This window comes from Pseudomonas sp. GW821-FHT10C09, from assembly GCF_059415465.1.
This window is the reverse complement of the sequence record NZ_JBWKNG010000023.1, coordinates 1-56,477: the sequence shown is the minus strand read 5'-3', so window position 1 is coordinate 56,477 and position 56,477 is coordinate 1. Positions and strand designations below refer to the sequence as shown.

At 60.9% G+C, this 56,477-nt stretch carries 52 protein-coding genes and 1 riboswitch (1 of these 53 running past the window's edge); of the genes, 32 read left to right on the top strand and 20 right to left on the bottom strand.

Annotated features, from left to right (window positions below; genetic code table 11):
- From AC07N8_RS22690 to gshB, 6 genes are all read right to left on the bottom strand, one after another.
- Nucleotides 1-680 carry the 5' portion of an aspartate carbamoyltransferase catalytic subunit gene (locus tag AC07N8_RS22690; RefSeq protein WP_046029744.1) on the bottom strand. The gene continues 325 nt to the left of window position 1, outside the view, so the window shows 680 of its 1,005 coding nt (coding positions 1-680); it begins with the start codon at nt 678-680; its stop codon lies beyond the left edge, outside the window.
- Between the two features lie 27 nt (nt 681-707).
- On the bottom strand, nt 708-1,211 hold the full coding sequence (pyrR, locus tag AC07N8_RS22685) for a bifunctional pyr operon transcriptional regulator/uracil phosphoribosyltransferase PyrR (protein WP_493145903.1): 504 nt from the start codon (nt 1,209-1,211) through the stop codon (nt 708-710).
- Between the two features lie 99 nt (nt 1,212-1,310).
- A complete protein-coding gene (gene ruvX, locus AC07N8_RS22680; RefSeq protein WP_007945492.1) occupies nt 1,311-1,748 on the bottom strand; it encodes a Holliday junction resolvase RuvX in 438 nt (145 codons plus the stop codon).
- Nucleotides 1,748-2,320: a YqgE/AlgH family protein gene (locus AC07N8_RS22675; RefSeq protein WP_483843390.1), complete on the bottom strand. Its 573-nt coding sequence runs from the start codon at nt 2,318-2,320 to the stop codon at nt 1,748-1,750. Before AC07N8_RS22675 ends, ruvX begins: the two co-directional genes overlap by 1 nt.
- Nucleotides 2,321-2,418: 98 nt before the next feature.
- Nucleotides 2,419-3,318: an energy transducer TonB gene (locus AC07N8_RS22670; RefSeq protein WP_483843391.1), complete on the bottom strand. Its 900-nt coding sequence runs from the start codon at nt 3,316-3,318 to the stop codon at nt 2,419-2,421.
- A 77-nt stretch (nt 3,319-3,395) separates the two neighbouring features.
- Nucleotides 3,396-4,349: a glutathione synthase gene (gshB, locus tag AC07N8_RS22665; protein ID WP_123434720.1), complete on the bottom strand. Its 954-nt coding sequence runs from the start codon at nt 4,347-4,349 to the stop codon at nt 3,396-3,398.
- Between the two features lie 224 nt (nt 4,350-4,573).
- On the opposite strand from gshB, the gene pilG reads away from it, so the two are divergent.
- The 15 genes from pilG (at nt 4,574) to madM (ending at nt 22,077) form a co-directional block, all read left to right on the top strand.
- Nucleotides 4,574-4,978: a twitching motility response regulator PilG gene (pilG, locus tag AC07N8_RS22660; protein ID WP_027926573.1), complete on the top strand. Its 405-nt coding sequence runs from the start codon at nt 4,574-4,576 to the stop codon at nt 4,976-4,978.
- Between the two features lie 57 nt (nt 4,979-5,035).
- Complete coding sequence (gene pilH / locus AC07N8_RS22655) at nt 5,036-5,401, top strand: twitching motility response regulator PilH (protein WP_027926574.1); 366 nt, start codon at nt 5,036-5,038, stop codon at nt 5,399-5,401.
- Nucleotides 5,402-5,411: 10 nt separating this feature from the next.
- Nucleotides 5,412-5,945: a chemotaxis protein CheW gene (locus AC07N8_RS22650; RefSeq protein ID WP_483843392.1), complete on the top strand. Its 534-nt coding sequence runs from the start codon at nt 5,412-5,414 to the stop codon at nt 5,943-5,945.
- Between the two features lie 72 nt (nt 5,946-6,017).
- Nucleotides 6,018-8,075, top strand: a complete 2,058-nt coding sequence (locus tag AC07N8_RS22645; RefSeq protein WP_493145902.1) for a methyl-accepting chemotaxis protein — start codon at nt 6,018-6,020, stop codon at nt 8,073-8,075.
- A 49-nt stretch (nt 8,076-8,124) separates the two neighbouring features.
- On the top strand, nt 8,125-14,025 hold the full coding sequence (locus AC07N8_RS22640; protein WP_493145901.1) for an Hpt domain-containing protein: 5,901 nt from the start codon (nt 8,125-8,127) through the stop codon (nt 14,023-14,025).
- A complete protein-coding gene (locus tag AC07N8_RS22635; RefSeq protein WP_483843395.1) occupies nt 14,018-14,473 on the top strand; it encodes a chemotaxis protein CheW in 456 nt (151 codons plus the stop codon). The genes AC07N8_RS22640 and AC07N8_RS22635 overlap by 8 nt, the downstream gene beginning before the upstream one ends.
- 361 nt (nt 14,474-14,834) lie before the next feature.
- Nucleotides 14,835-16,505 carry a malonate decarboxylase subunit alpha gene (mdcA, locus tag AC07N8_RS22630; protein ID WP_483843396.1) on the top strand — a complete coding sequence of 557 codons (1,671 nt, stop codon included), beginning with the start codon at nt 14,835-14,837 and terminating at the stop codon, nt 16,503-16,505.
- Entirely contained in the window at nt 16,505-17,362 is an 858-nt protein-coding gene (locus tag AC07N8_RS22625) for a triphosphoribosyl-dephospho-CoA synthase (RefSeq protein ID WP_493145900.1), read from the top strand. Before mdcA ends, AC07N8_RS22625 begins: the two co-directional genes overlap by 1 nt.
- A complete protein-coding gene (locus AC07N8_RS22620; protein WP_140671129.1) occupies nt 17,362-17,661 on the top strand; it encodes a malonate decarboxylase subunit delta in 300 nt (99 codons plus the stop codon). Before AC07N8_RS22625 ends, AC07N8_RS22620 begins: the two co-directional genes overlap by 1 nt.
- Entirely contained in the window at nt 17,654-18,508 is an 855-nt protein-coding gene (locus tag AC07N8_RS22615) for a biotin-independent malonate decarboxylase subunit beta (protein ID WP_493145899.1), read from the top strand. The genes AC07N8_RS22620 and AC07N8_RS22615 overlap by 8 nt, the downstream gene beginning before the upstream one ends.
- Nucleotides 18,505-19,308, top strand: a complete 804-nt coding sequence (gene mdcE / locus AC07N8_RS22610) for a biotin-independent malonate decarboxylase subunit gamma (RefSeq protein ID WP_493145898.1) — start codon at nt 18,505-18,507, stop codon at nt 19,306-19,308. The genes AC07N8_RS22615 and mdcE overlap by 4 nt, the downstream gene beginning before the upstream one ends.
- The gene (locus AC07N8_RS22605) at nt 19,302-19,922 is read left to right on the top strand and encodes a malonate decarboxylase holo-ACP synthase (RefSeq protein WP_493145897.1); all 621 of its coding nucleotides are present in this window, start codon (nt 19,302-19,304) and stop codon (nt 19,920-19,922) included. The genes mdcE and AC07N8_RS22605 overlap by 7 nt, the downstream gene beginning before the upstream one ends.
- Complete coding sequence (gene mdcH / locus AC07N8_RS22600) at nt 19,919-20,830, top strand: malonate decarboxylase subunit epsilon (RefSeq protein ID WP_493145896.1); 912 nt, start codon at nt 19,919-19,921, stop codon at nt 20,828-20,830. The genes AC07N8_RS22605 and mdcH overlap by 4 nt, the downstream gene beginning before the upstream one ends.
- A 64-nt stretch (nt 20,831-20,894) precedes the next feature.
- The gene (madL, locus tag AC07N8_RS22595) at nt 20,895-21,311 is read left to right on the top strand and encodes a malonate transporter subunit MadL (protein WP_027926586.1); all 417 of its coding nucleotides are present in this window, start codon (nt 20,895-20,897) and stop codon (nt 21,309-21,311) included.
- A 1-nt stretch (nt 21,312) separates the two neighbouring features.
- Nucleotides 21,313-22,077, top strand: coding sequence for a malonate transporter subunit MadM (gene madM, locus AC07N8_RS22590; RefSeq protein ID WP_027926587.1), 765 nt, complete (start codon nt 21,313-21,315; stop codon nt 22,075-22,077).
- Between the two features lie 111 nt (nt 22,078-22,188).
- Here the strand turns inward: madM and AC07N8_RS22585 are convergent, their stop codons facing one another.
- Nucleotides 22,189-23,103 (bottom strand): LysR family transcriptional regulator, encoded by a 915-nt coding sequence (locus AC07N8_RS22585; protein ID WP_192416727.1) that lies wholly within the window; start codon nt 23,101-23,103, stop codon nt 22,189-22,191.
- Nucleotides 23,104-23,256: 153 nt separating this feature from the next.
- On the opposite strand from AC07N8_RS22585, the gene trhA reads away from it, so the two are divergent.
- Entirely contained in the window at nt 23,257-23,874 is a 618-nt protein-coding gene (gene trhA / locus AC07N8_RS22580; RefSeq protein WP_483843403.1) for a PAQR family membrane homeostasis protein TrhA, read from the top strand.
- 10 nt (nt 23,875-23,884) lie between these two features.
- Here trhA and AC07N8_RS22575 read toward each other — a convergent pair whose 3' ends face one another.
- Nucleotides 23,885-24,802: a LysR family transcriptional regulator gene (locus AC07N8_RS22575; RefSeq protein WP_493145895.1), complete on the bottom strand. Its 918-nt coding sequence runs from the start codon at nt 24,800-24,802 to the stop codon at nt 23,885-23,887.
- Nucleotides 24,803-24,911: 109 nt separating this feature from the next.
- Between AC07N8_RS22575 and AC07N8_RS22570 the strand changes: the two genes are divergently transcribed.
- Together AC07N8_RS22570 and AC07N8_RS22565 are read left to right on the top strand one after the other, a co-directional pair.
- Nucleotides 24,912-26,159 carry a D-amino acid dehydrogenase gene (locus AC07N8_RS22570; RefSeq protein ID WP_493145894.1) on the top strand — a complete coding sequence of 416 codons (1,248 nt, stop codon included), beginning with the start codon at nt 24,912-24,914 and terminating at the stop codon, nt 26,157-26,159.
- Nucleotides 26,160-26,196: 37 nt separating this feature from the next.
- Complete coding sequence (locus AC07N8_RS22565) at nt 26,197-27,099, top strand: transporter substrate-binding domain-containing protein (RefSeq protein WP_483843406.1); 903 nt, start codon at nt 26,197-26,199, stop codon at nt 27,097-27,099.
- A 104-nt stretch (nt 27,100-27,203) separates the two neighbouring features.
- On the opposite strand, the gene AC07N8_RS22560 is transcribed toward AC07N8_RS22565, so the two are convergent.
- Together AC07N8_RS22560 and AC07N8_RS22555 are read right to left on the bottom strand one after the other, a co-directional pair.
- A complete protein-coding gene (locus AC07N8_RS22560; protein ID WP_483843407.1) occupies nt 27,204-27,923 on the bottom strand; it encodes a 16S rRNA (uracil(1498)-N(3))-methyltransferase in 720 nt (239 codons plus the stop codon).
- A 143-nt stretch (nt 27,924-28,066) separates the two neighbouring features.
- Entirely contained in the window at nt 28,067-29,473 is a 1,407-nt protein-coding gene (locus AC07N8_RS22555) for an adenosylmethionine--8-amino-7-oxononanoate transaminase (protein WP_123434700.1), read from the bottom strand.
- Between the two features lie 222 nt (nt 29,474-29,695).
- Between AC07N8_RS22555 and AC07N8_RS22550 the strand changes: the two genes are divergently transcribed.
- The 3 genes from AC07N8_RS22550 to AC07N8_RS22540 all read left to right on the top strand — a co-directional run bounded on the left by AC07N8_RS22550 (nt 29,696) and on the right by AC07N8_RS22540 (nt 32,866).
- On the top strand, nt 29,696-31,426 hold the full coding sequence (locus AC07N8_RS22550; protein ID WP_483843408.1) for a flavin monoamine oxidase family protein: 1,731 nt from the start codon (nt 29,696-29,698) through the stop codon (nt 31,424-31,426).
- A gap of 262 nt (nt 31,427-31,688) precedes the next feature.
- The gene (locus tag AC07N8_RS22545; RefSeq protein WP_493145893.1) at nt 31,689-32,240 is read left to right on the top strand and encodes a cytochrome b; all 552 of its coding nucleotides are present in this window, start codon (nt 31,689-31,691) and stop codon (nt 32,238-32,240) included.
- Between the two features lie 32 nt (nt 32,241-32,272).
- The gene (locus tag AC07N8_RS22540; protein WP_483843409.1) at nt 32,273-32,866 is read left to right on the top strand and encodes a YceI family protein; all 594 of its coding nucleotides are present in this window, start codon (nt 32,273-32,275) and stop codon (nt 32,864-32,866) included.
- Between the two features lie 114 nt (nt 32,867-32,980).
- Here the strand turns inward: AC07N8_RS22540 and rhlE2 are convergent, their stop codons facing one another.
- The 4 genes from rhlE2 to ahcY all read right to left on the bottom strand — a co-directional run bounded on the left by rhlE2 (nt 32,981) and on the right by ahcY (nt 38,459).
- Nucleotides 32,981-34,858: an RNA helicase RhlE2 gene (gene rhlE2 / locus AC07N8_RS22535; protein WP_027926599.1), complete on the bottom strand. Its 1,878-nt coding sequence runs from the start codon at nt 34,856-34,858 to the stop codon at nt 32,981-32,983.
- 223 nt (nt 34,859-35,081) lie between these two features.
- Nucleotides 35,082-35,897, bottom strand: a complete 816-nt coding sequence (locus tag AC07N8_RS22530; protein WP_493145892.1) for a substrate-binding periplasmic protein — start codon at nt 35,895-35,897, stop codon at nt 35,082-35,084.
- A gap of 124 nt (nt 35,898-36,021) precedes the next feature.
- Nucleotides 36,022-36,867: a methylenetetrahydrofolate reductase [NAD(P)H] gene (gene metF / locus AC07N8_RS22525; RefSeq protein WP_483843412.1), complete on the bottom strand. Its 846-nt coding sequence runs from the start codon at nt 36,865-36,867 to the stop codon at nt 36,022-36,024.
- Between the two features lie 182 nt (nt 36,868-37,049).
- A complete protein-coding gene (gene ahcY / locus AC07N8_RS22520; RefSeq protein WP_027926602.1) occupies nt 37,050-38,459 on the bottom strand; it encodes an adenosylhomocysteinase in 1,410 nt (469 codons plus the stop codon).
- 23 nt (nt 38,460-38,482) lie between these two features.
- A riboswitch (S-adenosyl-L-homocysteine riboswitch) is annotated at nt 38,483-38,585 on the bottom strand.
- 198 nt (nt 38,586-38,783) lie between these two features.
- On the opposite strand from ahcY, the gene AC07N8_RS22515 reads away from it, so the two are divergent.
- Together AC07N8_RS22515 and AC07N8_RS22510 are read left to right on the top strand one after the other, a co-directional pair.
- Nucleotides 38,784-39,188 (top strand): acyl-CoA thioesterase, encoded by a 405-nt coding sequence (locus AC07N8_RS22515; RefSeq protein ID WP_123434694.1) that lies wholly within the window; start codon nt 38,784-38,786, stop codon nt 39,186-39,188.
- Nucleotides 39,189-39,392: 204 nt separating this feature from the next.
- Nucleotides 39,393-40,277, top strand: coding sequence for a formate/nitrite transporter family protein (locus tag AC07N8_RS22510; protein WP_493145891.1), 885 nt, complete (start codon nt 39,393-39,395; stop codon nt 40,275-40,277).
- A gap of 115 nt (nt 40,278-40,392) precedes the next feature.
- On the opposite strand, the gene AC07N8_RS22505 is transcribed toward AC07N8_RS22510, so the two are convergent.
- Nucleotides 40,393-41,562, bottom strand: a complete 1,170-nt coding sequence (locus AC07N8_RS22505) for an MFS transporter (RefSeq protein WP_493145890.1) — start codon at nt 41,560-41,562, stop codon at nt 40,393-40,395.
- Nucleotides 41,563-41,778: 216 nt separating this feature from the next.
- Here AC07N8_RS22505 and AC07N8_RS22500 point away from each other — a divergent pair, with 216 nt between their 5' ends.
- Both AC07N8_RS22500 and AC07N8_RS22495 read left to right on the top strand, forming a co-directional pair.
- Entirely contained in the window at nt 41,779-42,612 is an 834-nt protein-coding gene (locus AC07N8_RS22500) for an EamA family transporter (RefSeq protein WP_493145889.1), read from the top strand.
- 39 nt (nt 42,613-42,651) lie between these two features.
- Nucleotides 42,652-43,035 carry an MAPEG family protein gene (locus tag AC07N8_RS22495; protein ID WP_483843416.1) on the top strand — a complete coding sequence of 128 codons (384 nt, stop codon included), beginning with the start codon at nt 42,652-42,654 and terminating at the stop codon, nt 43,033-43,035.
- A 145-nt stretch (nt 43,036-43,180) separates the two neighbouring features.
- On the opposite strand, the gene mltA is transcribed toward AC07N8_RS22495, so the two are convergent.
- Nucleotides 43,181-44,365 (bottom strand): murein transglycosylase A, encoded by a 1,185-nt coding sequence (gene mltA, locus AC07N8_RS22490; RefSeq protein ID WP_493145888.1) that lies wholly within the window; start codon nt 44,363-44,365, stop codon nt 43,181-43,183.
- A 128-nt stretch (nt 44,366-44,493) separates the two neighbouring features.
- Here mltA and AC07N8_RS22485 point away from each other — a divergent pair, with 128 nt between their 5' ends.
- Nucleotides 44,494-44,943, top strand: coding sequence for a c-type cytochrome (locus AC07N8_RS22485; RefSeq protein WP_123434688.1), 450 nt, complete (start codon nt 44,494-44,496; stop codon nt 44,941-44,943).
- A gap of 15 nt (nt 44,944-44,958) precedes the next feature.
- Here the strand turns inward: AC07N8_RS22485 and AC07N8_RS22480 are convergent, their stop codons facing one another.
- The 4 genes from AC07N8_RS22480 to AC07N8_RS22465 form a co-directional block, all read right to left on the bottom strand.
- Nucleotides 44,959-45,354 (bottom strand): DUF1090 domain-containing protein, encoded by a 396-nt coding sequence (locus AC07N8_RS22480; RefSeq protein WP_027926610.1) that lies wholly within the window; start codon nt 45,352-45,354, stop codon nt 44,959-44,961.
- A 97-nt stretch (nt 45,355-45,451) separates the two neighbouring features.
- On the bottom strand, nt 45,452-47,125 hold the full coding sequence (gene ligB, locus AC07N8_RS22475; RefSeq protein WP_493145887.1) for an NAD-dependent DNA ligase LigB: 1,674 nt from the start codon (nt 47,123-47,125) through the stop codon (nt 45,452-45,454).
- 263 nt (nt 47,126-47,388) lie between these two features.
- Entirely contained in the window at nt 47,389-48,579 is a 1,191-nt protein-coding gene (gene metK / locus AC07N8_RS22470; RefSeq protein ID WP_123434685.1) for a methionine adenosyltransferase, read from the bottom strand.
- Nucleotides 48,580-48,597: 18 nt separating this feature from the next.
- Complete coding sequence (locus AC07N8_RS22465; RefSeq protein ID WP_483843420.1) at nt 48,598-49,593, bottom strand: ArsR/SmtB family transcription factor; 996 nt, start codon at nt 49,591-49,593, stop codon at nt 48,598-48,600.
- A 273-nt stretch (nt 49,594-49,866) separates the two neighbouring features.
- On the opposite strand from AC07N8_RS22465, the gene tkt reads away from it, so the two are divergent.
- From tkt to fba, 6 genes are all read left to right on the top strand, one after another.
- Nucleotides 49,867-51,864, top strand: a complete 1,998-nt coding sequence (gene tkt, locus AC07N8_RS22460) for a transketolase (RefSeq protein WP_483843421.1) — start codon at nt 49,867-49,869, stop codon at nt 51,862-51,864.
- A 177-nt stretch (nt 51,865-52,041) separates the two neighbouring features.
- Entirely contained in the window at nt 52,042-53,103 is a 1,062-nt protein-coding gene (epd, locus tag AC07N8_RS22455) for an erythrose-4-phosphate dehydrogenase (RefSeq protein ID WP_140671175.1), read from the top strand.
- Nucleotides 53,104-53,120: 17 nt separating this feature from the next.
- Complete coding sequence (locus AC07N8_RS22450) at nt 53,121-54,284, top strand: phosphoglycerate kinase (RefSeq protein ID WP_483843422.1); 1,164 nt, start codon at nt 53,121-53,123, stop codon at nt 54,282-54,284.
- A gap of 34 nt (nt 54,285-54,318) precedes the next feature.
- Nucleotides 54,319-54,540 carry a hypothetical protein gene (locus tag AC07N8_RS22445; protein WP_027926617.1) on the top strand — a complete coding sequence of 74 codons (222 nt, stop codon included), beginning with the start codon at nt 54,319-54,321 and terminating at the stop codon, nt 54,538-54,540.
- Nucleotides 54,541-54,596: 56 nt separating this feature from the next.
- A complete protein-coding gene (locus AC07N8_RS22440) occupies nt 54,597-54,929 on the top strand; it encodes an MliC family protein (RefSeq protein ID WP_027926618.1) in 333 nt (110 codons plus the stop codon).
- 270 nt (nt 54,930-55,199) lie between these two features.
- Nucleotides 55,200-56,264 carry a class II fructose-bisphosphate aldolase gene (gene fba, locus AC07N8_RS22435; RefSeq protein WP_007945427.1) on the top strand — a complete coding sequence of 355 codons (1,065 nt, stop codon included), beginning with the start codon at nt 55,200-55,202 and terminating at the stop codon, nt 56,262-56,264.
- The last annotated feature ends 213 nt before the right edge of the window (nt 56,265-56,477 follow it).

The window sequence follows — 56,477 nt, the reverse complement described above, 5'->3', positions numbered from 1 at the left end:
TCGGTCATGTCGGTGTAGACCTTCACGCCGTATTGCTCGATGCCGATCGGCAGCAGGGTTTTCGGGGCGATCACGCGGATGTCCGGGCAGCCGAGGGTTTTCAGCGCGAGCATGTTCGAGCGCGCGACCCGCGAGTGCAGGATGTCCCCGACAATGGCCACCGAGAGGTTTTCGAAGCCGCCCTTGTGCCGACGGATCGTCAGCATGTCGAGCATGCCCTGCGTCGGGTGTGCGTGCCGGCCGTCGCCGCCGTTGATGATCGCCACTTGCGGACAGACATGTTCGGCGATGAAGTGTGCGGCACCGGAGTCACCGTGACGCACGACAAACATGTCGGCGGCCATGGCTTCCAGGTTGCGCAGGGTGTCGAGCAGGGTTTCGCCCTTGCTGGCCGACGAGGTCGACACGTTCAGGGTAATCACGTCTGCCGACAGCCGCTGGGCCGCCAGTTCGAAGGTGGTGCGGGTGCGGGTGGAGTTTTCGAAGAACACGTTGCACACGGTCTTGCCGCGCAGCAACGGGACCTTCTTCACGGCCCGGGCGCCGACTTCGAGGAACGAGTCGGCGGTGTCGAGGATTTCCGTCAGCAGCTCGCGGCGCAAACCGTCGAGCGAGAGGAAGTGGCGCAGCTGGCCCTGATCATTGAGCTGCAGCGGGCGCTTGGTATCTAGAGGCGTCATCGCGAGGGGGACTCTCAATAGGGCGGATTAAAGGGCGAGGTCTTGCAGTTCAAGCTTGAGCTCGGGGCCGGACAGCTTGACCCGCTCATGGGCGGCCAGCGACAGCGTCGCGCCAACTACATTCGGGCTGATCGGCAACTCGCCGGCGTCGAGGTCCAGCAGGCAGACCAGCGTTACGCTGGCCGGGCGGCCGTAGTCGAACAGTTCGTTCATGGCGGCGCGGATGGTCCGGCCGCTCATGAGCACGTCGTCGATCAGCACCAGGTGCTGGCCTTCGATCTCGAACGGCAGCGCCGACGGGCGAACCTGCGGGTGCAGGCCGTTCTGGCTGAAGTCGTCACGGTAGAAGGACACGTCCAGGGTGCCGAGCGGCGCGTCGCTGCCCAGTTCTTCGAGCAACGCCTGGGCGACCCAGACACCGCCGGTACGGATACCGATGTAACGCGGTTCGCTGATGCCACGGTGTTCCAGGTGTGCCTTGAGACGGATCGCCATCTGGCTGATCAGTTCGGCGGGATTGGGCAGGCTCATGGTTGCTCCTTCTTGGGCCCGAGCCGGATGCTGCTTGAAGGGTGGCTCGGGTTGTCGCTATAGAGAGTCGCTTGCGGCGGCTCTTGAGGATTCGTTGCTTCAGGACTCGAACAGTGCGCTGTTTTCGTCGAGCCAGCCTTGCAGCAGCAGGGCGGCGGCGATGGCGTCGACCGGGTTGTCGCGGTAACTGCCTTTTTGCCCGCCGCGATCACGTCGCTCGCCTTTGGCTTCAAACGTGGTCAGGCGTTCGTCGTGGGTATAGAAGGGCAAGTTGTAGCGACCGTTGAGGCGCCGGGCGAATTTTTCCGCGCGCAGGCACATGTCGCTCGGGGTGCCATCCATGTTCAGGGGCAGGCCGACCACCACGGCGTCGGGCTTCCACTCCTTGATCAGGGCTTCGACCTGATTCCAGTCGGGAACGCCGTTCTGCGCCTTCAAGGTGCACAGCTCGCGAGCCTGGCCGGTAATCACCTGGCCGACTGCAACGCCGATCTGTTTGGTGCCGTAGTCAAAACCCAAAATCAGGCGCAGGGCCATCAGGCGTGCCCCGCCTGGCTGGTCAGCAGGCTGAGATTGACGCCCAAATGTTTGGCCGCCGCTTCGAGGCGCAGTTCGCTGCTGGTGTTGAACAGGATGTCGGCGTCGTACGGGCAGGTCAGCCAGGCGTTCTGCGCCAGTTCGGCATCCAGCTGGCCGGCTTCCCAGCCGGCGTAACCGAGGGCGATCAGGCTTTTCGCCGGGCCTACGCCGTCGGCGATGGCGAACAGCACGTCTTGGGAAGTGGAAAGAGACAGTTCGTCTGCCAGATCAACGGTCGCCTGATAGCTCTCGCCCTTGGGATGCAGGACAAAACCACGATCGGTCTGCACCGGGCCGCCGATGAAAATCGGTACATGCCGGCACAGCGCTGGCGGCTCGATGTCCGGGCGCAGCTGCTCGAGGATCTCGGCCAGATTGAGGTCTTGCGGGCGGTTGATCACCAGCCCCATGGCACCATTGGCGGTGTGCTCGACGATGTAAGTCAAGGTGTGCGCAAAGTTCGGGTCGGCCATGTGAGGCATGGCGATCAGGAAGTGATGCTTGAGGTAGCTGGGGCTGACGTTCTTCATGAGCGCTAGTGTGGCGTTGGAGGGGCAAACTGACAAGCTGGGGATGCCGCATTTTGGCAGTCGACACAGATCAAATGTGGGAGCGGGCTTTGTGTGGATCAGTTACTGGAGAGCCTGTCTCCACGCGCAAACTTCCACGTGCGGATGATTTCCAGGCGGTCGATGTCCGAAAGGTCCCCGGTAAACGGCGCAAACGGCGCCGCAAGCCTGACGATCCGCTGCGCCGCCTGATCCAGCAACGGTTGCCCGGACGACTCCAGCACCAGCACTTCATACAGCGAGCCATCGCGGTTGATCGAGACCATCAAGCGCAAATTGCCGTAAATCTGTTGGCGGCGGGCTTCATCGGGGTAGTTGAGGTTGCCGATGCGCTCGACCTTCTTGCGCCATTCGTCCTTATACCAGGCGCCTTTGTCTTTCATGGTCGAGGCCGCGCTCAAGCGGTGGATACGCGGGCGTTTGGCGTACAGCTGTTGTTCGTTGGCCAGTTCCGCTTCGAGGCTGGCGATGTCGCTGGACAGTTGGGAACTGTCAAACGTCGGCGCGGCCACTTCCGCTTTGGTTGTCGGCTTGACCTCTTCGTTCTTGGCCGGGGCTTTTTTCGGCTTCGGTGCGATGGTCGTCACGGCAGCCTTGGGCGGCGCTTCCTGTACTTCAGGCTTGGCGGCGGGCGGTGGCGTGACTTTTTGCACCTTGTTGTCCTGGAACGGCGCGACCTCGGTGGTCTTGGGAATAGCCTTTTTATCCAGGGTGCCGCTGCCTTGCTGATTTTCCTGGGCGAGGAAATCGGCTTTTTCGGGTTTCTTTTCGCTTTTGAAGGTGGCGAGGGTGATTTCCAGGGTTTTGCTGATGGTTTTGGGTTCGACCATCGTAAAGCCGACGCCCAACAGCAAGGCCAGGTGAATCAACGCCGCGAGAAACAGGGTAAAACCGAGGCGATCGGCCGGGCGCACGCCACGATGGGCGAGTTCAGCGGGCAGATCGGACGGGAGCGTCATGACAAGAAGACCAACATCGCGTTTTTCACAGGCCGCGCATGATAACGCAATGTTGATCGTGTCTTGGCTGTTCTATATCAACGAGCCTTGAGCTTCTGATCGATGGCATCCATCAGCAGGCCACCGATGTCGGTGCCGAACGCATTATCAATCTCGCGAATGCACGTCGGGCTGGTGACGTTGATCTCGGTCAGGTGCTCGCCGATCACGTCCAGACCCACGAACAGCAGGCCTTTCTCGCGCAGGGTCGGGCCGACTTGGGCGGCGATCCAGCGATCCTTGTCGGTCAACGGGCGAGCTTCACCACGACCGCCGGCCGCCAGGTTGCCTCGGGTTTCGCCAGCGGCAGGAATGCGCGCCAGGCAATAATCCACCGGCTCGCCGTCGATCATGAGGATACGCTTGTCGCCGTCCTTGATCGCCGGCAGGTACGCCTGGCCCATGATCTGTTGGGTGCCCAGCGCGGTCAGGGTTTCCAGAATCACCGACAGGTTCGGGTCGCCAGCACGGTGACGGAAAATCGAAGTGCCGCCCATGCCGTCCAGCGGCTTGAGGATCACGTCGCCGTGCTTGGCGGCGAATTCACGCAGCACATCGGCGCGACGGCTGACCACGGTCGGCGGCGTGCATTGAGGGAACAGCGTGGCGAACAGCTTTTCGTTGCAGTCACGCAGGCTCTGCGGTTTGTTGACCACCAGCACGCCGGCGCGCTCGGCCTGCTCCAGCAGGTAGGTGGAGTACACGAACTCCATGTCGAACGGCGGATCCTTGCGCATCAGGATCACGTCCAGATCGCTCAGCAGCGCGTCGGTCTCGGCTTCGAGTTCGAACCATTTTTCCGGGTTGGCGAAGACTTTCAGCGGTCGCATCCGCGCCCGTGCTTCACCTTCGCCCTGGTACAAATCGCGCTGTTCCATATAGAACAGTTCCCAGCCGCGCTTCTGCGCGGCTAGCAGCATGGCCAGCGAGCTATCCTTTTTATAGGAGATGCTGGCAATAGGATCCATGACAATCCCGACGCGAACGCTCATGGGTTTTTCCTCGAAAATGAATGGTCCAAACGGACATGAAAAAGTGGCGTCAGAGTGGCGCTGAGTGTGTTCCCGGTCAAGGAAAAACCACCGCAAAGACCGGCCGATAGATTGCATTTGGAGACTGTGCTAAAAAGGCTGCCATGCCGTGCTGGCCCTTGAGCATCAAGGGTTCCAGCCACCAAACGGACAATTTGTTTCGCAAAGGCGACGGTAGAGCATTTATGGATCAGCATTCCAGCGCCTTGAAGGTCATGGTGATCGACGATTCGAAGACGATTCGTCGTACCGCCGAAACGCTGTTGAAGAATGTGGGTTGTGAAGTCATTACGGCCATCGACGGTTTCGATGCGCTGGCCAAGATTGCCGATAACCATCCCGGCATCATCTTTGTCGACATCATGATGCCGCGTCTGGATGGCTATCAGACCTGCGCTTTAATCAAGAACAACAGTGCGTTCAAGTCCACGCCAGTGATTATGCTGTCGTCCAAGGACGGGCTGTTCGACAAGGCCAAGGGGCGCATCGTCGGCTCCGACCAGTTTTTGACCAAGCCTTTCAGCAAGGAAGAACTGCTGAACGCGATCCAGGCCCATGTTCCGGGCTTCGCCGCCGTTTTGCCGCAGTAGGACACGCACAGTGACGCTCGGCCAACGGGCCCGGCGTCGACAAGAATGGGGAAGACCATGGCACGTATTCTGATCGTCGATGATTCGCCGACCGAAATGTACAAACTGACCGGCATGCTGGAAAAGCACGGTCACGAAGTGTTGAAAGCCGAGAACGGCGCCGACGGCGTGGCCCTGGCCCGTCAGGAAAAACCTGACGCCGTGCTGATGGACATCGTCATGCCTGGCCTCAACGGTTTTCAGGCAACCCGCCAGTTGACCAAAGACCCGGACACCGGGCACATCCCGGTGATCATCATCACCACCAAGGATCAGGAAACCGACAAGGTCTGGGGGACGCGCCAGGGCGCCAAGGACTACCTGACCAAACCGGTCGATGAAGAGACCCTGATCAAAACCCTCAACAACGTCCTGGCCGGTTGATCGTCGGGCCATGACCGAGTCGCTGACGGCTTTCGAACTGCTGCTGCAGATCGACCAGCGCTGTCGTCTGCTGGCGGCGGACCTGCCGTCGCAACCGACCCGCCAGGACAGCTGGAGCGGCATCGGTTTTCGCATGGGCGAAGAGTGGTACGTCGCGCCCATGGGCGAGGTCAGCGAAGTCCTGCATGAACCGCGTTTCACTCAGTTGCCGGGCGTCAAATCCTGGGTCAAAGGGGTCGCCAACCTGCGTGGGCGACTGCTGCCGATCATGGATCTGTGCGGTTTCTTTGGCCACGAAGTCTCGGCGCCGCGCAAGCAGCGGCGGGTGTTGGTGGTGGAACATAACGAGGTGTTTGCCGGGTTGCTGGTCGACGAAGTCTTCGGCTTGCAGCACTTTGCCCAAGACACCCTGGAACCGGCAGATCAGGCGAGCGGGCCGATGTCGGCGTTCGTCAAAGGCCGGTTCCAGCGCGAGCAGGCCTGGCAAGTGTTCAGCCCGTTTGCGCTGGCGCAGTCGCAAGGCTTTATGCACGTGGCGGTTTGATCCAGTGGGAGCAAGCTCCCTCGCCACAGGTTCTTCGGCGGGTTCTAAAGGTTGGTTAACAGGCGAGGACCGATGATAAAAGCAAAAACAGGCAAGCCAGAAGGATCGCGCAGCCGCTCGCAGATCATCGTGCTGTTTATCGCGCTGATCGTGTTCATCATGCTGCTGTTCGCCAACTTCGCTTACCTCAATACCCAGGCGACGTACGACAAACAGTACATCGGCCACGCCGGCGAGCTGCGCGTGCTCTCCCAGCGCATCGCCAAAAACGCCACCGAAGCCGCCGCCGGCAAAGCGGCTGCGTTCAAGCTGCTCAGCGATGCGCGCAACGACTTTGCCTTGCGTTGGGGTTACCTGAAGAAGGGCGACCCGGCCACCGGCCTGCCGCCCGCGCCGTCCACCGTGCGCCCGGAAATGCGCGCCGTGCAGCTCGATTGGGAACGCCTGCTGAAAAACACCGACGCCATTCTCTCCAGCGAACAGACCGTGCTGTCGCTGCATCAGGTTGCCGCGACACTCGCCGAAACCGTCCCGCAGTTGCAGGTCGAGTACGAAAAAGTCGTCGAGATCCTCCTGCAACGGGGCGCCCCGGCGGCTCAGGTGGCGATGGCCCAGCGTCAATCGCTGCTGGCCGAGCGCATTTTGGGCGCAGTGAACACCGTGCTGTCCGGCGACGAAAACTCGCAGCAGGCCGCCGATGCCTTCGGCCGCGACGCCGCGCGTTTTGGTCAGGTGCTCAACGGCATGCTTCAGGGCAACGTCGCACTGCGCATCAGTCAGGTCGAGGACCGCGACGCGCGCGCCCGGTTGAGCGAGATTTCCGAACTGTTCGAATTCGTCTCGGGCTCGGTGGATGAAATCCTCGAAACCTCGCCCGAACTGTTCAAGGTCCGTGAGTCGGCCACCAACATTTTTACCCTGTCGCAGACCCTGCTCGACGAAGCCTCGCACCTGGCCACCGGTTTCGAAAACCTCGCCGGCGGGCGCAACACCGACACCATCGGCGGCTACGTATTGGGTTTGCTGGCGCTGATGTCGATCATCCTGATCGGTCTGGTGATGGTGCGCGAAACCAACCGCCAGCTTCAGGAAACCGCCGAGAAGAACGAACGCAACCAGAACGCGATCATGCGCCTGCTGGACGAAATCGAAGACCTCGCGGACGGCGATTTGACCGTCACCGCCTCGGTGACGGAAGACTTCACCGGGACCATCGCCGACTCGATCAACTATTCCGTCGACCAATTGCGCGACCTGGTGGCGACCATCAACCTCACTGCCGGCCAGGTCGCCGCCGCCGTGCAGGAAACCCAGGCCACCGCCATGCACCTGGCGCAGGCCTCGGAGCATCAGGCACAGCAGATTTCCGAAGCCTCCACGGCCATTAACGACATGGCCCAGTCCATCGATCAGGTCTCGGCCAACGCTGCCGAATCGTCGGCGGTGGCCGAGCGCTCGGTGGAAATTGCCAACAAGGGCAACGAGGTGGTGCACAACACCATCCACGGCATGGACAACATTCGCGAGCAGATTCAGGACACCGCGAAACGCATCAAGCGTCTGGGTGAGTCTTCCCAGGAAATTGGCGACATCGTCAGCCTGATCGATGACATTGCCGACCAGACCAACATCCTCGCGCTTAACGCGGCGATTCAGGCGTCGATGGCCGGTGACGCCGGGCGTGGTTTTGCGGTGGTCGCCGACGAGGTGCAGCGCCTGGCCGAGCGCTCGTCCGCCGCCACCCGACAAATTGAAACCCTGGTGCGGGCGATCCAGACTGATACGAATGAAGCGGTTATTTCCATGGAGCAGACCACCACCGAAGTGGTGCGTGGCGCACGGCTGGCGCAGGATGCCGGTGTGGCCCTGGAAGAAATCGAAGGCGTATCTAAGACCCTCGCCGCGTTGATCCAGAGTATTTCCAACGCGGCGCAGCAACAAACCTCTTCGGCCGGGCAGATTTCCCTGACGATGAACGTGATTCAACAGATCACCTCGCAGACCTCGTCCGGCTCCACTGCCACCGCCGAGAGCATCGGCAACCTGGCGAAAATGGCCAGTCAGCTGCGGCGTTCGGTGTCCGGCTTCACCTTGCCGGCCGCCAAGGCGCAGGCGGCAGACAAAGCGTGAACCGTCCACAGGCGTATGATTTTTGATTGGCGTAGGGACTGGAGTGGTTATGGGTGATCGGCACGACTATGTGGCCCTTGAGTGGGTCAAAGGCGAGATTGCCGAAACGCTGAAGCTGGCTCATCAAGCCATCGAAACCCTGCTTGATGACCCGCAGGCGTTGTACGCCTTGAGCGATTGCCTGGCGTACATCCATCAGGTTCACGGCAGTTTGCAGATGGTCGAATTCTACGGCGCGGCGTTACTCGCCGAAGAGATGGAACAGTTGACCAGCGCCTTGCAGCACGACCGCGTCAGCCATCGTGATGAGGCGCTGCACCTGTTGCTGCAAGCCCTCGGGCAACTGCCGATTTACCTCGACCGGGTGCAAAGTGCGCGCCGGGACTTGCCCTTGGTGGTGTTGCCGCTGCTCAACGATTTGCGCAGTGCCCGGGGTGAAACCCTGCTCTCGGAAACCAGCCTGTTCAGTCCGCAACTGGCGGATCTGCCGCCGTTGGACGAAGCTTCACTGACCCGGCTGGAGCCTGCGGACTTCGACAATGTGCTGCGCAAATTACGCCAGATGCTGCAGGTGGCGCTGGTCGGGTTGCTGCGCGAGCAAGATGACCAGACCCACCTCGATTACCTGGCGAGGGTTTTTTCACGCCTCGAAGGGCTGTGCGCAGGGGCGCCCCTGAGCCCGTTGTGGCAAGTCGCCTCAGCGCTGGTCGAAGGCATGCGCGCCGGCGTGATCGCCAACAGTCCGGCGTTACGCAGCCTGTTCAAGGAGGCCGACCATGAGCTCAAGCGTCTGCTGGAGCAAGGCTTCCACGGCATCAATCAACCGGCACCGCCGGAGCTGCTCAAGAGTTTGCTGTTCTACATTGCCAAGGCCGACCATCCCACCGGGCAGATGCTGACCATGAAAGATCGCTACTCACTGGACGATGCGTTGCCCGACAGCGCGATGGTCGATGAAGAACGGGCGCGACTGGCCGGCCCCGACCGTGATGCCATGCGTTCGGTACTGGCTGCGCTCTGTGAAGAACTGGTGCGGGTCAAGGAACGCCTCGACCTGTTCGTGCGCAGCGACCGCCAGCACACTTCGGACCTCGACAGCCTGCTGGCGCCACTGCGGCAGATCGCCGACACCCTGGCGGTGCTGGGGTTTGGTCAGCCGCGCAAAGTCATCATCGATCAACTGGCGGTGGTACTGAGCCTGGTTCAGGGCCAGCGCGAACCGAACGACGCGATCCTCATGGACGTCGCGGGCGCCTTACTCTATGTCGAAGCCACCCTGGCCGGCATGGTCGGCACCGTGGAACCCGAGAGCCGGGAAGAAAGCCGCCTGCCGACCACCGACCTGACGCAGATCCACCAGATCGTCATCCGCGAAGCGCGCATCTGCCTGCAAGAAGCCAAGGATATGATCGTCGACTACATCGACGCCGACTGGGATCGTCAGCATCTGCAGGCGTTGCCTGCGTTGCTGACCCAGGTGCGCGGCGCGTTGGCGATGATTCCGTTGAGCCGGGCGGCGAGCCTGATCGAAACCTGCAATCACTTCATCCGCGAGCATTTGCTGCTGGAGCCGGATCAACCCGGTTGGCAGGAACTGGACAGCCTCGCAGACGTGATTTCCAGCATCGAGTATTACCTCGAACGCCTGAGCGACGACCCCGAGGCACCGGGCGAAAAACTGCTCGATGTCGCCGAAAAAAGCCTGGCAGCGCTCGGGTTTTTCCCCAGCGAACTGCACGTGCCGATGCTCGACGATGTGCTCAGCCCAAGTGAAGCCCAGGTGATGCAGGACCAGCAGGAACTCGATGACCCCGAGATCGTGCAGTCGCTGGCCGATGTGCTGGCCAGTCCCGTGTCCTCAGTCAATCCACCGGCCCTGACCACGCCGGGCAGCCTGTTACCGCCGCCCGCCGACGAAGAACCGGTGGACGATGAGCTGCGTGAAGTCTTTCTCGAGGAGACCGATGAAGTCCTCGATATTCTCCATGAATACTTGCCGCGTTGGGCCGCCAACCCCGACGACAAACCCGCCCTGAGCGAATTGCGCCGCGCCTTCCACACGTTGAAAGGCAGTGGCCGGATGGTCCGGGCACTGGTATTGGGCGAGCTGGCATGGGCGGTGGAAAACCTGCTCAACCGCGTGCTGGAAGACAGCGTTCCGCCGGGCGCCGCCGTGCAGCAACTGCTCACCGACGCGCTGGATTTACTGCCGGAACTGGTAGCCGAGTTCGCCGGCAATGCCCAGAGGCAACGCAACGATGTCGACCAGTTGGCGGCGCGTGCGCACGCCCTCGCCAAGGGCGATGCGCCGGCCAGCGATGAAGACACACAGGACGTCGCGGCCCTCGACCCGTTGTTGCTGGAGATCTTCCGCAAAGAAGCCGAAACCCACCTGGCCAGCCTCAACCGCTTTCTCGATCAGGCCGCCGAGCATGTACCGCTGCAGGCCAGCGACGAGTTGCAGCGCGCCTTGCACACGCTCAAGGGCAGCGCCTCGATGGCCGGGGTCTTGCCGATTGCCGAGCTGGCGACGCCGCTGGACCAACTGGCCCGCGAATACAAGGCGCACCTGATCGCGCTGGACCTGGACGAAGTCGAGTTGTTGCTGGAAGCCGAAGGGCTGTTCCGGCTCGGCTTGCGCCAGCTCAAGACCGATCCGCTGGCCGAGATTCGCGGTGCCCGCTCATTGATCGAGCGCACCCAGGCGTTGCTCGCCGAACGTCTGCAATCGCTGTTGAGCACACCCAATACCGCGCTGCGAACCAAACGTGATCCGCAGCTGATCAACAACTTCCTGGCCCAGGGCATGGACATCCTGCTGGACGCCGAAAGCCTGTTGCAGCGCTGGCAGCAGCATCCCGGCGAACGTCAGGAGCTGACCGCGCTGCTCGATGAGCTGACCACCCTCGGCGAAGGCGCGCACCTCGCCGACCTGCACCCTGTGGACGCCCTCTGTGAAGCCTTGCTCGACCTGTATGGCGCGGTGGAAGAGAGCAGCCTGGCGGTCAGCGAACGGTTTTTCCATGAGGCACAAAGTGCTCACGAAGCGCTGATCAACATGCTCGACGAACTGGCTGCCGGCCAGGAAGTCAGCCCGCAACCGGAACGCATCCGGGCCTTGCGCGGTTTGCTCGATGAAAGTCTGGATCCGTCGTCCATGGGCCTGATTCGCAGTGATGGCAGCCGGACCCTGAGCATTCGCGAACTGGGCAGCGCCACCGCCGAACTGGAGCAGGCCGCGACCCAGGTGGATCTGGACGACGAAATCGTTTCGATCTTCCTCGAAGAAGCCGTGGATATCCTCGAAAGCGCCGGCCAGGCCCTGCACCGCTGGCTGAGTGATCCGGACAACGCCGCACCGCTGTCGTCCTTGCAGCGCGATTTGCACACGCTCAAGGGCGGGGCGCGGATGGCTGAAGTCGAGCCGGTCGGCGACCTCGCGCACGAATTGGAAAGCCTTTACGAAGGCTTGGTGGACCGCCGTTACACCCACAGCGAAACCCTGGCGCAGTTGCTGCAACAGAGCCATGACCGGCTCGCGGTGCTGCTGGAGCAGCTACAGAATCAACAATCGCTGGGGACGCCGAGCGAGTTGATCGAGGCGATTCGCCAGTTTCGCCAAGGCAACGTCAACGCCGCCGAAGTGACGGAGCCCGCGCCGGTCAAGGATTCGCCGGGGCATGATCCCGAGTTGCTGGAAATCTTCCTCGAGGAAGGTTTCGACATCATCGAAAACTCCGGCGCCGCCCTCGTGCGCTGGCAAGCAGAACCGTCGAGCCGGCAGGAAATCGAAACCCTGCTGCGTGACCTGCACACGCTCAAGGGCGGTGCACGCATGGTCGAAATCGGCCCGATTGGCGACCTGGCCCACGAGCTGGAATTTCTCTACGAAAGCCTGTCGGCGGGCACCCTGCAACCGAGTGCGGCGTTGTTCACCTTGCTGCAAAGCAGTCACGACCGCCTGGCGCAGATGCTCGATGCGACCCGTGCCGAACAGCCCTTGCCGCCGGCTGACCGGCTGATCGACGCGATCAAGAACTTCAGCCATCCGGCCGTGCTCCAGCCGACCGTTGTCGCGCCTGTCGCCGCCAAGCCCGAGGCGCCCGCGCTGCAAGCCGACGCGGGCGCCGACATGGTCAAGGTCTCGGCGGAGCTGCTCGACGACCTGGTCAACCTGGCCGGTGAAACCTCGATCTTCCGCGGCCGTATCGAACAGCAGGTCAACGATGCGCGCGTCACCCTGAGCGAGATGGAAACCACCATCGAGCGGATGCGCGACCAATTGCGTCGGCTCGATACCGAAACCCAGGGGCGGATTCTCAGCCGCCAGCAAGTCGACGCCGAACGCCTGGGCTACGAAGAATTCGACCCGCTGGAAATGGACCGCCACTCGCAATTGCAGCAACTGTCGCGGGCGTTGTTCGAGTCGGCTTCTGACTTGCTGGACCTGAAGGAAACCCTCGACCGGCGCAATCAGGATGCGGAGAACCTGCTGCAACAGCAGGGCCGCATCAATACCGAGTTGCAAGAAGGCCTGATGCGCACGCGCATGGTGCCGTTCGAACGGATGCTGCCGCGTTTGAAGCGCATCGTTCGGCAGGTCTCCAGCGAGCTGGGCAAAGACGTGGAATTCATCGTCGGCAACGCTGAAGGCGAGATGGACCGCAACGTCCTCGAACGCATGGCGCCGCCGCTGGAGCACATGCTGCGCAACGCCGTGGACCATGGGCTGGAATCGGCCGAGGTGCGCATCGCCGCCGGCAAACCAGCCAAGGGACGGATCACCCTCGACTTGTCCCGCGAGGGCGGCGACATGATTTTCGATATCCGCGACGACGGTGCCGGCGTGCCGCTGGACGCTGTGCGGCGCAAGGCGATCAAGCGTGGTTTGCTCGCCGAAGATGCGGATATCAGCGACCGCGACGTGTTGCAGTTCATCCTGCAACCGGGGTTTTCCACGGCCGAGAAGATCACCCAGATTTCCGGGCGTGGCGTCGGCATGGACGTGGTCCATGAAGAAGTCCGCCAGCTCGGCGGCACCATGGTCATCGACTCGGTGCCGGGGCAGGGCGTGCATTTCCGCATACGTCTGCCGTTCACCGTGTCGGTCAACCGTGCGTTGATGGTGCAGTGTTTTGAGGACCAATACGCGATCCCGCTGAACACCATCGACGGCATCGTCCGCGTGCTGCCCAACGAACTTGAAGGGCATTACCGACTCGATCCTCCGCGGTACAAATACGCCGGGCAGGACTATGAGTTGTGCTACCTCGGCGAGCTGCTGAAAACCAGCACCCGCCCGAAACTGCTGGGCCAAAGCCTGCCGTTGCCGGTGTTGCTGGTGCAGTGCAACGAGCGTCACATTGCGGTGCAGGTCGACTCCATGGCCGGCACCCGCGAGATCGTGGTGAAAAGCCTCGGCCCGCAATTCGCCGCGGTGCAGGGCTTGTCCGGGGCGACGATTCTGGGAGATGGCCGGGTGGTGCTGATTCTCGATCTGTTGGCGCCGATCCGCGCCATGCAGGCGCCGTCGCCGCAACGGGCGCAGACCCAGGACACCGAGGTCGAGCCGCACAAGCCCTTGCTGGTGCTGGTGGTCGATGACTCGGTGACCGTGCGCAAGGTCACCAGTCGCTTGCTCGAACGCCACGGCATGAACGTGCTGACCGCCAAGGACGGGGTCGACGCCATGTTGCTGCTCGAAGAACACATGCCGGACGTGATGCTGCTGGACATCGAAATGCCGCGCATGGACGGCTTCGAAGTCGCGACCCAGGTGCGCGCCGACGAGCGCTTGCAACACCTGCCGATCATCATGATCACCTCACGCACCGGCCAGAAACACCGCGACCGCGCGATGGCCATTGGCGTCAACGATTACCTCGGCAAGCCGTACCAGGAATCGGTGCTGCTGGAAAGCATCGCCCTGTGGAGCAAATCCCATGCTTGAGCATCGCACCAGCAACCTCACAGGCCTGTTGCTGCCCTTGGCCGACCGCAACCTGATCGTGCCCAACGTCGCGGTGGCGGAGCTGATCGACTATCAACCGGGGGCGTTCGACCTCGATACGCCACCGTGGTACCTGGGGCTAGTGAAGTGGCGGGACCGGCAGATTCCGTTGCTGAGTTTTGAATCGGCGTGTGGCCAGAAAATTGTTATTGGCGAGCGGGCGCGGATCGTGATTCTCAACGCGCTGGGCGGACGGCCGACGTTGAAGTTCATTGCGTTGCTGGTGCAGGGGATTCCTCGGTCGTACAAGCTCGACAGCCAATTGAGTTATGTCGACGTGCCGCTGTGTTCGCTGGAGCAGGCAGCGGTGCAGGTGGGCGAGCAAGTGGCCAAAGTGCCGGACTTGCTGGCGCTTGAAGAGTTACTGGTGAGTGCCGGATTGGTTTGACGGGCCCCTTCGCGAGCAGGCTCGCTCCCACAGGGGTTTTGTGTACGCCGCAGATCCAATGTGGGAGCGAGCCTGCTCGCGAAGGCAGCATTCAATACACCGCAGACCTGACTGGACAAATCTGTGGCGAGGGGCTTGCTCCCGCTGGGTCGCGAAGCGGCCCCAAATCCTGCAATCGAGGTGTATCAGGTGCACCCTGCGTAATGGTTTTACGACTGCTACGCAGCCGAGCGTGAGCAAGCTCCCTCGCCACAGGGGAGTGTTCGTTACGGTGAGCGTAACGATCCGACGCTGCGCTTGATTGATGCCCCCACCCAACACTCTTAAGGTGACTCCACGACAGCGAACCCGTGGAGTGGTCATGACAACAACAATATCCCCCGACTCGCGATGGACGCGGCGGCGCAGCGAAAAGCAGCGGCGTCTGGCGTTGGTCAAGGATCTTGCCGACGGTGTGGTGCTGCCCACCGACAACATCGTCGCGGCGCTGGAAGCCTTGATCCTGCCCGGCGACCGCGTGGTGCTGGAAGGCAATAACCAGAAGCAGGCGGATTTCCTCTCCCGCTCCCTGGTCAAGGCTGATCCCGCCAAGCTGCACGACTTGCACATGATCATGCCCAGCGTCGGCCGTGCCGAGCATCTGGACCTGTTCGAACGCGGCATCGCCCGCAAGCTCGACTTTTCCTTCGCCGGTACGCAAAGCCTGCGCATCAGCCAGTTGCTGGAAGATGGCTTGCTGGAAATCGGCGCGATCCACACTTACATCGAGCTCTATGCGCGGCTGGTGGTCGACCTGATTCCCAACGTCGTGCTCTCGGCCGGTTTCATGGCCGACCGCGCCGGCAACATCTACACCGGCGCCAGCACCGAAGACACTCCGGCACTGATCGAACCCGCCGCGTTCAGCGACGGCATCGTCATCGTTCAGGTCAACCAGTTGGTCGACGATGTCAGCGACTTGCCGCGTGTCGATATCCCCGCCTCGTGGGTCGACTTTGTGGTGGTGGCCGACAAGCCGTTCTACATCGAACCGCTGTTCACCCGCGACCCACGGCACATCAAGCCTGTGCACATCTTGATGGCGATGATGGCGATCCGCGGCATCTACGAAAAACACAACGTTCAGTCCCTGAACCACGGCATCGGTTTCAACACCGCCGCCATCGAGTTGATCCTGCCGACCTATGGCGAATCCCTCGGCCTCAAAGGCAAGATCTGCCGCAACTGGACGCTCAATCCGCACCCGACCCTGATCCCGGCGATTGAAAGCGGCTGGGTCGAAAGTGTGCATTGCTTCGGCACCGAACTCGGCATGGAAAACTACATCGCCGCGCGGCCGGATGTGTTCTTCACCGGGCGTGACGGCTCGCTGCGTTCCAATCGGATGTTCAGCCAGCTCGCCGGGCAATACGCGGTGGACCTGTTCATCGGCGCCACGCTGCAAGTCGACGGCGACGGTCATTCCTCCACCGTGACCCGCGGACGCCTCGCCGGTTTTGGCGGTGCGCCGAACATGGGCCACGACCCGCGCGGTCGTCGGCACGGCACGCCGGCCTGGCTCGACATGCGTCACACCGACGGGCCAGAACCGCTGCTTGAACGCGGTAAAAAATTAGTGGTGCAAATGGTCGAGACCTTCCAGGAGGGCGGCAAACCGACCTTCGTCGAAACCCTCGACGCCATCGACGTGGCGAAGAAAAGCGGCATGCCGCTGGCGCCGATCATGATTTACGGCGACGACGTCACCCACCTGCTGACTGAAGAAGGCATCGCGTATCTGTACAAGGCGCGCTCGCTGGAAGAACGCCAGGCGATGATCGCCGCCGTCGCCGGGGTGACCGCCATTGGCCTGCGCCACAATCCCAAAGACACCGCACGCATGCGCCGCGAAGGCTTGATTGCCTTGCCCGAAGACCTCGGCATCCGCCGCACCGACGCCACCCGCGAACTGCTCGCCGCGAAAAGCGTGGCGGATCTGGTCGAGTGGTCCGGTGGCCTCTACAACCCGCCCGCCAAGTTCAGGAGCTGGTAATGCACGCACTCAACCTGCAACCGAAAACTCTGACCCTGGCGGAACGGCTCGCCGATTTGGCGGTGGATGCGCTGATCGACGAAGCAGACCTGTCGCCGAAACCGGCGCTGGTCGACCGTCGTGGCAACGGCGCGCACACCGATTTGCACCTGGGGCTGATGCACGCCTCGGCGTTGTCACTCTGGTCTGCGTTCAAGGAGATGGCCGAAGCCGCTATTGAATGTGGCGAAATCGGTTTGCCGCTGCGTGAAGCGGTGGGACGGATTGGCCGGGAAGGGGAACAAGCGATGCTCGCCACCACGGGTGGGGTGAATACCCATCGCGGGGCGATCTGGGCCTTGGGCCTGTTGGTCACGGCTGCCGCGCTGGACAGCTCGGACACCCAGCCCGGTGCCGTCACTTTGCGCGCTGCACGTCTTGCGCTGCTTGATGACCGCTATGCGCCACGTCCATTGAGCCACGGCGCCCAAGTCGCCCAACGTTACGGCGCTCGCGGTGCCCGTGAAGAAGCGCAGCTGGGCTTTCCTTCGGTGGTGCAACGGGCCTTGCCACAACTCAAACACAGCCGCGCCGCCGGCCACGGTGAACAGAACGCCCGTCTCGATGCCTTGCTGGCGATCATGACCCGACTGGCTGACACCTGCGTGCTCTACCGTGCCGGCGAACAAGGCCTGCACACCATGCAACTCGGCGCGCAAGCCGTGCTCGATGCGGGTGGCAGTGCCAGTCTTGCCGGTCGCCGCCGTTTGCATGAGCTGGATGAACAATTAATCGCGTTGAATGCCTCGCCCGGTGGTGCTGCCGACTTGCTCGCCGCCTGCCTGTTTATCGACCGCCTCGAGTCCGGAGCTTTCTGATGGAAACCTTATCCTTTGAATTCCCCGCCGGGCAGCCGCCACGCGGTCGCACGCTGGTGGGTTGTGTCGGCTCGGGCGATCTGGAAGTGCTGATCGAACCGGGTCAGGCCGGCAAGCTGACCATCAACGTGCAGACCTCGGTCAATGGCGCGCAGCAGCGCTGGCAGCATCTGTTCGCGCGGATGTTCGACGGTCAGACACCGCCGGCGATGGACATCGCCATCCATGACTTCGGCGCGACACCGGGCGTGGTGCGCTTGCGTCTGGAGCAAGGTTTTGAGGAGATCGGTCATGACTAATCTCCTGCAGCCATCCCTGCAAAGACGCAGCTTCATCGAACTCGGCGCCCGGCAACGCGCAAAAGCCTTGCTCGACCCCGGCACCTTCCGCGAGTTGCTCGACCCGTTTCAACGCGTCATGTCGCCGTGGCTGGAGCGCCAGGGCGTGGTGCCGCAAGCCGATGACGGCGTGGTGATCGCCAAGGGCAGCATCGGTGGTTTGCCGGTGGTGATCGCCGCCATCGAAGGCGCCTTCCAGGGCGGCAGTCTTGGTGAAGTCGGCGGGGCGAAGATGGCGGGCGCGCTGGAACTGGCCGCCGAAGACAACCGTAACGGCATTCCAACTTGCGCTGTACTGCTGCTGGAAACCGGCGGCGTGCGCTTGCAGGAAGCCAACCTCGGGTTGGCGGCGATTGCCGATATTCATGCGGCGATTGTCGACCTGCGCCAATACCAACCGGTGATTGGTGTGGTGGCCGGTAGCGTCGGCTGCTTTGGCGGTATGTCGATTGCCGCCGGGTTGTGCAGCTATTTGCTGGTGACCCAGGAAGCGCGTCTGGGTCTGAACGGTCCGCAAGTCATCGAACAGGAAGCCGGTCTTGAGGAATACGACTCCCGCGACCGTCCTTTCATCTGGAGCCTGACCGGGGGTGAACAGCGTTTCGCCAGCGGTCTGGTGGATCGTTATGCCGCCGACGATGTGGCGCAGATTCAGCAATACGTCAGTGAATTGCTGCAGCAGGGGTTGCCGACGCAACAACGCAGTCGTCAGGCTGATCTGTACCTGCAACGGCTGGCCCGTCTGGACGCCGCGCCGCAAATCGAACCGGCGACGGTTCGCGATCTGTATCAAGGAGCGCGCTCATGAGCACCTATTCGCTGAGAGGTTTGAACTGGTTCAACGCCTTGAGTGCCGGGACGAAACCGGTCGAAGGTTTGCCGGCTTCATTGAAGGTGGCCGATGGTGTGCTGGGTGATCAACCTGTGCGGTTTATCGCGGTGGTGGCGGATCCCGACAATCGTTTTGTCCGTGCGCGTAACGGTGAGGTCGGTTTGCTGGAAGGGTGGGGCTTGGCGAAAGCGGTGGATGAAGTGATCGCCGCTGATGTGGATAAGCCGCACAAGCGCGCCGTGATCGCCATCGTCGATGTGCCGAGCCAGGCCTATGGCCGACGCGAAGAAGCCCTCGGCATTCATCAGGCATTGGCCGGTGCGGCAGACAGTTATGCCCGTGCCCGGTTGGCGGGTCACGCGGTGATTGGTTTGCTGGTGGGCAAGGCGATGTCCGGGGCATTTCTGGCCCATGGGTATCAGGCCAATCGGCTGATCGCCCTGCGTGATCCTGGGGTGATGGTGCATGCGATGGGCAAGGCTTCGGCGGCGCGAGTGACCTTGCGCAGCGTTGAAGAACTTGAAGCGTTGGCCGCCAGTGTGCCGCCGATGGCCTATGACATCGACAGCTATGCCAGTCTCGGTTTGCTGTGGGAAACCCTGTCGGTGGAACAGATTGAGCAGCCGACGGCGGCCGATCTGGCGCGGGTGACGGAATGCCTGAACCAGGCGATTGGCGATGTGGCTGCCAGCGGTCGCGATCTGAGCAGCCGTTTGGGCGCAAGCAACCGTGCCGCTTCGAGCAAGGTTCGCCAACTCCTGAGAGCGCAGTGGTGAACACGCCTCTGGCCCACGATCTGCTCTGGGGCATGACCCCGGAGCAGTTGCCTGCGGATGCGCCTGCGTGGGTGACCGAGTCCCTGAGCGCGGGCCATCCCGTGGTGGTTCGGCGCGCGTTGAGCGCGGCGGGTCTGGTCGCGGTCGGCGTGCGTGGGCGTTTGCGTGAACAACGTTTTGCGACGCTGATGCCGGTCAATGGCATTCAGCGTCGGGTCAAACCGGAAGACCTTTGCCAGGTCTCGATTGATCGGGATTTGCCGGCCGTGCGCGCCCTCAATCATCTGCGGCCGATACTCGATGACTGTGGTTGGGTGTGGGGTGTCAGCGGCAGTGCCGGGTTTGAATTGGCCAGCGGGTTTGCGGCGTTGCACGAGGGCAGCGATCTCGACTTGATCCTGCGCACGCCGCAAGCGCTGGGCCGTTCCGAGGCGCTGGCACTGGTGAAGATTCTGCAGGCTGCCGAGTGCCAGGTGGACATGCAGTTGCAGACACCGTTCGGTGCTGTGGCCCTGCGCGAATGGGCCGGTTCGGCTCATCGTGTGTTGCTGAAAAATGCCAGCGAAGCCTGTCTGGTGCTTGATCCGTGGAACCCGCAGGAGCAAGCGGCGTGAGCAGTTTGCTGGTGTTCCCGGGCCAAGGCGCGCAGCAGCCGGGCATGCTCCAGCGTTTGCCTCGCGAAACGCTGAACGAGGCGAGTGACGTGTTGGGTGAAGACGTTTTACGGCTCGATTCTGCAGAAGCGTTGAAGGCAACTCGGGCGGTTCAGCTTTGCCTGTTGATCGCCGGAGTCGCGGCTTCTCGTCAACTGGCCATGGCGCCGGATTACGCGGCCGGATTGTCCATCGGCGCTTACCCGGCAGCGGTGGTGGCCGGTGCCTTGAGCTTCGGCGATGCGCTGCGTCTGGTCAGCCTGCGCGGTGAGTTGATGCAGCAGGCTTATCCACAGGGCTACGGCATGACTGCGATCATCGGTCTGGAATTATCCACAGTGGAAAGTTTGCTGGCGCAGGTTCACAGCGTCGACACGCCGGTTTACCTGGCCAACATCAACGCCGATAACCAGGTGGTGATTGCCGGCAGCGACGAGGCCATGAAAGCGGTGGCGGCGTTGGCGAAAGGTCAGGGTGCAGGTCTGGCCAAGCGGCTGGCGGTCAGCGTGCCTTCGCATTGCCCGCTACTGGATGCACCGGCAAAAATTCTGGCCGAAGCATTCGCCAAGGTGTCACTGAAAACGCCGACCTTGGGTTACCTGAGCGGCAGTCGCGCCCGGCCCATCATCAACGCTGACGCCTTGCGCGATGACCTCGCGTTCAACATGTGCCGTGTCGTTGACTGGCGCGGCACGGTGCAAAGCGCTTATGAGCGCGGCGTAAGACTTCAGATTGAATTGCCGCCCGGTGCGGTGTTGACCGGGCTGGCGCGCCGGGTATTCGAGCAGGGCACCGTGATCGCTTTCGACGGTGCGCGGCTCGACACCTTGCAGGCGCTGTTGCGTGAGGAGGGAAGCCGCCAACTCTAGACCCGGACTCAGGCCTTCGAACAACAAAAACAACATTCGACGATGCACTTTGAGGACTACAACAATGATTATTTACGGTGTGGCGCTGTTGGCGATCTGTACGCTGGCAGGGGTGATCATGGGTGATGCGCTGGGCGTGTTGCTGGGCGTCAAATCCAACGTCGGCGGGGTCGGGATCGCGATGATCCTGCTGATTTGCGCGCGGTTGTGGATGCAGAAGCGCGGGGGCATGACTAAGGATTGCGAGATGGGCGTCGGCTTCTGGGGCGCCATGTACATTCCGGTGGTGGTCGCGATGGCCGCGCAACAGAACGTCGTCACCGCGCTGCACGGTGGCCCGGTGGCAGTGCTCGCGGCGATTGGTTCAGTGGTGATCTGCGGCTGCACGATTGCCTTGATCAGCCGGACCCACAAAGGCGAACCCTTGCCCGATGAACCGGTGGAAGTCACCCCGGTCGGCACACCCGTAGGAGGTCGCTGATATGTGGGAACTCATTGATAAAGGCTTGACCGCTAATGGCCTGGTCACCGCGTTCGCGTTTGTTGGCGTGATCATGTGGGTGTCGGTGGTGTTGTCCAAACGCCTCACCTACGGGCGGATTCACGGCTCGGCGATTGCCATCGTCATCGGCCTGGTACTGGCCTGGGTCGGCGGCACCATGACCGGAGGGCAAAAAGGCCTGGCGGACCTGACGTTGTTCTCGGGCATCGGTTTGATGGGCGGCGCGATGCTGCGCGACTTTGCCATCGTTGCCACGGCATTCGAAGTGCAAGCCACCGAAGCGAAGAAGGCCGGGCTGATTGGTGTGATCGCGTTGTTGCTGGGCACGATCCTGCCGTTCATTGTTGGCGCGAGCATGGCCTGGGCGTTTGGTTATCGCGATGCGATCAGCATGACCACGATTGGTGCGGGCGCGGTGACGTACATCGTCGGACCGGTGACCGGGGCGGCGATTGGTGCGAGTTCCGATGTGGTGGCGCTGTCGATAGCCACCGGGTTGATCAAGGCGATTCTGGTGATGGTCGGCACGCCGATGGCGGCGCGCTGGATGGGCCTGGATAACCCGCGGTCGGCGATGGTGTTTGGCGGGTTGGCCGGGACGGTCAGCGGCGTGACAGCGGGGTTGGCGGCGACGGATCGGCGGCTGGTGCCTTATGGCGCGTTGACGGCGACGTTCCACACCGGGCTTGGGTGCTTGCTGGGGCCTTCGCTGCTGTACTTCATTGTTCGCGGGATTGTCGGCTAAATTGAAGCATCGCTTCTGAATGTACCGACGCCTTCGCGAGCAGGCTCGCTCCCACAGGGAAATGCATTCCAATGTGGGAGCGAGCCTGCTCGCGAAGGGCGCGACACGGTTTCAGACTTGGCGATTGGCATACATCCGGCACTCCGCCAACAGCGCCAGCAAGTTCGGATCGCGCTCCTTGGCCTTCAAGAACACCACGCCAATGTGCTGCTGCAACCGATACTTTTCCTGCAACGGAATCAGCTTCACCCGGTTCTCATACACCGCCGCAATCCGCCCCGGCAGCAACGCATAACCCACCCCTGAACTGACCATGCTCAGCAGGGTGAAGATGTCGTTGACCTGCATCGCCACTTTCGGCTCGAACCCCGCCTGCTTGAACACCCGATTACCGTCCTGGTGCGTGGCGAAGCCCTGGGTCAGGGTAATGAACGTCTCGTCGCGCACTTCGGCCAGATCGACCTCGGTGCGTTGGGCAAACTTCGAATCCGCGGGTGTCGCGAGAAAGATGTCGTCGGAAAACAGCGGGATCTGCTCGCAGTCCGGGTCGTTGACGCTCTCGTCCAGCGACACCAGGATCGCGTCGACTTCCATGTTCTTGAGCTTGTACAACAGGTCGAAATTGGAACCGAGGATCAGGTCGATGTTGAGTTCGCTGCGGCGGATCTTCAGGCCCATGATCAGCTGCGGCACGGTCTTCACCGTCAGTGAATACAGCGAGCCAAGTTTGAAGCGTTCCGCAGAAAAACCGGCGGCTTCGCGGGTCAGGCGCACGGTTTCGACCACGTCCTGAATCAGCTTCTGCGCGCGTTCTTCGAGTACGTAAGCGCTTTCCAGTGGTGTGAGGTTGCGGCCTTCATGTTTGAACAGCGGGCAGCGCAAGGCACTTTCCAGCGAATGGATGGCGCGATGCACGCTGACATTGCTGGTCTGCAACTCGGCAGCGGCGCGGGCCAGGTTGCCGGTGCGCATGAAGGCCAGGAACACCTCGAGTTTTTTCAGGGTCAATTCTTCATCGATCAGCATGAGGCAGACTCTTTTTGGAATGACTTGATTGTGCCCAATTGGGCCGCCCTTGGCTCAAAGGATTTAGGGGCGCGACAATCAGAAACATTGCGCTTTTACCCTCAAGGCCTGAGCCTTGCGCGATGTTGCAACGAATGTTGAGGTGAGCGACGCATGTATCACGGGGAACGATTGAACGCCTGGACGCATTTGGTCGGGGCAGTGGCGGCAACGGTCGGGGTGGTGTGGATGCTGGTGATCGCCAGCATGGATGGCAGCCCGTGGAAGATCGTCAGCGTGGCGATTTATGGTTTCACCTTGCTGGTGTTGTACAGCGCCTCGACCGTTTACCACAGCGTGCGCGGGCGCAAGAAAGCGATCATGCAGAAGGTGGATCACTTTTCGATCTACCTGTTGATCGCCGGCAGTTACACGCCGTTCTGCCTGGTGACCCTGCGCGGGCCGTGGGGCTGGACGCTGTTCGGGATTGTCTGGGGGCTGGCGCTGATCGGCATCCTGCAAGAGATCAAGCCGCGCTCGGAAGCACGGATTCTGTCGATCGTGATCTACGCGGTGATGGGCTGGATCGTGCTGGTGGCGGTCAAGCCGTTGCTGGCGGCGTTGGGCGCGGCGGGGTTTGCGTGGCTGGCGGCGGGCGGGATTTTGTACACCGTGGGGATTATCTTTTTTGCCCTCGATCATCGACTGCGCCATGCCCACGGGATCTGGCATTTGTTCGTGATTGCCGGGAGCCTGCTGCACTTTGTGGCGATTTTCTTCTACGTCCTCTAGACCCCCACATTTAATCCTGCGCAGGGATCAGGCGATCCAGTTGTTCCTGGGCGCGGCGGCTGAATACCTGCAACAGATCATTCAACGTGTGAGGCGGCGGTTCCGTAGTGCGGGTCACTGCGTAAAGGGTGATTGGCAGCGGCGGCGTCAACGGGCGAATCGCCGTCGCGGTGGGGGAGGCGCCGAGTGCGGTGAACGGGTCGATCACCGCCAACCCTGCGCCAGACTCCACCATCGCCCGGGCCAGTGAATAGGTCTGCACCGCGATGCGTACCCGGGGCGGCGGCTCCACCGCTTCGAGGTAACTGTCGAGCCGGGCCGCCAACGGGTCGGCGCTGGACAAACCAATCAGCGGGGCATCCGCCAGCGCCATCAACGGCAACGGTGTGCCGGCCTCTGCCGCCGACCAATATCCCGCGGGCGCCAGCGCCACCAGCACGCCGGACGCCAGCGCCTGGGCCTTGAGCCCCGGATGATCCGGTCGTTGCAGGGTCAGGGCGACGTCCACTTCACGCATCAGTAGGTTCTGCATCAGTTCGCGGCTATGGGCGCTGGACAGTTCGCAGGCGATGTCCGGGTAGCGCTCGGTCCACTCGTGGATGGCCGGCGGCAACAATGACAGGGCCAGCGCCGGAGTGGCGCCAATGCGCAGGCTATGGCCGGGCTCGCGGCGCAAGCTCTGGGCCAGGCGCCGCACGCCTTGCAGGCTTTCGGTGACTTTGTCGACTTCACGCTCCAACTCCAGCGCTTCCGGCGTTACCTGCAATTTGCCGCGCACCCGCAGGAACAACGGAAAACCCAGTTGCTGCTCGGCGTGCTGCAACACCTTGGTCACCGCCGGCTGCGAGACGTGCAGCAATTGCGCGGCGGCACTGATCGAACCGGTCTGGCGAATGGCCTGGAATATCTCGATATGACGAAGACGCATGGCAAGTCCATAACCTTTGTTTATGGGTTCGGCATCTTTATTCATTGTTCGCCGCCTGTCACCTGGCTCTAACCTCGGCCTCGCCTTCACAACGGTTTTAGGGACGGACATGGTTCAGCGTGTGTGCATCATCGGCGGTGGCGTGATTGGCCTGGCAACGGCGTATGCGCTGGTGCGCGACGGCTTCGAGGTGACGGTGGTCGAGGCCCGGGATTCGCTGGGCAGCGAAACCAGTTTCGCCAACGGCGGCCAGTTGTCCTATCGCTACGTGGCGCCACTGGCGGACGCCGGCGTGCCGTTGCAGGCGATTGGCTGGATGTTGCGCGGCGACTCGCCGTTGAAGCTGCGCCCACGGCTCGATCCGGTGCAATGGCGCTGGATGGCATCGTTCCTCGCCGCGTGCCGCCGCTCGGTCAACCGTGAGAACGCCGCGCATTTGCTGCGCCTGGCGCTGTTCAGCCAGGGCACGCTGAAAACCTGGCGCGAAGACGATGGGCTGAGCGATTTCCAATGGCGGCGCAACGGCAAACTGGTGACCTTCCGCAACCCGGCCAGCTTCGGGAAAGCGCGCCAAGGCCTGGCCGATCCGCAGCAACAGCAGGTGTTATCTGCCGCCGAGTGCGCGCAGCTGGAGCCGGCGCTGGCCGATGCACCTTTTGTCGGCGCGATCTATACGCCGGACGAAGAGGTCGGCGATTGCCATGGCTTTTGCCAGCAACTGGTGGCGCGACTGAAGGCGTCCGGCCGTTGCGAATTTCACCTCGGGCACGCGGTGACCGGGATTCAACACAGCAATGGTGCGGTCAGCGCCATTGAGTTGGGCGCCAAGGTGTTGCCGGTCGAGCAACTGGTGATCGCCGCCGGCCATCGCAGTCCGTTGCTGGCACTGCCCGGCCTGCGACTGCCGCTCTATCCCCTGAAGGGCTACAGCCTGACGCTGCCGATTGGTGCCGAACACCGGGCGCCCGACCTGAGCATCACCGACTACGACCGCAAGATCGTGTATGCGCGCATCGGTGACCAATTGCGCGTGGCAGCGATGGTCGACATTGTCGGCTTCGACCCGGCTGTCGATCCTGAACGCTTGAGCCTGATCAAGCGCCAGGCCCGCGACACGTTGCCGAATGCCGGCGATTACGATGCGGCCGTGGAGTGGGCCGGCATGCGTCCGGCGACCCCCAGCGGCGTGCCACTTTTGGGCGCCACGGCTTACCGCAATCTGTGGCTGAATCTCGGTCATGGCGCGCTGGGATTTACCCTGGCCTGTGGCAGCGGCCAGTTGCTCAGCGAGCTGATCAGTCAGCGCCAGACGTCCATCGACCTGCTGGGTTTCAGCCACCCGGCCGCCCGCATCTGAATCCATCAGCACCCAACACCCACAACGGAGAATAACAATGCAAAAAATCACGTTGCTCGGCTGCACCCTCGGGCTGTTACTGGGCAGTCAGGTTCAAGCCAATGAAGCGCCGCTGACCGGCACGCTGGACAAGGTTGCCACTGCCAAGAGCATCACGCTGGGTTACCGCGATGCGTCGGTGCCGTTCTCCTATGTGGGCGATCACACGGGTCAGCCGATGGGTTATTCAGTGGATCTGGCGAGCAAGATTGTCGAGCGTATCCGCCAGCAATTGAAGCTGCCTGAGCTGAAAGTGAAATACACCCTGGTGACCTCGCAGACGCGGATTCCACTGGTGCAGAACGGCACCGTCGACCTCGAATGCGGCTCCACGGGCGTGACCGCCGAACGACAGAAGCAAGTAGCGTTTTCCTACGGCTTCATCTACGTCAAAGGTCAGTTGCTGACGGCCAGGGACAGCGGGATCAAGAGTTTCGCCGACCTGCGCGGCAAGAATGTGGTGACCACCGCCGGCACCACCAACGAACGCTTTCTGAAGAGCTACAACGTCGACAACAAGATCGATATGTTCGTGATCAGCGCCAAGGACCACGGCGAAGCGTTCCAGATGCTGCAGTCCGGTCGGGCGGCGGCGTTCTACATGGACGACGCACTGCTCTACGGCGAACGCGCCAAGGCGCATGATCCGCATAAATGGGTGGTGGTCGGGGAGGAGCAATCGCGGGAAATCTACAGCTGCATGGTGCGCAAGGATGATCCGCAATTCCTTGCCCTGGTGAATGGCGCGTTGGCTGATTTGTACAGCTCGGGCGAGATCAACGGCATCTACCAGCGCTGGTTTGAACAGCCGATCCCGCCGAAGGGGTTGAACCTTGAGTTCCCGATGACCAGCGAACTCAAGGCAATCATCGCCCACCCGGTGAGCGATCCGGTTCAGTAGCAGCCGGATCGGCCGCTAGATTGGGTCGCGGCCATTCGCGAGCAGGCTCGCTCCCACAGGGGAGTGCATTTCAATGTGGGAGCGAGCCTGCTCGCGAAAGGGCCCTAGAAGTCACCCCATAATTGCTGGGCAACCGCCAAAGCTACCACCGGCGCAGTCTCTGTGCGCAACACCCGAGGCCCAAGGCGGGCGGCGTGGAAGCCGCTGGCTTTGGCCTGCTCGACTTCAGCATCGGACAACCCGCCTTCCGGGCCAATCAGAAACGCCAGCGTCGCAGGTTTGGCGTGACTGACCAACGGCTCAGCCACCGGATGCAGCACCAACTTCAACTCGGCTTCAGTCTGCTTCAACCAATCCGCCAGCAGCAGCGGCGGATGAATCACCGGCACCCGTGAACGCCCGCACTGCTCGCAGGCGCTGATCGCCACCTGGCGCCAGTGCATCAGGCGTTTGTCGGCGCGTTCGTCCTTGAGGCGGACTTCGCAGCGGTCGCTGAAGATCGGGGTGATTTCGGTAACGCCCAGTTCGGTGGCTTTCTGAATCGCCCAGTCCATGCGCTCGCCGCGGGACAGGCCCTGGCCGAGATGGATTGCCAACGGCGACTCGACTTGCCCGGCGAAGGACTCATCGATCTGCACCACAACGCGCTTCTTGCCGACCTCCACCAGCGTGGCGCGAAACTCGTGGCCCGAACCGTCGAACAGCTGCAACGCATCGCCCTCGGCCATGCGCAGCACGCGGCTGATGTAATGGGCCTGGGCCTCGGGCAACTCGTGCTCGCCGGTGCTCAGGGGGGCGTCGATAAAGAAGCGGGACAGTCTCATCTTGGGGTCTCTGTAATTCAGGTGTAGTTCATGGCGACGCCTTCGCGAGCAGGCTCGCTCCCACAGGGAACTCGGTTAACTGTGGGAGCGAGCCTGCTCGCGAAGGCGTCGGCCCTGACACCACAAAAGCTCAAAAAAATAAATCAGCCCGGATCGCGGAAGCCGGGGTGGAAGTCCTTCGGCACCGCCACGCTGACGCTGTTGCGCGTCGCGATGTCGATCCCTTCGCTGGCCACTTCGGCCAGAAAGTCGATCTGCTCCGGCGTGATCACGTACGGCGGCAGGAAATACACCACGCTGCCCAACGGACGAAGTAAAGCACCGCGTTCCAGTGCGTGCTGGAACACCTTCAAGCCGCGACGTTCCTGCCACGGATAGGCTTCTTTTGTAGCCTTGTCCTTGACCATCTCGATGGCCAGCACCATGCCGGTCTGGCGCACTTCCGAAACGTTCGGATGATCAGCCAGGTGCGCAGTAGAGGAAGCCATGCGCTGGGCCAGGGCCTTGTTGTTCTCGATGACGTTGTCTTCTTCGAAGATATCCAGCGTCGCCAGTGCCGCCGCGCAGGCCAGCGGATTGCCGGTGTAGCTGTGCGAATGCAGGAAGGCGCGCAGGGTCGGGTAATCGTCGTAGAAGGCGCTGTAGACGTCTTCGGTCGTCACGCAGGCCGCCAGCGGCAGGTAACCGCCGGTCAGGGCCTTGGACAGGCAGAGGAAGTCCGGGCGGATGCCGGCCTGTTCACAAGCGAACATCGTGCCGGTGCGGCCGAAACCGACGGCGATTTCGTCGTGGATCAGGTGCACGCCATAGCGGTCGCAGGCTTCGCGCAGCAGTTTGAGGTACACCGGGTGGTACATGCGCATGCCGCCAGCGCCCTGGATCAGCGGCTCGACGATCACCGCCGCGACAGTGTCATGATTTTCCGCCAGGGTCTGTTCCATGGCTGCAAACATGTTGCGCGAATGTTCTTCCCAGCTCATGCCATCCGGGCGCAGGTAGCAATCCGGGCTCGGCACCTTGATGGTGTCCAGCAGCAGGGCCTTGTAGGTTTCGGTGAACAGCGGCACGTCGCCGACCGACATCGCCGCCATGGTTTCGCCGTGGTAGCTGTTGGTCAGGGTGACAAAGCGCTTCTTGTTCGGCTGGCCGCGGTTGAGCCAGTAGTGAAAGCTCATTTTCAACGCGACTTCGATGCAGGACGAACCGTTATCGGCGTAGAAGCACCGGGTCAGGCCTTCCGGGGTCATCTTCACCAGGCGCTCGGACAACTCGATCACCGGCTGGTGGCTGAAACCGGCGAGGATCACGTGCTCCAGCTGATCGACCTGATCCTTGATGCGCTGGTTGATGCGCGGGTTGGCGTGGCCAAACACGTTGACCCACCAGGAGCTGACAGCGTCGAGGTAGCGCTTGCCTTCGAAGTCTTCCAGCCAAACGCCTTCACCGCGCTTGATCGGGATCAGCGGCAGTTGTTCGTGATCTTTCATCTGGGTGCAGGGATGCCACAACACCTTGAGATCGCGTTCCATCCACTGTTTATTCAGGCCCATTTTCTGTCTCCTCGAGGCTACCCGTGACGTAGGCGGGTAAACAATCGCGCAAGCCTATGCAATGCGTCGCGCCGGGACAACCCATTGTGACGATTGAGCTACTTTGTATGGGGCGATAGACGTTGCTGGCGGGCGTCTGAAGCCTGACGTATCCTTCGCGGTTCCTGGAGTCGCCTGACTCGTAAAACTGCTATTTCCTCATGTATTTCCGGAGTTCGCTGAATGTCTGTCGGTTGGCTGCGCGCCTGTGCGCTGGTGATGTTGGGGCTGTTCAGCGTGTCTGCGCTGGCCAAGGATAAAACCGCGATCGTGATCGGCGGCGGGCTGTCTGGCCTGACCGCGGCTTACGAGCTGCAGAACAAAGGCTGGCAGGTCACCCTGCTGGAAGCCAAACCGAGCCTGGGCGGTCGCTCCGGCATGGCCACCAGCGAGTGGATCGGCAACGACAAGACTCAACCGGTGCTGAACAAATACGTGTCGACCTTCAAGCTGAGCACCACGCCAGCCCCGGAATTCGTGCGTACCCCAAGTTATCTGATCGACGGCGAATACTTCTCCGCGGCTGATCTGGCGACCAAGCAACCGGCCACCGCCGACGCGCTCAAGCGCTACGAAAAAACCCTGGATGATCTGGCGCGCTCGATTGACGATCCGCAGAACCCGCTCGCCACCAGCACTTTGCAAACGCTGGATCAGATCAACGTCTCCAACTGGCTCGACAAGCAGAACCTGCCAGCCACTGCGCGTCAGCTGATCAATCAGCAGATTCGTTCCCGCTACGACGAGCCTTCGCGCCTGTCGCTGCTGTACTACGCGCAACAAAGCCGTGTTTACCGTGGCACGTCCGATCGTGACCTGCGTGCTTCGCGACTGGTGGGCGGCAGCACGGTGCTGGCCCAGGCGTTCGTCAAACAGCTGAAAACCATCAAGACCAGCTCCCCGGTCTCCTCGATTACCCAGGACAAGGACGGCGTGACCGTCAAAGTCGGCTCGGTCGGTTATCAGGCTGACTACGTGGTGTTGGCGGTGCCGTTGCGCGCACTGAACAAGATCCAGATGACTCCGTCGCTGGATGCCCAGCACATGGGCGCCATCAAAGGTACCAACTACGGTTGGCGCGACCAGATCATGCTGAAGTTCAAGACGCCGGTATGGGAACCGAAGGCGCGCATGTCCGGCGAGATTTTCAGCAACACCGGCCTCGGCATGTTGTGGGTCGAGCCGGCGTTGAAGGGTGGCGCCAACGTGGTGATCAACCTGTCCGGCGACAACGCTCGGGTGATGCAGGCGTTCGGCGACAAGCAGATGGTCGATCAGGTGCTGATTCGCCTGCACGCCTTTTATCCACAAGCGCGCGGTTCGTTCACCGGTTATGAAATCCGCCGCTACAGCACCGACCCGTCGATGGGTGGCGCTTACCTGGCCTTCGGCCCGGGCCAGATCAGCAAGTACTGGCGCCTGTGGGAGCGTCCGATCCAGCGCGTAGCGTTCGCCGGCGAACACACCGACACCTTGTACCCGGGCACCCTGGAAGGCGCATTGCGCACCGGCCAGCGTGCAGCCAGTCAGGTAGAAGACCTGGCGGCGGGCAAATCGTTTGAACCGGCGAAAGTGGTGCCGGCAGCAGCGGCCGGCGCAGTGGCGGCGAAGAAAGGTAACTTCTTCAGCAACCTGTTCGGTGGTTCGGATGACGACAAGAAGGCAGAGCCGGTCAAGGCACCTGCGCCTTACACACCACCTGCGCCGGACCCAGCACCTGCTCCGGTAGTGGCACCGGTGGAAGCACCGAAGCCTGCAACGCCAGTGAAAGCCGAGCCTGCGAAAAAGGCACCGGCCAAAACCCCGGCGAAAAAACCGGCAGCCAAAAAGGCCCCGGTGAAGAAAACCGAACCGGCAAAAAAACCAGCCGCTAAACCGGCTGCAACCCCGGCAACGGAAACCAAGGCGCAGTAAGCGTCTGGACTAAGAAACGCGGCAGAGATGCCGCGTTTTTTTATGCCTGAAGAAAAACCGCTACTAAGAATTGAATAAATCCCGGCGAGCAGGTGTTCTTTAGTTGGGCGTCATCTTTTTTCATACAGTGGTCTTTAATCTTTCCTTAACACGCCTATTTCAAGCTCTTGATCGTATTTCTCGATATTTCAAAGCGAAATTTTCCGCTTTAATTCGATAGATAACTCGATAGTCTTGGGCCAGCACTTACAGGGACTCGGCAATGCAACTACGAAACTCTACCTCTCGCTACGGCTGGGTCAGCATCTTCATGCACTGGGGCGTAGCGCTGGCAGTGTTCGGTTTGTTCGGTCTGGGTCTGTGGATGGTCGGTCTCGGCTACTACGACCCTTGGCGCAAGGCAGGACCTGACCTGCACAAGAGCATCGGTCTGATCCTGCTGGCTGTCATGGTGTTGCGCGTGTTGTGGCGCTTTATCAGCCCACCGCCGCCAACGCTGAGCAGCTACAGCCGGATGACGCGCCTTGGCGCCAAGTTCGGGCATGCGTTTTTGTATCTCTGTTTGTTCGCTGTGATGATTGCCGGTTACCTGATTTCCACCGCAGAGGGTGTCGGGATTCCGGTGTTTGACTGGTTTGAAGTGCCTGCACTGGTTTCCGGGCTACCGGACCAGGCAGATAACGCAGGTGCGATTCATCTCTACCTGGCATGGGCATTGGTAATTTTTTCCGGTCTCCATGCGTTGGCAGCATTGAAACACCACTTTATCGACCGTGATGTGACCCTGAAACGAATGCTGGGTCGCAAAGCCTGACGTTCAACTTAGCCCCTCAAGGAATACAAGACATGTTGAAAAAGACTCTCGCCGCTCTGGCAATCGGCTCCGCCCTGTTGTCCGCCAACGTAATGGCTGCTGACTACACCGTCGACAAAACTGGCCAACACGCCTTCGTCGACTTCAAGATCAGCCACCTGGGTTACAGCTACATCACCGGTACTTTCAAGGACATCGACGGCACGTTCAGCTTTGATGCTGCCAAGCCAGAAGACAGCAAGATCGAGTTCAACGTGAACACGGCGAGCGTTTTCACCAACAACGCTGAGCGTGACAAGCACATCTCCAGCAAAGACTTCCTGAAAGTGGCTGATTTCCCTAAGGCCACGTTCAAGTCCACCAGCGTTAAAACCACCGGCAAAAACGCCGACGGTAAAGTCACTGCCGACGTGACTGGCGACCTGACCATTGCGGGTGTCACCAAGCCAATCGTGGTCAAGGCCACTTTCCTGGGTGAAGGCAAGGATCCATGGGGCGGCTACCGTGCCGGCTTTGAAGGCAATTTCAGCATCAAGCGTTCTGATTTCGGCAAGATGATGGACCTGGGTCCACAGTCTGATGCAGTTGATCTGTACGTCACCTTTGAAGGTGTGAAAGCGAAGTAATTTTCGCCGCAGACACAAGAACGCCCCCGACCTTGCGGTCGGGGGCGTTTTTTGTCAGGCCAAAAAAATGCCCCGGATCGTGAGATCAGGGGCATTTTTCATGGCGGGAAAAACTTAGCGATTGCGGGTCAGCAACGCTGGTTTTTCGCCGCGTGGACGGCCTGGCAGTTGATCAAGTTGCTCGGGAGTCGGGAAACGATCGGTTTTCGACTCCTTGTGAATGATCTTCGGCGCTGGACCGCGCGGGTTCTGCACGGCTGGTTCCGAACGTGGCTGATCGTCACGGGCCGGACGACGGTTGCGGCCTTCTTCGCGACGGGCCTGACCGTCACGTGGCGCACCGCTGCGTGGACCGCTGCGCTTGGCCGGCGGGGTGCCGGTGGTGGCGCCGTCGCTGCTGCGTGGACCGCTTTGGCGACCCTGAGGCTTGCCGCCGGTGCGCGGAGCACCTGCGCCAGCGGTCGTGCCTTGTGCCGGAGCACCCGGACGGCGACCACGGCCCTGAGCCGGTTTGGCTTGAGGGACGTAATCAACGCGGTTACCGAAGTTATCGATATCGTCGTCCAGGAACTCGTCTGGAGCACGGTCAGCCGCGGCAGCGCGTGGCGCCGGACGCTGTTGCTCGCGCGCCGGGGTGCCTTCGCGTGGCTTGTGTTCACGGGCCGGACGATCGCCACGACCAGTAGCAGCAGGTTTTTCCTTGCCGCCCTTGTCTTTGCCTTTGTCCTTGCGACCGCCACCACCACCGGTGCCGTTCGGACCGTCGCCGCGCGGGCCACGTGGGTTGCGCGGGTTACGCACATCCGGCCGCTCGCGGACTTCAGGTTTCTCGGCTTCTACAGCGCTGGAGTCGAAGCCCATCAGGTTGCCGTCGGCAATCTTCTGCTTGGTCATGCGCTCAATGCTTTTCAGCAGCTTCTCTTCGTCCGGAGCGACCAGCGAGATCGCCTCGCCCGAACGACCGGCACGGCCAGTACGGCCGATACGGTGCACGTAGTCTTCGTCGACGTTTGGCAGTTCGAAGTTGACCACGTGTGGCAACTGGTCGATGTCCAGGCCGCGAGCGGCGATGTCGGTAGCAACCAGAATGCGCACTTCACCGGCCTTGAAGTCAGCCAGGGCTTTGGTGCGGGCGTTCTGGCTCTTGTTGCCGTGGATCGCGACGGCGCTGAGGCCGTGTTTGTCCAGGTACTCGGCCAGGCGGTTGGCGCCGTGCTTGGTGCGGGTGAACACCAGCACCTGTTCCCAGGCGCCTGCGGTGATCAAGTGCGCCAGCAGCGAACGCTTGTGGTTGGCTGGCAGGCGGAATACGCGCTGTTCGATACGCTCGACCGTGGTGTTCGGCGGCGTGACTTCGATGCGTTCCGGGTTGTGCAGCAACTTGCCGGCGAGGTCGGTGATGTCCTTGGAGAACGTCGCCGAGAACAGCAGGTTCTGCCGTTTGGCCGGCAGGCGGGCCAGGACCTTCTTCACGTCATGGACGAAGCCCATGTCGAGCATGCGGTCGGCTTCGTCCAGCACGAGGATTTCCACGTGGGACAAATCGACGCTGCCTTGGCCGGCGAGGTCGAGCAGGCGGCCAGGGCAGGCCACCAGCACGTCAACACCGCGGGACATGGCCTGAACCTGCGGGTTCATGCCGACGCCGCCGAAGATGCAGGCGCTGACGAACTTCAGGTCACGGGCATAGACCTTGAAGCTCTCGTGGACCTGGGCTGCGAGTTCGCGAGTCGGGGTCAGGACCAGGACGCGCGGTTGGCGCGGGCCGTGACGCTGGGATTTGTCCGGGTGACCGTTAGGGAACAACCGCTCCAGGATCGGAAGGGCGAAGCCACCGGTTTTACCAGTACCTGTCTGAGCCGCGACCATCAGGTCGCGACCTTGCAACACGGCGGGAATGGCCCGCTGTTGCACCGGAGTAGGCTCGGTATAGCCCGCTGCCTCGATGGCGCGGACTAAAGCCTCGGAGAGACCGAGGGAAGCAAAGGACATGAGTAATCCTGTTTTAGTTAGGGCTTGGCCCAATGGGAGTCTTGCCTGGCGCGAATGGCGTTTATGAGGAACGCAATCCCGTCCGGTCCTGCTGGGCCTTGAAAGCTCGTCTGGAGCGCTCGCGCGGGCTGAAGAGCTGCGCTGTAGCGGGGTCGAGATGCCTTGAACAAGTCCGAGCGTCCGGGCGTGAGCCTGGCGGGAAGGCCGGAGTATAACAGAGCAATCACTGCGCGCCGCTTTCCTGCTGCTCAACGGTTTTTACGGTGGCCGAGGCAGCAGTAGCGGCTTTCACATCAGCGCCCGGATCGGCGCCGTAACGGGCGCTCAACTCCGCGTAGGCGGGCTCGCGCTTGAAACGCTTGAGTTCGGCACCGAAACGCTGCACCAGCAGGTCCATGCCGGCATTTTTGCGTACCGCCAGAAACTGGCTCTGGTGGCTGATAACGGTCGGGTTTTCAGTGATGCTGCCGCGGATACCCAATTCATCGAGCAAGTGCTGGCCGACCCGGCGATCCGTGATCAGCAGGTCGATCCGTCCGCGTACCAGCTTGCCGAAGTTGGCTTCATGGGTCGGCGCCGGTTCACGGGTGAACAGGGTGGAGTCGCTGAAATCCTTGCTGTAGAGGTAGCCCGGCGAGGTGCCGATGGTCAGGCCTTTCAGGTCGTCGAGGGTGCGAAACGGATGGGGTTTGTCATTGGCGTAGAACATCACGAATTCGACTTCCGAGAGCGGCTCCACGGGGTAGAGCAGGGTCGCGTCACGCTCATCGCTGTGGAAAATGTCCAGCGCGCCGTCCGCCTGCCCGGTTTCGAGCATCGACAGGCAGCGTTTCCACGGCAGGAACTGCCAGTCCACTTCGATCCCCAGGCGTTTGAAGACAATGGCCGTGGTTTCGTAATCCAGTCCCAGGGCCTTGCCGTCTTCCTCATAGACGTAAGGCGCCCATGGTTCGGTGACAATGCGCAGCTTCTCGCCCCGGGCGGCGAAGCTCAGGCAAGTAAAAAGCAGCACTGTCAGACATTGCGAAATCAGGGGCATGGCTTGAGATTACGACGAGAAATCATAAAGAGCCAGAAACTGGATCCAGAAGCTCTGGCACAAGGCATATTCCATAAAAAAGGCCCTGGATTTCGCCAGAGCCTTTTCAGGGTTTTGCACTGTTTCAGCGCGGCAACTTCAGGTTGTTCCACACCGCCAGGCTCGCTTCAGCCTGATTCAGTGTGTAGAAGTGCAGGCCGGGTGCGCCACCTTGCAGCAGGCGTTCGCACATTTCGGTGATGACTTGCTCACCAAAGCCTTGAATGCTTTGGGTGTCGTCGCCGTAGGCTTCCAGCTGTTTACGGATCCAGCGCGGGATTTCTGCGCCGCAGGCGTCAGAGAAACGCGCCAGTTTGCTGTAGTTGGTGATCGGCATGATCCCCGGCACGATCGGGATGTTCACACCCGCGGCCCGTACACGCTCGACGAAGTAGAAGTAGCTGTCGGCGTTGAAGAAGTACTGGGTGATCGCGCTGTCGGCGCCAGCGTTGGCCTTGCGCACAAAGTTGGCGATATCGTCTTCGAAGTTGCGAGCTTGCGGGTGCATTTCCGGGTAAGCGGCGACTTCGATGTGGAAATGATCGCCGGTCTCTTCACGAATGAATTCGACCAGGTCATTGGCGTGGCGCATTTCGCCGCTGGCCATGCCCATGCCCGAAGGCAGGTCACCGCGCAAGGCAACGATACGCTTGATGCCGGCAGCCTTGTACTGGGCCAACAGGCCGCGCAAGTCGTCCTTGCTGTCGCCTACGCAAGACAAGTGCGGGGCGGCAGGGACTTTGACTTCGCTTTCGAGCTGCAACACGGTGTTGAGGGTGCGATCACGGGTCGAACCGCCAGCGCCATAGGTGCAGGAGAAGAAATCGGGGTTATACGTGGCCAGCTGACGGGCAGTGGCGAGCAGCTTTTCATGCCCAGCGTCGGTCTTCGTAGGGAAGAACTCGAAGCTGTAGCGACGGTCTTGGGACATGGTCATATCCTTTAAAACGCGTAAGCCTGTGGGGCTGGTTTGTCCGCAATCGCCAGCAAGCCGGCTCCTACAGGGTTTGTTTCGTACACGTTACCCGCGTACGACCGCTCCCCTGTAGGAGCCGGCTTGCTGGCGATGCAGGCAACGCGGTGTATCAGAACACCGCTATTGCCGTCAGCGAATCAGTAGCGGTAAGCGTGCGGCTTGAACGGACCTTCAACGGTCACGCCGATGTAGTCGGCCTGGGTCTTGGTCAGTTGAGTCACAACGCCGCCGAAACCGCGGACCATTTCCAGGGCCACTTCTTCGTCGAGTTTCTTCGGCAGTACTTCAACCGTCAGGCGCTCGGCTTTCTGGGCTGGCGACAGGTCGGCGTACTTCTGGCCGAACAGGAAGATCTGCGCCAGAACCTGGTTGGCGAACGAACCGTCCATGATGCGGCTTGGGTGACCGGTAGCGTTACCCAGGTTAACCAGACGGCCTTCGGCCAGCAGGATCAGGTAGTCATCGTTCTGAGCGTCGAAAGCGCCCGGGCCGGTGCGGTGGATTTTGTGAACCTGTGGCTTCACTTCTTCCCACGCCCAGTTTTTGCGCATGAAAGCGGTGTCGATTTCGTTGTCGAAGTGACCGATGTTGCAGACAACAGCGCGCTTCTTCAGGGCTTTGAGCATGTTCGAGTCGCAAACATTGACGTTACCGGTGGTGGTCACGATCAGGTCGATCTTGCCCAGCAGCGCTTTGTCGATGCTTGCTTCGGTGCCGTCGTTGATGCCGTCGATGAACGGCGAAACCAGCTCGTAGCCGTCCATGCAGGCTTGCATGGCGCAGATCGGGTCAACTTCGGAGACTTTAACGATCATGCCTTCCTGACGCAGGGACTGAGCGGAGCCCTTGCCCACGTCACCGTAACCGATGACCAGCGCTTGCTTGCCGGACAGCAGGTGGTCGGTACCGCGCTTGATCGCGTCGTTCAGGCTGTGACGGCAGCCGTACTTGTTGTCGTTCTTGGACTTGGTTACCGAGTCGTTGACGTTGATGGCCGGGATTTTCAGCTCGCCCTTGGCCAGCATGTCCAGCAGGCGGTGAACGCCGGTGGTGGTTTCTTCGGTCACGCCGTGGACGCGGTCCAGAACCTGTGGGTACTTGTCGTGCAGCAGCTGAGTCAGGTCGCCGCCGTCGTCGAGGATCATGTTGGCATCCCAAGGCGCGCCATCTTTGAGGATGGTTTGCTCCAGGCACCACTCGTACTCTTCTTCAGTCTCGCCTTTCCAGGCGAAAACCGGGATGCCGGCAGCAGCGATAGCGGCAGCGGCCTGGTCTTGAGTCGAGAAAATGTTGCAGGACGACCAACGTACTTCGGCACCCAGGGCAACCAGGGTTTCGATCAGCACGGCAGTCTGAATGGTCATGTGGATGCAGCCGAGGATTTTCGCGCCTTTGAGCGGCTGCTCACCAACGTATTTACGGCGCAGACCCATCAGGGCAGGCATTTCGGATTCGGCGATGATGGTTTCGCGACGGCCCCAGGCAGCCAGGGACATGTCGGCCACTTTGTAATCGTTAAAATCTGCAGGCGTGATAACAGCGCTCATGATGAGCCTCCATTCGTAATGTATGCGAATGGGCGCCGTTGTGCGTTTAGTGTCTGGTCGATAACGACCAAGCAACGCCCCATCCGAGCCTGACAGGTCGAACCTGCTGCAGCGCCCCTCGGACAGGTGGCGGGAAAACGGTATCAATGGAACGTTACCGTTTTGAAACGGTGGCGATTATAGCCGTGTGAGCGATACTTCCAAAGCGTTTATGTGGGGCAATGTCTGAACGGTAATCGAGACCATAGTCTATGCGTAATAGAGCTCTCGGCCGGGCTCTGCCATGATGCCCCCCATCATTTCGCAAGACGCTCAGGAGTGAATATGAATTTCCACACCCGCAAATGGGTAAAACCTGAAGACCTCAACCCCAACGGCACGCTGTTCGGCGGCAGCCTGTTGCGCTGGATCGACGAAGAAGCGGCAATCTATGCCATCGTTCAGCTGGGCAACCAGCGCGTTGTCACCAAGTACATTTCCGAAATCAACTTCGTCAGCGCCTCGCGCCAGGGCGACATCATCGAGCTGGGCATTACCGCCACCGAGTTTGGTCGCACGTCAATCAGCCTGACCTGCGAAGTGCGCAACAAGATCACCCGCAAAAGCATCCTGACGGTCGAGAAAATGGTGTTCGTCAACCTGGGCGAAGACGGCTTGCCGGCGCCGCACGGGCGTACCGAGATCAAGTACGTCAAAGACCAGTTTCAGGATGATGTCGCCAGCGAGTGACATCGGTGGTGCGGCCTTCGCGAGCAGGCTCGCTCCCACATAGATATTCAGTGAACACAGCATTTGTGATCGACAGGGATCCAGTGTGGGAGCGAGCCTGCTCGCGAAGGCGGCACCGCCGTCAATGATGATTTGACTGACTACTGAACAGCGCCGAACCACGCGTGTCGTACCTACATGACACACCACCGGTTCAGGAACGCTATGGACACCCCAAAAGACGGCAAGACCCCGAACCTCTCGGCTGAAGAACAGCACGACGTCGACAAAAACCAGCCGCCTCGTGCGGCGGTACTGCACGAAATCATCCGCACCCAGGGCGACCAGGAGCTCGAGCGCAGCGTCGCGGCGCTGTGGTGGTCGGCGCTGGCTGCGGGCCTGACCATGGGCTTGTCGCTGATGGCCATGGGGTTGCTCAATTCACGATTGCCGGACGGCGAGCACTTTAAGGTGATCGCCAGTTTTGGCTACTGCGCCGGTTTTCTTGCGGTGATCCTCGCCCGCCAGCAGTTGTTCACCGAAAACACCCTGACCGCCGTGTTGCCGGTCATGACCAAACCCACACTGAACAACTTCGGTCGATTACTGCGGCTTTGGACTGTGGTGCTGGGAGGCAACCTGTGCGGCACGTTGCTCGTGGCCTACGTGATGCTGAACCTGCCGATTTTCGATACGAAGACCGACGTGGCCTTCCTCGAAATCGGCCGCAAAGTCATGGAAAACCACGCCAGCCAGATGTTCGCCAAGGGCATCGTCTCGGGCTGGATGATCGCCACCATGGTCTGGATGATTCCGTCCATGGAGAGCGCGAAGATGTGGATCATCATCCTCATCACCTACCTCATGGCACTGGGTGATTTCACCCACATCGTGGTCGGTTCGGCCGAGGTGTCGTACCTGGTGTTTGCCGGCGAGTTGCCGTGGAAGGATTTCTGGCTGGTGTTCGCCGGCCCGACGTTGGCGGGGAATATCATCGGCGGCAGCTGCATCTTTGCCTTGATCAGTCATGCGCAGATTCGCAGCGAGAGCGGGCCGCCGAAGAAGAGTGCGGATCAGGTAGCGGATTCACGCGAGCGCGAAGAGAAGTAACGGCAGGTACACCGCGTCAGCTTCTTCGCGAGCAGGCTCGCTCCCACAGGGAAGGACTCGGTTCATGTGGGAGTGAGCCTGCTCGCGAAAGCTATTTCAGCAGCAAAGCACTCAATCAGCCGGACACATTCACCGCAGCCGCACCACGACGCTGCAGATAAATAAAGAACAACGCCGTCAGCACCGTCAAACCACTGACCAGCGCACCCGTCCACGGCAAGTCCGCCAGGTCGGCGCCACTGGCAACCACCAGCCCACCAATCCACGCGCCCGCGGCGTTGCCCAGGTTGAACGCGCTCTGATTCAGCGTCGAGCCGAGGTTGGGCGCGTCGTGTGCCTGATCGATGATCAACAGTTGCAGGATCGGGCACAGGGCGAACGCAAAGATCCCCCACAGCACCAGCGTGATCGCCGCCGGAATCACCGAATGGCTGGTCTGCGAGAACGCCGCCAGCACCACCACTACAGCCAGCGCCATGCCCACCAGCGAAGGCAGTAAACGACTATCCGCCAGTCGACCGCCGAGCATGCTTCCTGCAGTCAAACCCACGCCAAACAACAACAGCATAATCGTCACGCCATGCGGACTGACGCCGGTGATGTCCTGCAGGATTGGCGCAATGTAAGTGAACACGCTGAACAGGCTGGTCGACGCCAGCACGCTCATGCCCAGCGCCAGCAACACATTGACCTTGCCCAGCACCTTGAACTCGCTGGCCAGATTGGCCTTGTCCATGGCGATGTGGTTCGGCAGCCAGAGCCATTGCGCGATGGCGGCAATCACGCCAATCACCGAGACCGCCCAGAAGGTCGAGCGCCAGCCGGCGTACTGCCCGAGCGCGGTGCCCAATGGCACGCCCAGCACATTGGCCAGCGTCAGGCCGGTGAACATCATCGCAATGGCTTGCGCCCGTTTGTTCGGCGCGACCAGCCCGGCCGCGACCACCGAACCGATGCCGAAAAACGCACCGTGGCACAACGCAGTGACCACGCGAGCCGCCATCAGGGTGGCGTAGTTCGGCGCCAAGGCACACAGGACATTGCCGAGGATGAACATCAGCGTCATCCCCAGTAACGTCGCCTTGCGCGGCATGTTGGCGGTGCCAATCGCAAGAATCGGCGCGCCGAACACCACGCCCAGGGCGTAGCCGGTGATCAGCAGGCCGGCGTGTGGAATGCTGACGGCGAGGTCGCGAGCGACGTCGGGCAGCAGGCCCATGATGACGAATTCAGTGGTGCCGATGCCGAACGCGGCAACAGCGAGGGCAAGCAAGGCGAGTGGCATGCGCAAGGTCTCTGTCGGTAGTCTTGACGCTGTGATCAGGCATACGCATGCCGACGACCGTTCTCGGGGAGAGCGGGCATGGACAGAAATTATTGGAATTAGTCTGTGCGCAACTGAGTGCGGCGTGGTCGCTTGCAGTATAAACAGCTGCTGACATATCACGAATCAAATATCTGGGCGCTTTCCGCCGGGAACAAAAAAATAAAGGAGTGTGCCGTGCTTGCAACAGCACTGGTGTTAGTCGCGGCGCTGTTGCATGCGGCGTGGAATACCCTGATCAAATTCAGTGCGGAGCGCTTGTTGGTGGTGGCCTGCATGGACAGCGTGGCGATGTTGTTTGTCGCCGTGATGTTGCCGTTTGTGAACGTGCCGCCCATTGAAATCTGGCCGTGGATCCTGGCCTCGGCGGCGTTCGAATTGCTGTATCGCTATCTGCTGATTCAGGCCTATCGGGTCGGTGACCTGGGGCTGGTCTATCCGTTGATGCGCGGGTTGTCGCCGTTGGTGGTGCTGGCCCTGACCCTGATCTTTGCCGGGGAAGTGCTGACGAATCAGCAGATCTTCGGAATCCTGCTGATCCCGTTCGGCATGCTGTGCCTGCTGTGGCAGGGCGGTGGCGGCGCACGTTTGCCGTGGTCGATGCTGCCGGTGGTGGCGCTGATCGGTCTGTGCATTGGCTGCTACACCTTCATCGACGGCCAGGCGTTGCGGCGCTGGTCACACCCGCTCGATTATCTGGTCTGGGTCACGTTGCTCAGTGCCTGGCCATTTCCGTTGCTGGCGCTGGTGCGCAAGCGGCCGGCATTCAAGCTGTTTTGGCGGGAGCAATGGCGGCTGGGGTTGGCGGTCGGGTTTTGCGTGTTGTTCAGCTACGCTCTGGTGCTGTGGGCCATGCAGCTGGGCTCGATCGCCGAAGCGGCGGCGTTGCGTGAGATCAGCGTGATCTTGGTGGTGTTGTTCGGCATGCGCTACCTGAAAGAACCTTTCGGGCGGCCACGGCTCTTAGCCTGTGGGCTGGTGCTGATCGGCATCCTGGTGATGAAGTTTTAACCGAAACCCGAATTTCCAAACTGAAGAAAGGACTGCTTTATGACAGTTGCGCTGTGGTGCATTTTGATCGCGATTTTCCTGCCCTATGTCTGCACGGCGATTGCCAAGGCCAGTGGCGGGTATGGGCTGAAGGACAACCATGATCCCCGGGATTTTCTCGAGTCACTTAATGGTTTGGGTCGACGCGCGCATGCTGCGCAACTGAACAGTTTTGAAGTGACCCCGGCGTTCGCGGCAGCGGTGATCGTGGCGCATCTGGCCGGCAATGCCGAGTTGGTAACGATCAATGTGCTGTCGGTGTTGTTCATCACCAGCCGGTTGCTGTACATCATTTGCTACCTGGCGGATTGGGCGGTATTGCGGTCGTTGGTGTGGTTTGTGGGGATGGGGTTGATTGTGAGTTTCTTTGTGGTTTCGGTCTGATAGAGCTTTGGTAGTTTTGCCGACCCCTTCGCGAGCAGGCTCGCTCCCACACTGGACTGTGTTCGGTCACACATTTTGTATTCACCGAAGATCCACTGTGGGAGCGAGCCTGCTCGCGATAGCTATTTAACTGCCCATGCAAATCTCAGGGTTTGGTGTTCGCCGCATCAGCCACCTGAGGCACCTGCGGCAACGCCGCACCTTTAGGCCACAACATCCAGATCTGCCCCTGCTGCTTCATATCCCCGGCCAATTGCCCGGCCGCCTCGCCTGTGCCCCAGAACAGATCCGCACGCACTTCGCCAGCAATCGCGCCGCCGGTATCTTGAGCGGCCACTGGACGAACCAGTGCAGTGCCATCCGGTTTGGTGGTCGATAACCACAACAGACTGCCGAGCGGAATCACTTTGCGGTCAACCGCTGCGCTATAGCCGGCAGTGAGCGGCACGTTCAACGAGCCGCGCGGCCCTTCGTTGCTATCCGGGTTACGGGTGAAAAACACATAGCTGGGGTTGCTGCCGAGCAGCTCGGGAATCCGCGTCGGGTTGGCCTTGGCCCAATTGCTGATCGCGCCCATGGTCACGTCTTCTTTCTTCAGCTCGCCTTGCTCCACCAGCCAGCGGCCGATAGGCCGGTACGGGTGGCCGTTCTGGTCGGCGTAAGCGATGCGCAGCTGCTGACCGCTATCGAGCTGAATCCGCCCTGAGCCCTGGATTTGCAGGAATTGCAGGTTCATCGGGTCAGTCAGCCAGGCCACCACCGGGGCCTTGACCCCTTTGGTCTCAATGGTTGCCGCATCGTCATAGGGCTTGAGCACTCGCCCTTCCAGTCGACCGCGCAGGCGTTTGCCCTTGAGTTCCGGGTAGAGGCTGTCCAGCGAGACGATGATCATGTCTTCGGGCACGCCGTACACCGGGATGTTCGCCGCTGTGGTTTGCGTCAGGCTGCCGGGGTAGACCGGTTCGTAATAGCCGGTGATCAAGCCGTTGGGGTTGTCATTGGCGGCACGGAGGCCGTAGACGTCCAGGTTCTGTTTCAGGAAGGCGCGAATATCCGTGGCGGTTTGCGGCACGTTGGCGGAGGCGGTGCAGGTCGCGCCCCAGACCGGGTCGGCCTTGAGTCGATTGCACGCGCTGCGCCACGAACCGAAGCCGGCGACCAGATCGCTGTCGGACACCGCCGGCAGTGCTTCCCAGGTGGCGCTGGAATAGGTGGCCAGTGCGTGGGTTTTTGGTTTGTTGTTATCGCCGCCGGTGCAGCCGGCGAGAACGGCCACCATTGGAAGAGTCCACGCGAGGTGGTGACGCCATGCCTTGAAACGGCTGTTCATGGAGTAATTCCTTTGCCGGTCGCCTGAGTGCTCCATGCGCTCAAACAACCCGTATTGATAATAGGGCTATTGGTCTTTGTCGATGACGCGAGGATACTGGCCGCCGTTTCCCGTGACCTGAAGCCACCATGACTCTTAAAAGACTTTCTGTTGTATTGCTGGCCTGCCTGACGTTGTCCGCTTGCGGCGGCGTCGACCCGAATTCGCCGCTGGGTCAACGCAAGGCGATCTTCAAACAGATGCTCAAGACCGGCGAAGACCTGGGCGGCATGCTGCGTGGCCGCATTCCGTTCGATGGTCAGAAATTCGCCGACGGCGCCGTAAAACTCGATGCGCTGTCCCATGAGCCGTGGAAACATTTTCCGCAGGTGCGCGAAGAAGATCACACCAGCGCCAAGGACACTGTCTGGCAACAGCAGGCACGTTTTCAGGAAATGTCCCGCAACCTTGAAGCCGCCACCGGTGAATTGGTGATCGCCAGCCAGGTTCAACCTTACAAGGCCAGCAACCTGGGGCCGGCGGTGCAGAAAGTCGAAGATGCCTGCAGTGCTTGCCATAAACAGTTTCGGGATCATTGAGTCCTGAACTGACTTTTACTTATCCAGCTCGTCGAGCGCGTCCTGCAATTCCTTGCGGGACTCGGCGAGTTTGTCTTTGCGTTTGTTGATCTTGTCGGGGTCGCCTTTTTTCATGGCGCTGTCGAGGTCGGCCTGGCGTTTGCTGACTTCATGCTTGGCGTCGAGGACTTTGTTTTCCCGTTCTTTCTTCAGCGAGGCGTCGGTGCAATGCGCCGTGACTTCGCTCAAGGCGGTTTCCAGGCCAGCTTGCTGATCGGCGTTGCCGTGTGACTTGGCCAGTTCGATCTGGTTGATGATGCCCTGCTTCTTGGCAGCGCAGCCGGTCAGTTCCGGGGCTTCTTCAGCCGCCATCAGTGGAGCGGCCAGCACGCTGCAAAGGGTCAACAGGGCGAGCGGTGAAAGAAATTTCATAAAAGCTCCATGTACAAAGGCAAGCAGGTCAGTGTGGCGATGGGCGTTTGAGCGCATCTGCCTCTGGGGGTTCCCGGCTGCAGTGGATTGCCGGTCTCTAGAAACCGTCAATCCCGGCAACCCGTAATGTTTCACTCAAGGCCAGGACCTGCGGGTCGCGAAAAAACGCGCTCAATTGCGCCGCGCGTCCCGGGCCGATACCGGCTTCAGCCTGCCATTGTTCGGTGTTTCGGTTCGCCAGTGCCTGCCATGAGTCGGCAAGCTGCGCCTGCCCCGTCGGTGGTAAACCCAAGGCTTTCAGCCAACGACTGAAGGGGCGCTGTCGAGCACTGTTGAAACTGTTTAAAAGACGAGCACTGCTGCGTTCGCCGAAGCCGTTAATGGTAGCAAGCTCTTGAGCGTCGAAGGTCAACCAATCCAGAAGGCTGTTCAGACGGCCTGTTTCTAAAAGTTTCTCCCAGGTGCCGGGGCCAACATGAGGCAAGGCCAGCCCCTGCTTGCCGCTGAGCCACGCCAGTCGTGCGAGGAATTGGCTTTCACATCCCGGCGTCGGCTGCCAGCAACTCAAATGATGGTAATCGGCCGTCAGCGGAATCTTCAGCTCGGGGCGTTCGGTGCTGCGATGCACAACGCTGTCGAGTCTGGGAATGGTCAGTCCGGCCAGGCTGATGGACACCTGATCGCCGGGGCGGATGTCCAGTTTCTCCCAGCGCTGCAGGGAGCTGACGCTCACGCGTTTGATCTGCCGGTCATCGAGTGTCACCGGTTTCAGGTTCAGTACCGGTGTAATTCGTCCGGTGCGCCCGACCTTGAAGTCGACTGTTCGCACCTCGGCCAGTACCTGTGCGAAAGGGTATTTCCAGGCGATGGCCCAGTGGGGTGATTTCGCTCGCCAACGTTGCGCCGAAGGTCGCTGGCTTTGGCGCAGGACAACACCGTCAGTGGCAAATGGGAGCGGCGAGCGATACCAGTGATCACGCCAGCGTTGCGCATCGGCCATTGTCCTGACCGGTTGGCTGTAGGGCAAAGTGCTAGGGAGCCCCAACTTATCCAGAGCCGCTATTCGCTCGGGCAAATTCGTCGGGCCTTGGGGCCAGTCCCAGACAAACAATCCGATACCGGCGGCTTGTTCAGGAGCGAGCACCTTGCGCGTCATCAGACCGGCCACGGTGGAACGGGCATTTTGGCTTCCGGCCATGGCTTGTACGTGGTCGGTCAGCTGCCAATAGAGTTCGCCTTGCACCAGCATGTCCACAGGTTGCGCGAGTTGTCGGGGGATGCCAGGAATCAGACGCGCCGAGGCCGTCCAGTCCTGGCCATTGACGCCGTCGCCACGGCTGATCGCCTGATGCAGCACGCCGTTGCGGTAGGTCAGCGTCACGGCCACGCCATCGACTTTGGGTTGTATCCATATGTCTTCGCGATCACGCAGCCAGCTTTCCACCGCCTGGCCATCGGGGAGTTTGTCGAGGCCGGTGTGGGCGATGGGGTGGGTGATCTTGCCAGCGGCAGTACGCAAGGGTTCGGGCGTGAGAGCCAAGCCAAAGCATTCGCGCCATTCGATTAATTGTGCGCGGGACTGGTCGTAGATTTCGTCGGCGACCAGTGAGCGTCCACCCCGGTGGTAGTCGTCGTCCCACACGTCGATTTGATGTTGCAGGGCGGTGATTTCGTCGAGGGCGCGGGAGGGTGACCAGTCGGGGCACTCGGCTGCTTTTGAGTTCAGGCAAAACCAGGTCAGGAAGACAGCGGAAAACAGGCGCAGAAGCATCGTGAGCGTCCTTGCTCAGGTGGGGTGCTTGAAGGCTAGTCAAAATTTTCGGGCGGGAAGGGTGGGTGTTTTGCCTGGTGTTTCAGGTGTGACTGGACGGGCCTCTTCGCGAGCAGGCTCGCTCCCACATTAGATCTGTGGCGTGCACAAAACCCTGTGGGAGCGAGCCTGCTCGCGAAGGGCGCGCCACGGTCCAAAGTGAAACCCAATAAAAAACCCCGCACGGCGAACCGTGCAGGGCTTTTGGTACCGCCGGGAAAGTCTTACAAACCGGCAGCCAGACGCAGGTCGTCGGCGCGGTCGGTTTTTTCCCAGGTGAACGTGGTGAAGGTGTCTTCGCCCACGGTCTTGGTCGCCGGGGTGCGACCGAAGTGGCCGTACGCTGCGGTTTCCTGGTACATCGGGTGCAGCAGGTCGAGCATGGTGGTGATTGCGTATGGACGCAGGTCGAACACTTCGCGAACCAGTTTGACGATTTTGTCGTCGCTGATTTTGCCGGTGCCGAAGGTGTTCAACGAGATCGACGTAGGCTGGGCAACACCGATCGCGTAGGAAACCTGAATCTCGCAGCGCTCGGCCAGGCCGGCAGCCACGATGTTCTTGGCCACGTAACGACCGGCGTAGGCAGCCGAACGGTCAACTTTCGATGGATCTTTACCGGAGAACGCGCCGCCACCATGGCGAGCCATGCCGCCGTAGCTGTCGACGATGATCTTGCGACCGGTCAGGCCGCAGTCGCCAACCGGGCCACCGATGATGAACTGGCCAGTCGGGTTGATGTGGAACTGGGTGTCTTTGGTCAGCAGTTCGGCAGGCAGTACGTGCTTGACGATCAGCTCCATCACGCCTTCGCGCAGGTCTTTGTACGACACTTCAGGGTTGTGCTGGGTCGACAGAACAACGGCGTCGATACCAACAACCTTGCCGCCTTCGTAACGGCAAGTCACTTGCGACTTGGCGTCCGGGCGCAGCCAAGGCAGCAGGCCGGATTTACGGGCTTCGGCCTGGCGCTGAACCAGTTGATGCGAGAAGGTGATCGGTGCTGGCATCAGCACGTCGGTTTCGTTGCTCGCGTAGCCGAACATCAGGCCTTGGTCGCCGGCACCCTGATCTTCAGGCTTGGCACGGTCAACACCCTGGTTGATGTCTGGGGACTGCTTGCCGATGATGTTCATCACACCGCAAGTGGCGCCGTCGAAGCCGACATCGGAGCTGTTGTAGCCGATGTCCAGAATCACGTTACGCACGATTTCTTCCAGATCGACCCAGGCCGACGTGGTCACTTCACCGGCGATGATTGCAACGCCGGTCTTTACCAGAGTCTCGCACGCCACACGGGCGAACTTGTCTTCAGCAATGATGGCGTCCAGCACCGCATCGGAAATCTGGTCGGCGATTTTGTCCGGATGTCCTTCAGACACGGACTCGGAGGTGAAGAGGGAGTATTCGCTCATCTCGATGTTTTCCTGAATTTACCGATGGTGAGTGTCGCCAGCCGGTCGCTGAAAATGGCGGACCTGGATCTGGAAACCATTACGTAAGCCTACATAGAGGCTTTCCCCGGGAACGAGTCCCGCAGCGGTGGCCCAACGGGCCAAATCGTCCTGTTCAAACCCCAACCAGAGATCACCGCAGGCCTCCCTGGCCCAACTCTGGTTGTGGCTACATAACTCTGTCACGAGCAGGCTACCGCCCGGTTGCAGCAAGTCGGCCATGTGCTTGAGCGCTTCGGCCGGCGCGGCGAAATGGTGCAATACCATGTTCAGTACAACGCAGTCGGCCTGAAGACTGACACCGTTCAATGCATCGGCCAATTGCAGGCTGACGTTAGCCAGCTTTTCACGTTCGCAGACCTGGCGTGCCAGTTCGAGCATCGCCGGGCTGTTGTCCAGCGCGGTGACTTCAGTAAAGCGGCGCGCCAGTTCCGGCAGAAACTCGCCGTCACCGGGGCCGACTTCAATGGCCGTGGCACCCTTGCCGAAACCCAGCTTGTCGAGCAAGGCCACCACGCTTTCGCGGTACTGCGGCAGGCCGGCGATCAAGTCTTGCTGGGCGCGAAATTTCTCCGCAACCCGTGAGAAAAAGTCCTGGCTGGCCGCCGCTCGTTGCCCGTGCACCTGACCGATCCGCGACTGCACATCAGCCGGCAGGGTCAGGTTGTCCACTTCTTCCAGCAACGCAGCGTGCAGCTTGCCGCCCAGCAGGTCGGTGTGGGGCAGGGCGCGACGGTAGAAAATCGCGTTGCCTTCACGGCGGGTCGCCACCAGGTCGGCCTGGGCCAATACCTTGAGGTGGTGACTCATGCCGGACTGGCCGATGCCAAAGATCTGCGCCAGTTCCAGCACACCGAACGAATCGTTGGCCAGTGCGCGCAATACATTCAGACGCAGAGGGTCGCCGCCGGCCTTGCAGAGGGCCGCCAGCTCGTCGCAATCGTCATGTTGAATGGAAGGCACGCGTAAATTCATAAGGCCAGCAGTCTAGTGACGGGTCGAAATCACTGCAAGAGCAATATCAAAAAGTTTTGATATTGCTCGATAGATGGCACTTCTCGACGTTAGGTTCTGTCAACAAACGGACAGCGGAAAGGTTTCACCCGTCGAAACCGCCGTTATCACATGGAAAAACGCCTCCAGATGACTATCTGTCATTGCCCCGAGGCGGCCCGGTGAGGGAAAATGCTCGCCTTTTTTCCGATTCGTTTTATTCACTCTCGATTCAATATCCGCAGGAGAACAGCGATGCCCAGCCGTCGTGAGCGTGCCAACGCCATTCGTGCCCTCAGCATGGATGCCGTGCAAAAAGCCAACAGCGGCCATCCCGGTGCCCCTATGGGTATGGCGGATATCGCCGAAGTACTTTGGCGTGACTACCTGAAGCACAACCCGAGCAATCCATCGTTCGCTGACCGTGACCGCTTCGTGCTGTCCAACGGCCACGGCTCGATGTTGATCTACTCGCTGCTGCACCTGACCGGCTACGACCTGTCGATCGATGACCTGAAAAACTTCCGCCAGCTGCACAGCCGTACCCCGGGTCACCCGGAATTCGGCTACACCCCAGGCGTTGAAACCACCACCGGTCCACTGGGCCAAGGCCTGGCGAACGCCGTAGGTTTTGCCCTGGCTGAAAAAGTCCTGGCGGCGCAGTTCAACCGTCCTGGCCACAACGTTGTCGACCATCACACCTACGTGTTCCTGGGTGATGGCTGCATGATGGAAGGCATTTCCCACGAAGTCGGCTCCCTGGCCGGTACTTTGGGCCTGGGCAAGCTGATCGCGTTCTATGATGACAACGGCATCTCCATCGACGGCGAAGTCGAAGGCTGGTTCACCGACGACACCCCTAAGCGTTTCGAAGCCTACAACTGGCAGGTGATCCGCAACGTCGACGGTCATGACCCGGAAGAGATCAAGACCGCGATCGAAACCGCGCGCAAAAGCGATCAGCCAACCCTGATCTGCTGCAAGACCACCATCGGTTTCGGTTCGCCGAACAAGCAAGGCAAAGAAGACTGCCACGGCGCCCCGTTGGGTGACGCGGAAATCGCCCTGACCCGCGCGGCTCTGAAATGGAACCACGGTCCGTTCGAAATCCCGGCTGACATCTACGCCGAGTGGGACGCCAAGGAAGCCGGTAAAGCGGCCGAAGCCGAGTGGGATCAGCGTTTCGCTGCTTACTCCGCTGCATTCCCTGAGCTGGCCAACGAACTGGTGCGTCGCCTGAGCGGCGAGCTGCCGGCTGACTTCGCGGAAAAAGCTTCTGCTTATATCGCTGAAGTCGCGGCCAAGGGCGAAACCATCGCCAGCCGTAAAGCCAGCCAGAACGCACTGAACGCCTACGGCCCGCTGTTGCCTGAACTGCTGGGCGGCTCCGCTGACCTCGCCGGTTCCAACCTGACCCTGTGGAAAGGCTGCAAAGGTGTTACGGCTGAAGACGCCAGCGGCAACTACATGTACTACGGCGTTCGCGAATTCGGCATGAGCGCGATCATGAACGGCGTGGCTCTGCACGGCGGTCTGGTGCCTTACGGCGCGACCTTCCTGATGTTCATGGAATACGCACGCAACGCGGTACGCATGGCTTCGCTGATGAAGAAGCGCGTGGTGTTCGTCTACACCCATGACTCCATCGGTCTGGGCGAAGACGGCCCGACTCACCAGCCAATCGAGCAACTGACCAGCCTGCGCAGCACGCCGAACCTCGACACCTGGCGCCCGGCCGATGCCGTTGAATCGGCCGTGTGCTGGAAGCTGGCTCTGGAACGCAAGGACGGCCCTTCGGCGCTGATCTTCTCGCGTCAGAACCTGCAGCACCAGGATCGCAACGCCCTGCAAATCGCCGACATCGCCCGTGGCGGTTACGTGTTGAAGGACTGCGACGGCGAGCCTGAGCTGATCCTGATCTCCACCGGTTCTGAAGTCGGCCTGACCGTTCAGGCATACGACAAGCTGACCGAACAGGGTCGCAAAGTGCGCGTCGTCTCGATGCCTTGCACCAGCGTGTTCGATGCTCAGGACGCCGACTACAAGCAAGCGGTTCTGCCGTTGCAGGTCAGCGCCCGTATCGCCATCGAAGCCGCTCACGCGGACTACTGGTACAAGTACGTGGGCCTGGAAGGTCGCGTAATCGGCATGACCACCTACGGCGAGTCGGCGCCTGCGCCTGCCTTGTTCGAAGAGTTCGGCTTCACCCTGGAAAACATCCTGGGTCAGGCTGAAGAGCTGCTGGAAGACTAAGCCCAACGCGGTGGTTTCATGACCACCGCAATCCCTTGTAGGAGCTGGCTTGCCAGCGAAAGCGTCTTTTCAGTCGACAGCAATGTTGCATCTGATGGCTCAATCGCTGGCAAGCCAGCTCCTACAGGGGGTGTGTTGTTAACGAGATTTCGTCTGACTGCGTCTATCGAGAACCCCATGCCTCAACCGCGTCCTTACAAAGTTGCACTCAACGGCTACGGCCGGATTGGTCGTTGCGTCTTGCGTGCGTTGTTTGAGCGAGGCGAAAAGGCCGGGTTTGAAATTGTCGCGATCAACGATCTGGCTGACATGGCCAGCATCGAATACCTGACACGTTTCGACTCCACTCACGGGCGTTTTCCCGGCGAAGTGCGGGTTGAGGGCGATTGTCTGCATATTAATGGCGACTGCGTGAAGGTCCTGCGCAGTGCCACCCCCGAAGGCATCGACTGGGCGTCGTTGGGCGTCGATCTGGTGCTGGAGTGCTCCGGCGCTTACCACACCCGTGCCGATGGCCAGCGTTTCCTCGATGCCGGCGCGCCGCGTGTGCTGTTTTCCCAGCCGATGGCCAGCGAGGCGGATGTCGACGCCACCATCGTCTACGGCGTGAACCAGGATTGCTTGACCGGCGACGAGCTGTTGGTATCCAACGCGTCCTGCACCACCAACTGCGGCGTGCCGCTGTTGCGTCTGCTGGATCAGGCCATCGGTCTGGAATACGTGTCGATCACCACCATTCACTCGGCGATGAACGATCAGCCGGTGATTGACGCCTATCACCACGAAGACCTGCGCCGTACCCGCTCGGCGTTCCAGTCGGTGATCCCGGTGTCCACCGGTCTGGCACGCGGCATCGAACGCCTGCTGCCGGAACTTGCCGGGCGAATTCAGGCCAAAGCCGTACGGGTGCCGACGGTTAACGTGTCTTGCCTCGACATTACGATGCAGACCGTCAGCGACACCGACGCCACCGAGGTCAACCGGATTCTGCGCGAGGCCGCCACCAGTGGCCCGCTCAAAGGCCTTCTGGCTTACACCGAGTTGCCTCACGCCAGTTGTGATTTTAACCATGACCCACATTCGGCCATCGTCGATGCCAGTCAGACCCGAGTTTCCGGCCCGCGGCTGGTGAACATCCTGGCCTGGTTCGACAACGAATGGGGGTTTGCCAACCGAATGCTGGACGTTGCAGAACACTATCTGCAAACAGCTACTCCAACAGCTTCTCCAAAACAGTAACTCAGGAATTGCGACCCATGACCGTGTTGAAGATGTCCGACCTCGATCTGCAAGGTAAGCGCGTACTGATTCGCGAAGACCTCAACGTCCCAGTCAAGGACGGTGTTGTCACCAGCGATGCGCGAATCCTGGCCTCGCTGCCGACCATCAAGCTGGCCCTGGAGAAAGGCGCGGCCGTGATGGTCTGCTCGCACCTTGGCCGTCCGACCGAAGGCGAATTCTCGGCCGAGAACAGCCTCAAGCCAGTGGCTGACTACCTGAGCAAGGCTCTGGGCCGCGAAGTGCCGCTGGTTGCTGATTATCTGGGGGGCGTCGACGTCAAAGCCGGCGACATCGTGCTGTTCGAAAACGTACGCTTCAACAAAGGCGAGAAAAAGAACGCTGACGAACTGGCCCAGCAATACGCCGCCCTGTGCGACGTGTTCGTGATGGACGCCTTCGGCACCGCTCACCGTGCCGAGGGTTCGACCCACGGCGTGGCCAAGTTCGCCAAAGTCGCCGCCGCAGGCCCATTGCTGGCTGCCGAGCTGGACGCACTGGGCAAAGCCCTCGGCGCCCCGGCCCAGCCAATGGCTGCCATCGTTGCCGGCTCCAAGGTCTCGACCAAGCTCGACGTGTTGAACAGCCTGAGCCAGATCTGCAACCAGCTGATCGTCGGCGGCGGCATTGCCAACACCTTCCTGGCGGCTGCCGGTCACCCGGTCGGCAAGTCCCTGTACGAACCGGACCTGCTGGACACGGCTCGCGAAATCGCTGCCAAAGTCAGCGTGCCGCTGCCGGTGGACGTTGTGGTTGCCAAGGAATTCGCTGAAAGCGCCACTGCGACCGTCAAGCTGATCGCTGACGTGGCTGCCGACGACATGATCCTGGACATCGGCCCGCAGACCGCGGCGAATTTCGCCGAGCTGCTGAAGTCGTCCAAGACCATTCTGTGGAACGGCCCGGTCGGTGTGTTTGAATTCGACCAGTTTGGCAACGGCACCAAAGTGTTGGCCCAGGCCATTGCGCAAAGCTCGGCGTTCTCCATCGCTGGCGGCGGCGACACCCTGGCGGCCATCGATAAATATGGCGTTGCCGATCAGATCTCCTACATTTCTACCGGCGGTGGCGCGTTCCTCGAATTCGTCGAAGGCAAAGTGTTGCCAGCCGTTGAAGTCCTGGAAAGCCGGGCCAAGGCCTGAGGCCGCCCATTTGACCAGGCAAAGGAGTGTTTACATGGTCAAGACGTTAACGCTGTTGATCGCGGCGGGCATGCTGGCGGCTTGCGGGAGTAACCCGAAAGCCACGCCGGAGCCCGCGCCGCAGTCGCAGGAAAAAGGCTGCTACCAGGCCGACTGGCAAGCGGAAACCAATCCTGTGCTCAACAAGCGTTCCGGTCCCGATGGCCTGGATAAATACGAGACACAGACACCCGCCAAGGAACATGGTTGTCCTTGACGGGTCTGACTCATTACTCAGGGCTGGCGGCGTGCGCTGTCAGTCGAGGAACATGGATGAAAGGTTTTATCGCCGTTACGGCGTTGGCGTTGCTGGCCGGTTGCGCTCAGTTGAACCTGTTTCAGTCGTCCGCCCCTGTGGATAACTGGACCACCTGGACCTGCGACAGCCAGGCCAAAGTGCTGTGGCGCTACACCGACGACAGCCGCAAGGAAGTCGACGTGCGCCTCGGCGGGGCCGATCAGGTGTACCGCTTGAAACAGGAGCCGGGCGCCGAAGGTTCGCTGTACAGCAATGACATGCTGGCGTTTCACGTAAAAGGTGAGGAAGGCCTGGTTTACTGGGTCGCCACCAATGATTTGATTGGCCGCGGTTGTAAAGCGCAGTAATTGACACACCACAGATCCAATGTGGAAGCAGATCCAAATGTGGGAGCGAGCCTGCTCGCGAAAGCGGTGGATCAGCTTGCATCAATATTGAATGTGAAACCGCATTCGCGAGCAGGCTCGCTCCCACAGAGGATCTGTGCAGGTTCTTGAGATTTGAGCAGCACCGAATTCGCAGCCCGGACCAACCCCCGATCTGCAATAACTTGAATAGCCGCCGCCGCTACGGCAGGCTGGCACGATTAACGACCCAAACCGGGAGAGACACACACAATGGCACTTATCAGCATGCGCCAGATGCTGGACCACGCAGCCGAGTTCGGCTACGGCGTTCCAGCCTTCAACGTCAACAACCTTGAGCAGATGCGCGCCATCATGGAAGCCGCTGACAAGACTGACTCTCCGGTGATCGTCCAGGCTTCGGCCGGTGCTCGCAAATACGCCGGCGCCCCGTTCCTGCGCCACCTGATCCTGGCGGCAATCGAAGAATTCCCGCACATCCCGGTGTGCATGCACCAGGACCACGGCACCAGCCCTGACGTCTGCCAGCGCTCCATCCAGCTGGGCTTCAGCTCGGTAATGATGGACGGTTCCCTGGGCGAAGACGGCAAGACCCCGACCGACTACGACTACAACGTCCGTGTCACCCAACAAACCGTGGCCATGGCTCACGCTTGCGGCGTTTCGGTAGAAGGCGAGTTGGGCTGCCTGGGTTCGCTGGAAACCGGCATGGCCGGTGAAGAAGACGGCATCGGCGCCGAAGGCGTTCTGGATCACAGCCAAATGCTGACCGATCCGGAAGAAGCCGCTGACTTCGTCAAACGCACCCAAGTCGACGCCCTGGCCATCGCCATCGGTACCAGCCACGGCGCGTACAAGTTCACCAAGCCGCCTACCGGCGACGTACTGGCCATCGACCGCATTAAAGAAATCCACAAACGCATCCCGAACACCCACCTGGTGATGCACGGTTCGTCTTCGGTTCCGCAAGAGTGGCTGGCGATCATCAACCAGTACGGCGGCGACATCAAAGAAACCTACGGCGTGCCGGTTGAAGAAATCGTTGAAGGCATCAAGCACGGCGTGCGCAAGGTCAACATCGACACCGACCTGCGCCTGGCATCCACCGGTGCGATGCGTCGCCTGATGGCCACCAACCCGAGCGAGTTCGACCCGCGTAAGTTCTTCGGCGCGACCGTGACGGCGATGCGTGATGTGTGTATCGACCGTTACAACCAGTTTGGTACTGCCGGTAATGCTTCGAAGATCAAGCCGATCTCGTTGGAAGGGATGTATCAGCGGTATTTGAAGGGTGAGTTGAACGCTAAGGTTAACTAAGACGTTTCAGCGTTTGAGTTACATAAAAACCCGCCGAAACAGGCTGTGTGAAAACCTAGCAATCTGCGCAGCGCTCGAAGAAAATGCTCCGTATCGAAAGATACGGAGCATTTTTCGTTATGGCCTACATCCAGGGACAGTCCCGCAGCCAGACCAGCCTGTTTCCGGTATCGCTGGAAGAGTTGATCCCCGAGGATCACCTCGTTCGCGTTA

Bases quoted from the DNA above. Each gene is read 5' to 3' on its own strand.
- AC07N8_RS22640 (WP_493145901.1), top strand. From the start codon at position 8,125: ATGGGTGATCGGCACGACTATGTGGCCCTTGAGTGGGTCAAAGGCGAG.
- AC07N8_RS22495 (WP_483843416.1), top strand. From the start codon at position 42,652: ATGACAGTTGCGCTGTGGTGCATTTTGATCGCGATTTTCCTGCCCTAT.
- AC07N8_RS22650 (WP_483843392.1), top strand. From the start codon at position 5,412: ATGACCGAGTCGCTGACGGCTTTCGAACTGCTGCTGCAGATCGACCAG.
- AC07N8_RS22440 (WP_027926618.1), top strand. From the start codon at position 54,597: ATGAAAGGTTTTATCGCCGTTACGGCGTTGGCGTTGCTGGCCGGTTGC.
- AC07N8_RS22445 (WP_027926617.1), top strand. From the start codon at position 54,319: ATGGTCAAGACGTTAACGCTGTTGATCGCGGCGGGCATGCTGGCGGCT.
- rhlE2 (WP_027926599.1), bottom strand. From the start codon at position 34,858: ATGTCCTTTGCTTCCCTCGGTCTCTCCGAGGCTTTAGTCCGCGCCATC.
- AC07N8_RS22620 (WP_140671129.1), top strand. From the start codon at position 17,362: ATGGAAACCTTATCCTTTGAATTCCCCGCCGGGCAGCCGCCACGCGGT.
- AC07N8_RS22545 (WP_493145893.1), top strand. From the start codon at position 31,689: ATGCAACTACGAAACTCTACCTCTCGCTACGGCTGGGTCAGCATCTTC.
- AC07N8_RS22485 (WP_123434688.1), top strand. From the start codon at position 44,494: ATGACTCTTAAAAGACTTTCTGTTGTATTGCTGGCCTGCCTGACGTTG.
- AC07N8_RS22510 (WP_493145891.1), top strand. From the start codon at position 39,393: ATGGACACCCCAAAAGACGGCAAGACCCCGAACCTCTCGGCTGAAGAA.
- AC07N8_RS22530 (WP_493145892.1), bottom strand. From the start codon at position 35,897: ATGCCCCTGATTTCGCAATGTCTGACAGTGCTGCTTTTTACTTGCCTG.
- AC07N8_RS22505 (WP_493145890.1), bottom strand. From the start codon at position 41,562: ATGCCACTCGCCTTGCTTGCCCTCGCTGTTGCCGCGTTCGGCATCGGC.
- metF (WP_483843412.1), bottom strand. From the start codon at position 36,867: ATGTCCCAAGACCGTCGCTACAGCTTCGAGTTCTTCCCTACGAAGACC.
- AC07N8_RS22585 (WP_192416727.1), bottom strand. From the start codon at position 23,103: ATGCTGATCGATGAAGAATTGACCCTGAAAAAACTCGAGGTGTTCCTG.
- AC07N8_RS22465 (WP_483843420.1), bottom strand. From the start codon at position 49,593: ATGAATTTACGCGTGCCTTCCATTCAACATGACGATTGCGACGAGCTG.
- pilH (WP_027926574.1), top strand. From the start codon at position 5,036: ATGGCACGTATTCTGATCGTCGATGATTCGCCGACCGAAATGTACAAA.
- AC07N8_RS22615 (WP_493145899.1), top strand. From the start codon at position 17,654: ATGACTAATCTCCTGCAGCCATCCCTGCAAAGACGCAGCTTCATCGAA.
- AC07N8_RS22625 (WP_493145900.1), top strand. From the start codon at position 16,505: ATGCACGCACTCAACCTGCAACCGAAAACTCTGACCCTGGCGGAACGG.
- mdcA (WP_483843396.1), top strand. From the start codon at position 14,835: ATGACAACAACAATATCCCCCGACTCGCGATGGACGCGGCGGCGCAGC.
- AC07N8_RS22635 (WP_483843395.1), top strand. From the start codon at position 14,018: ATGCTTGAGCATCGCACCAGCAACCTCACAGGCCTGTTGCTGCCCTTG.
- mdcE (WP_493145898.1), top strand. From the start codon at position 18,505: ATGAGCACCTATTCGCTGAGAGGTTTGAACTGGTTCAACGCCTTGAGT.
- AC07N8_RS22450 (WP_483843422.1), top strand. From the start codon at position 53,121: ATGACCGTGTTGAAGATGTCCGACCTCGATCTGCAAGGTAAGCGCGTA.
- AC07N8_RS22645 (WP_493145902.1), top strand. From the start codon at position 6,018: ATGATAAAAGCAAAAACAGGCAAGCCAGAAGGATCGCGCAGCCGCTCG.
- AC07N8_RS22675 (WP_483843390.1), bottom strand. From the start codon at position 2,320: ATGAAGAACGTCAGCCCCAGCTACCTCAAGCATCACTTCCTGATCGCC.
- epd (WP_140671175.1), top strand. From the start codon at position 52,042: ATGCCTCAACCGCGTCCTTACAAAGTTGCACTCAACGGCTACGGCCGG.
- madM (WP_027926587.1), top strand. From the start codon at position 21,313: ATGTGGGAACTCATTGATAAAGGCTTGACCGCTAATGGCCTGGTCACC.
- AC07N8_RS22480 (WP_027926610.1), bottom strand. From the start codon at position 45,354: ATGAAATTTCTTTCACCGCTCGCCCTGTTGACCCTTTGCAGCGTGCTG.
- pyrR (WP_493145903.1), bottom strand. From the start codon at position 1,211: ATGAGCCTGCCCAATCCCGCCGAACTGATCAGCCAGATGGCGATCCGT.
- trhA (WP_483843403.1), top strand. From the start codon at position 23,257: ATGTATCACGGGGAACGATTGAACGCCTGGACGCATTTGGTCGGGGCA.
- AC07N8_RS22575 (WP_493145895.1), bottom strand. From the start codon at position 24,802: ATGCGTCTTCGTCATATCGAGATATTCCAGGCCATTCGCCAGACCGGT.
- AC07N8_RS22560 (WP_483843407.1), bottom strand. From the start codon at position 27,923: ATGAGACTGTCCCGCTTCTTTATCGACGCCCCCCTGAGCACCGGCGAG.
- mltA (WP_493145888.1), bottom strand. From the start codon at position 44,365: ATGAACAGCCGTTTCAAGGCATGGCGTCACCACCTCGCGTGGACTCTT.
- metK (WP_123434685.1), bottom strand. From the start codon at position 48,579: ATGAGCGAATACTCCCTCTTCACCTCCGAGTCCGTGTCTGAAGGACAT.
- ahcY (WP_027926602.1), bottom strand. From the start codon at position 38,459: ATGAGCGCTGTTATCACGCCTGCAGATTTTAACGATTACAAAGTGGCC.
- madL (WP_027926586.1), top strand. From the start codon at position 20,895: ATGATTATTTACGGTGTGGCGCTGTTGGCGATCTGTACGCTGGCAGGG.
- AC07N8_RS22570 (WP_493145894.1), top strand. From the start codon at position 24,912: ATGGTTCAGCGTGTGTGCATCATCGGCGGTGGCGTGATTGGCCTGGCA.
- gshB (WP_123434720.1), bottom strand. From the start codon at position 4,349: ATGAGCGTTCGCGTCGGGATTGTCATGGATCCTATTGCCAGCATCTCC.
- AC07N8_RS22670 (WP_483843391.1), bottom strand. From the start codon at position 3,318: ATGACGCTCCCGTCCGATCTGCCCGCTGAACTCGCCCATCGTGGCGTG.
- fba (WP_007945427.1), top strand. From the start codon at position 55,200: ATGGCACTTATCAGCATGCGCCAGATGCTGGACCACGCAGCCGAGTTC.
- AC07N8_RS22515 (WP_123434694.1), top strand. From the start codon at position 38,784: ATGAATTTCCACACCCGCAAATGGGTAAAACCTGAAGACCTCAACCCC.
- tkt (WP_483843421.1), top strand. From the start codon at position 49,867: ATGCCCAGCCGTCGTGAGCGTGCCAACGCCATTCGTGCCCTCAGCATG.
- AC07N8_RS22555 (WP_123434700.1), bottom strand. From the start codon at position 29,473: ATGGGCCTGAATAAACAGTGGATGGAACGCGATCTCAAGGTGTTGTGG.
- AC07N8_RS22550 (WP_483843408.1), top strand. From the start codon at position 29,696: ATGTCTGTCGGTTGGCTGCGCGCCTGTGCGCTGGTGATGTTGGGGCTG.
- ligB (WP_493145887.1), bottom strand. From the start codon at position 47,125: ATGCTTCTGCGCCTGTTTTCCGCTGTCTTCCTGACCTGGTTTTGCCTG.
- AC07N8_RS22540 (WP_483843409.1), top strand. From the start codon at position 32,273: ATGTTGAAAAAGACTCTCGCCGCTCTGGCAATCGGCTCCGCCCTGTTG.
- pilG (WP_027926573.1), top strand. From the start codon at position 4,574: ATGGATCAGCATTCCAGCGCCTTGAAGGTCATGGTGATCGACGATTCG.
- AC07N8_RS22565 (WP_483843406.1), top strand. From the start codon at position 26,197: ATGCAAAAAATCACGTTGCTCGGCTGCACCCTCGGGCTGTTACTGGGC.
- ruvX (WP_007945492.1), bottom strand. From the start codon at position 1,748: ATGGCCCTGCGCCTGATTTTGGGTTTTGACTACGGCACCAAACAGATC.